We start from the raw sequence: 54,638 nt of genomic DNA, 5'->3' as shown, positions 1-54,638 counted from the left end.
CAGCCTGAGGCAGTAAAGCAGCTAACACTCTTCCCATACATGGCCCAATGCGCATAAATGATTTGATATTGGTATAAATAGTGAGTGCGCGCTCATTTTTTCAAAAAATGTATCAGGAGGTGTATGCATTATCCAACAAGGAGGTATGATTTTGCTACATTTTTGAAAGGATGATACAAAATCGAAAGCGCGATCTGGTCTGGTATAGAAATAAATTTACCTTTTAGAGGCCCAGAACGATGATTTAGTGACTGGTTACTCAATTGGTGAGAATTTAGAACATATTGAAACGTTCCTGAAATTCATCTCTGCTGTTTGCCGCTACATTTGAAGAAAAACAAGCAGCACTATGAACAGCAGGAAGATTTTATTTTGGGCCATCACAGTGGCGTTGGGAGGGTTCTTATTTGGCTTCGACACGGCCGTTATATCGGGTGCGGAGCAGGCCATTCAGCAGGTATGGAACCTCAATGTTTTTGAGCACGGGCTTACCGTTTCCATTGCCTTGATAGGTACCGTGATCGGTGCGCTGCTCGGTGGCTTCCCCTCTGATAAAATCGGACGCAAGAACACCCTGTTCTGGATCGGCGTGCTCTACCTTGTGTCGGCGGCGGGCTCTGCGCTGGCCACCGACTGGTACTCTTTTCTCTTCTTCAGATTTATAGGTGGCCTGGGTGTGGGCGCCTCCTCGGTGGCCGCACCGCTGTACATCAGCGAGATCGCCCCGGCCAAAATGCGCGGCCGGATGGTGGCCATGTTCCAGTTTAATGTGGTGTTCGGTATACTGGTTGCCTTTCTGTCGAACTACCTGCTGCAGGGCATCGGGCCCAACGCATGGCGCTGGATGCTGGGCGTGGAGGGTATACCGGCCATTGTCTTCGTTGGCCTGGTGTTGCTGGTGCCAGAGAGTCCGCGCTGGCTGGTCGTGAAGCGGGGTGCCATAGAGGCCGCCAGGGCCGTGCTGCACCAGATCGACCCCGCCACAGCCGATGCAGAGCTGCGCGCCATTGTCGCCTCCAAAGATGCCGAGGCACGGAAAACAACCGTGGAGGGCCTCTTTTCGAAGCAACACAGCTTCCCGGTTACGCTGGCCGTGCTGTTTGCCGTCTTTAACCAGGTATCGGGCATCAACGCCATCATCTACTACGCCCCGCGCATTTTCGAGATGACGGGACTGGGCAAAGACGCTTCTTTGCTTTCCTCGGCGGGGGTGGGCCTCGTCAACTTCGCCTTCACGCTGCTGGCCCTCAACTTCATCGACCGGGTGGGCCGCCGGACCCTGATGCTGATCGGCTCCTTCGGCCTGATTGCCACGCTGAGCCTGGTGTCGTGGGCCTTTTATACCGAAAGCTTTGGCATGCTGGTGCCGCTCTGCCTGTTTGGCTACATCGCCTTCTTTGCCTTCTCGCAGGGGGCGGTCATCTGGGTGTTCATCTCCGAGATTTTCCCGAACAGCGTGCGGGCAAGCGGGCAGGCGCTCGGCAGCTTCACGCACTGGTTTATGGCGGCGGTCATCGCCTTTGCCTTCCCCTACATCACGGCCACGCTGGGCGGCGGAACCACCTTCCTCATTTTTGCCGGCATGATGGTGCTGCAGCTGCTCTTCGTCTGGAAGGTTATGCCCGAGACGAAAGGCATCTCGCTGGAGGAAATCGGAAATAAAGTGGAGGCACAGGAAGTGGCCTTCGATAACATACATCTCACCAAAACGCATTAACCCATGACCCAACACCAGATTATATGCTTCGGCGAAGTGCTCTGGGATGTGCTGCCAAGCGGCAAGATGCCCGGCGGCGCGCCCATGAACGTGGCCATACACCTGTCCTACAGCGGCTTCACGCCCAGCATCATCAGCCGCGTCGGCAACGACGACCTGGGCAAGGAACTGCTTGGCTTCCTGGAGGAAAAGGCGCTTTCCACCGAGTGGATTCAGACGGGCCAAACCCACCTGACGGGTGTGGTAAAAGCCAACGTCTCCGACAAGAACGAGGTCACCTACAAGATTTTGGAGCCTGTGGCCTGGGACTACATCCAGTACGACGCGGAAGCCGCAGCGCACGTGGCTGCGAGCGACGTGTTTATCTATGGCAGCCTGGCCGCCCGCAGCCAAACCACCCAGAAAACACTGGTGCAGTACCTGGAGCTGGCCAGGTTTAAGGTGCTGGACGTGAACCTGCGCCCGCCATACTACAATGCGGAGCGCATGACCACCCTGCTGCATTTTGCCGATGCCGTGAAGATGAACCACCAGGAGCTGGAGGAAATATCGGGCTGGTTTGGCTGGGTGGGCAGCGAGCAGGAGCAGATGCAGGCGCTATACGAGCATTTTGGCCTGCAGCTGCTGGTGGTTACCCGCGGCGACAAAGGCGCAGCCGCCCTGACGGCGGAAGGCTACCACCAGCACAAAGGCTATAAGGTGGAGGTAGAGGACACCATCGGTAGCGGAGACGCTTTCCTGGCCACCTTCCTGAAGAATTATTTACACCTGGAGCCAGTGGAAGTAGCGCTGGAGAGGGCCTGCCTCGTGGGGGCTTACGTGGCCACGCAGGTAGGGGCAACACCCGCCTATGACTTGTCTAAGTTTGATTTCACTCCCCTGTCTATCTCATAATTTAAACCATTTAATCTCTAGACCATGAAAAACTTTTTATGCATCATGCTGCTACTGCTCACCAGCCTCTCCGTGGTACACGGACAGGGCAAGGCAGTTGTCAGTGGAACTATCAAAGGGCCGGATAGTGAGCCGCTCATCGGGGTTACTGTGGTTTACAAGGGCACCACCACCGGCACAACCTCCGACATGAACGGTGCTTTCCGGCTGCCGGTGCCAGACGCGAACGGCACGCTCGTTTTCTCATATATCGGCTATGCCACGCAGGAGGTGCCCATCCAGGGCAAAGAGCAGCTCGACGTAACGCTCCAGACCGACGATAAAAGGCTGAGCGAGGTAGTGGTGACGGGCTATTCCTCTGAAAAGAGAGCCGACCTGACGGGGGCAGTTGCCGTGGTGGACATGGACAACATCAAAGACAACCCCGCGCCAAACGTGATGCAATCGCTGCAGGGCCAGGTGCCTGGTCTGTACGTGGCGACAGACGGCTCTCCCAACCCAAACACAGAGGTGAGGATACGGGGTACCAGCACGCTCGGCAACAACAACCCGCTGTATATCATCGATGGCGTGCCCTCTACCACCGGCATGCAGTATCTGAACCCGAACGACATCGAGTCGGTGCAGGTGCTGAAGGACGGTTCTTCGGCCTCCATCTACGGGGCCAGGGCCTCGAACGGGGTAATCATCGTGACGACCAAAAAAGCCAAAGCCGGCGAGCTGTCCATTAATTACAATGCCAACGTGGCTGTGGAGCAGTTCAGGTCGAGGCTGGATATGCTGGATACCAACCAGCGCGGCGAGGCCCTGTGGCGTGCCGCCGTAAACGACAACCGTGACCCGGACAACCCACAGTATACCTATACCTGGCACCGCGACAATGCCGGCAACCCCGTGCTGGACGATGTGCAGGTAACGGAGTGGCTGGACGAGGCCATGGGCATCCGGGCCGGGAACACAGACTGGTTCGACGAGATACTAGGGACGGGCGTAAACCACACGCACGACCTGGCGATCTCGCAGGGAAGCGAGAAGGGCGGGTTCAGGTTCTCTGTCAACTATTTCGACAACAAGGGCATTCTGAAGGGCTCTAACTACAACCGCATCACCACGCGCCTGAACTCAAACTACACCCTGTTCAACGGCAAGGTAACCGTGGGCGAGAACCTCTCGATTTCGAAGGCCCGCGAGACACCCATGCCTTCGGGCATCGGGGGCACTCCGCTGATGCTCGGTGTCCGGTCTTTGCCTATCCTGCCCGTGTATACCGAGGATGGTCAGTTTGCCGGGCCTACTGCCGGGGGCTTCTCCGACAGAGACAATCCGGTGGCCGTTATCGAGGATAACAAGCTGGATAAACGGCACACGGCAAAGGTTTTCGGCAATGTGTACGCCAACCTTGAGATCGTCAAAAACCTGAATTTCCGGACCAACTTTGGTGTGGATTACGAGAGCGTGTACTTCCGGAATGTGACGAAAGCATACCAGCGCGGCTTCCTGAGCAACCCGGTTAACTCGCTTTACCAGTCGCAGGGCCACCTGCTGAGCTGGACCTGGAACAACGTGCTGAGCTACCAGCTGGAGAAAGGCGACCACAGCGCCACGTTTATGGCAGGTACAGAGGCGGTAGAAAGCTCTTTCCTGGATTTCTCGGCGTACAGAGAGCAGTTTGCCCTGGAAAACGACGATTACCTATACCTGGATGCCGGTACCGGCAACAAAAACAACAGCGGTGGCGGAACGGGCTTCTCCCTGCTCTCTTACTTCGGCAAGGCCAGCTACGCCTTTCAGGAGAAATACCTGGCCTCGGCCACACTGCGCTACGATGGCTCCTCGCGTTTCGGGCAGGAGAACCGCTTCGGCCTTTTCCCGGCCTTCTCCCTTGGCTGGAGACTGAGCAACGAGGACTTTATCATGAACAACCTCAGCTTTGTGTCGGACCTGAAACTGCGCGCGGGCTGGGGTAAAACCGGTAACCAGTCGATTGCCGACTACGCGACCTATGCCCTTTACCGTGCCAACTACGGCGACGACCAGACCTGGGCACCGAGCAACGCCACCGCCTACGACATTGGCGGCAACGACAGCGGCACGCTGCCATCCGGCTACTATGCCACCCAAACCGCCAACAACAGGCTGCGCTGGGAATCAACGGCAGAGACGAACGTGGGCCTGGACTTTGGCTTCCTGAGCCAGAAGATATTTGGCTCGATGGAGTACTTTGTGCGCAACACCGACGATATCCTGATCCAGCCAGCCTTTATCGGTGTGATTGGCGACGGTGGCAGCAGATGGATAAACGGCGCATCGATGCGCAACAAAGGGTTTGAGTTTGTGCTGGGCTACCGAAACTCGATCGGCACCGACTTCAGCTACGACGTTTCCGCCAACCTGGGCTCGTTCAGAGACAAAATCACGGACCTGCCCGAAGAAGTGCTGCGCTCATACCCCGGAAACATCGAGAAGAACATCCTGGGGCACTCGGTAAGATCCTTCTTCGGCTATGTGGCAGATGGCATTTTCCAGAACGAGGAAGAAGTGCAGGGGCATGCCGAGCAGCCGGGCAAGGGCGTGGGCAGGCTGCGCTTCAAGGACCTGAACGGCGACGGGGTGATCAACACCCTGGACCAGGATTACATCGGGGTGGCAAACCCGTCGTTTGAGTATGGCCTGAACACGAACATGTACTACAAGAACTTTGACCTGAGCTTCTTCTTCCAGGGTATAAGCGGGATGGAGGTGAACACGCAGTCGTTCCAGATTTACTCCGACTTCACTTCCATCTGGAACGGGGAGAACTCCGGGGTGCGCACGCTGGACGCCTGGACGCCTCAGAACACGAGTTCCACGATCCCGGCACTTGCCCTGGCAGACAACAACGACGAGCGAAGGCTGTCTACCTATTACATCAACAACGGCTCATACCTGAAGCTCCGCCACCTGCAGCTAGGGTATAAAATCCCGCAGAATGTGCTGGAGCCGATTTTTGTCAAGAACCTGCGGGTATACCTCCGTGGCGAGAACCTGCTGACCATTAAGGACAACAAGGGCGATGACAAGTTTGTGGGTCCGGACCCGGAGACGCCAAACGATCAGTATCCGCGGCCAACACGGCTCACTTTCGGCTTAAACGTTACATTTTAACTCCTAAGGAAACACATCATGAAAGTTATAAAATATTTTAGCGTTGTTTTGAGTGCCGCCATGCTGTTGGTGAGCTGCAACGACGATTTCCTGGACAACCAGCCCAAGGGCACCGTGAGCGGGGATCAGCTGAACACCCCCAAAACGGTGGAAGACATGGTGGTGGCAGCCTACTCGGCCATCGGTAACGACCACTGGACCGTGCCCTTCGGCAGCATGTGGGCCTACGGCAGCGTCCGCTCCGACGACTCCTACAAGGGCGGCGGCGGAACTGGCGACGTGGGGGATTTCAACAACTACGAGCTCTTTACGTTCAACCGGCCCAACCAGGGCTCTACCGACCTGCTTTGGTACAGGCTGTATGTGGGCGTATCCAGAGCCAACGATGCGCTTGCCAGAATAAACAACCTTAGCGAAACGGAATATCCGCAGAAAGTCCAGCGGGAGGCCGAGATGCGCTTTGTGCGGGGCCACTTCAACTTCATGCTCAAGATTCTCTTCAAGCAGTTCCCATACATCGACGAGACGAAGCAGAAAGACGAATACGCCCAGATCTCGAATGTGGAGTATACCAGCGACGAGCTGTGGGAGAAGGTGGCCGATGATTTCAGGTTTGCGGCAGAGAACCTGAGCTTTGCCTCGCAGGAGGTAGGCCGGCCATCGCAAAGCACCGCCAAGGCCTACCTGGCGAAGGCACTGCTGTATCAGGCGTATGAGCAGGATGCCCAGCACAGCGTGGTGAACGTGAACCGCGAAAACCTGGAGCAAGTGGTGACGTTGGTAGACGAAATCACTGGAAGCTATGCCCTGCAAAGCGACTATGGCCAGAACTTTCTGTGGCAGTATGAGAACAACCAGGAGTCGGTTTTCGCCATACAGCGCTCTGTAGACGACGGTACGCCAAACGGCAGGTTAGACATGGGCAGTGCCTTGAACTACCCGATGGGCTCCACCTACGGCTGCTGCTGGTTCAACATCCCGAGCCAGAATTTGGTGAACTCCTACCAGACCGACCAGAACGGCCTGCCCAAATTCGATACCTACGATGCCACGGACCTGGTGTCGGCGCCGGATTTCAAAGCCCATACCGTAGACCCGCGGGTGAACCATACGGTGGGTATACCGGGCCAGCCCTGGAAGTACCAGCCAAGCGTGATGTATGAGCGGTCGTGGGCCAGAACCCCGGAGCTGTACGGGGTGTTCTCGTCTATGAAAGAGGTGCAGCAGCCAGACTGCGCTTGCCTCCGCAAGGTGGGGCCTTTCTTCGCGAGCTCCAAAAACAACGTGGTCATCCGGTATGCTGATGTGCTGCTCTGGAAAGCGGAGGCGCTGATAGAGCTGGGGCGCCAGGACGAGGCGCTGCCCCTTATCAACAGTATAAGGGAGCGCGCGCAAAACAGCACGGGCATGCTGAAAGACGCCAATGGCAACCTGATCTCTGATTTCCGGGTGGATACCTACAAGCCAGGCGTGAACATTGACTGGACACAGGAGAACGCGCGCAAGGCCCTGCGCTGGGAAAGACGCCTGGAGTTTGCCATGGAAGGCATCCGCTTCTTCGACCTGGTGCGCTGGGGTATTGCCGCCGAGACGCTGAATGCCTACTTCGACTCGGAAGAGACCAAGCGCCAGTACCTGAAAGACGCGCAGTTCCAGAAGGGCCGCGATGAGTATCTGCCCATTCCGCAGCAGCAGATTGACTTCAGCAAAGGCCTGTACAAGCAGAATGCCAACTGGAACTAAGCCCTGCATGATTTAGTCGCTTCTTTAGATAGAGGCACAGCAAGTAGCGTATACGAGCTGAGAAACCTTAACTTATAAACACAGGAAAGGCAGTGCCCCTATATAGCGGACACTGCCTTTCATACCATCAAACACCTATTCATATGCAGATAAAAAAACTATACCTGCTCGCCGCGCTGGGCTCCGTGCTCTACAGCTGCAGCTCCAACAAAGCTTCCGTGGAGCACGAGACGGAGATGGCAGGCACCGAGGCACCGGCAGCGGGCAGCGAGCTCCACCGCCCCCAGTTTCACTTCACGCCGCCCGCCAAATGGATGAACGACCCCAACGGCATGGTATACCACAACGGCGAGTACCACCTGTTTTACCAGCACAACCCCGACACCACGGTATGGGCGCCGATGCACTGGGGCCACGCCGTGAGCAAGGACATGGTGAGCTGGGAGCACCTGCCCATCGCGCTCTACCCGGATAGCCTGGGGATGATCTTCTCGGGCAGCGCCGTGGTGGACAAGAACAATACCTCGGGCTTCGGCACGGACGGGAACCCGGCGATGGTGGCTATTTATACCTACCACGACATGCCCGGCGAGAAAGCCGGAAAAGACGACTACCAGAGCCAGGGCATCGCCTACAGCCTCGACAATGGCCGCACCTGGACCAAGTATGCGCAAAACCCCGTGCTGAAAAGCCCCAACATCCGCGATTTCCGCGACCCGAAGGTGAGCTGGTATGAGGCCGGTAAAAAGTGGGTGATGACCCTGGCCGTGGCAGACCACATCCGGTTCTATACCTCAAAAAACCTGAAGGACTGGAAGCTGGAAGGCCAGTTTGGCCAGAACATAGGCGGCCACGGCGGCGTGTGGGAGTGCCCGGACCTGTTTAAGATGAAAGTGGCCGGCACCAACGAAGAGAAGTGGGTGCTGCTGGTGAGCATCAACCCGGGCGGGCCAAACGGTGGCTCGGCCACGCAGTATTTCGTGGGAGATTTCGACGGCAGCACCTTTAAACTCGACCCGCAGTTTGAGGCTAACCTGAAAGGCGAGTATGCCGTGGCAGGCACGCCGGTAAACAAAGGCAAGGGCATCTGGATCGACTATGGCCGCGACAACTACGCTGGCGTGACCTGGGCCAACGTTCCGGAGAGCGATGGCCGCCGCCTGTTTCTGGGCTGGATGAGCAACTGGGACTATGCCAACGTGGTGCCCACCGAAAACTGGCGAAGCGCCATGACAGTAGCCCGCACACTGGAACTGGAGAAAACGGATGCTGGCCTGCGCATCGTCTCGAAGCCCGTGAAGGAGTTAGAGAACATCTTCGGCACCAGCTATACCCTGGAGGCGCAGACGGTTACGGATGCCCTGGCTTTGTCTGAGAAAGCGCCCTTCAAGACGGCTACCTTTGATTTGCAGCTCGAGCTGGAACCGGTGGGTGAGGCCGCTCAGTTCGCCATCGAACTGTCGAACGACATGGGCCAGAAAGTGCTGATTGGGTATGACGCAACGCGCAAGCAGTATTACATTGACCGCCGGGAAGCTGGCAAGCACGATTTCTCCGACAAATTCGGGGGGATACATTATGCCCCGCGCATCGCCTCGGATGCCACGTTCCCGCTGCGCCTGGTCGTGGATGTGGCCTCGGTGGAGCTTTTTGCCGACAACGGCAAGACCGTGATGACCGATGTTTTCTTCCCCGATGATAAATTCACGAAAGTGAGCATCATCGCAGACAAGGGAGAGGTTAAACTGAAGTCGGGTACGCTGACGGAGGTTAAGTCGATCTACAGCGCGGTGCAGTAAGCGTACCGCCCTTCGTCCGCAGGCGAAGGACGGGTATACTGTGGTATGGAACAACAAGGCCCTGCAACGATTAGGTTGCAGGGCCTTGTTGTTCCTGGCGGGCAAGTAGGGTATACTGCCTGCCCGGTAAGCGAAATTCGGAGGCAGAACTTTAGGAAAGAACACCTCCGTTCAGGTCCTTTATGTGCTGGCAGTCGCGCTGGGGCAGGTATGGACAAGGGGTATAAAGTTGATCAGCCTGCCTTAAAATGTAGCGACTCTTTATGGCGCCCCGAAAGCTTTCGGGGTGCCTGCCTCTCAAAGCATCCAACCTGCCACACATCGCCCGACAATAGCATCACAAGCGGACGCTTGCGCCCCTGTTTGTAGCCTCCAAACTCACGAAATAAAAAATACTCCTGTACGCAAAACCCATTCGATAATGGTATAAATTCTGCATCTGAAAGTGCTTATGTGGTTGATGAAAAAACTCTCCCGCCCCAACTCTTCCGAAGAGAGCCCTTGCCCCAGAAGTGAAGCGAAAAGCCAGCTTATACCTGGAACTTCTGTTTCTTAAAAATACAATAAATAAGAATTGAGCTTACGTTAATTTTTGCCGCTTGCAACCCACTGCTTACTTTTGGGGTCATGTAGCCGGAGTAACTGCCCCGCATACTGAGCAGGGCAGGCGCTGAACGATACATTTACTTATACCACATCCAATCACCTTTATGAAAAAGCTTTCGAACAAATTCTCCATTAGCAGGGCTGCCATGTTTTGCTTCGCCCTACTGGCACTCGCCTTTACCGGGTGTATGGACAAAAACGATACGGACACCCCGACCCCCGTGGAGGTATCCTACGTCAACTTATACCACGGCTCGCCCGATGGGCCGGATTACAATGTGATGCTCGACGACGAGAAGATCAACAACCAGGCATTTCTGTATGCGAATAACTCTGGCTATTTTAAACTGCCGGCAGGCAGCCACAAGATTGCGTTCACACCCGTAACGGCCACCACATCCCAGGTCGACATCACCCATACTTTTAAAAAAGACAGTATCTACTCCTTGTTTGCCGTAGGCCAAGCGGCTAACACCGAAATACTTATCCTGAAAGACAGTCTGATTGCCCCGGTTAGTGGCAGTGCGGCGATTCGGCTGGTAAACCTTTCGCCCGATGCGCCTGCCCTGGACGTGGTAATTGCCGGAGCCGAGGCTACTCCGGTTTTCACGGGGTTCGGTTTCAAGGGCAATACCCAGTTCAAGAATATTGTCTCCGGCACCTACTCCTTCAAGGTGAAAGCGACCGGAACTGATGATGTGCTGGTGCCGGCAACAAGCTTCGAGTTGAACGTGGGAGGAAACTATACCCTGATTGTGCGCGGCTTCCAGACTCCCCCAAGCGGCAACACCAATGTGCTCAGTCTGCAGATGATCCGAAACTACTAATACCGCTATCAAATAGACTCTGCGCAGTTGGGCTTGCTCATTCGGAAGAAGCAAAAAAAATAACCCACCCCTACCCCTCCCAAGAGGGCCCCTACCCCCACGAGGGGAATTGCACTACTTGAAAGGCGAGGCTGTATGTGCTTATCAATTGATATTGCTCTAAGCGCACAATTGCGTTTCGCGCCCAAAAACGAAATTTGATTATACTATATCCTATGTTACCGGAAGTAGGGCTGCTTTAGAAACCGTCAACTCAGGAATAGCTATAGGTTAACCTGCTTTCAGATAAGTTTTTCTGCTTTGGAGAAGTATAGTTTAGCTAGATGAAGGCAAAATGATTCCCAGTTTTTCCAGGAGGCGCCGGGGGTAGGGGCCCTCTTCTTGTAGATTTCCGGTGCCACGTCAGTGGCAGCCGTTAGGCAGGAAATGTACACAGTGCCGAGCGGGAAAACGCGCCCCAGCGGGCGTGGAGCGCAAAGCAAGCTATGAAATAAGGCTGTATAAGTTTTGAAATAACTGCTTTATTCCTGAGTTTAGGTAAGATTATTCTTGGAGGCATCCTCAAACAGACAGCGCCAGACGGTATAGCATATAGCTTTCTGTCTGGCGCTGTCTGTTTGGGGTATGGCTATTACGCATGCACCCGGAAGCCTTTGTCTTGCACGGGGCAGTAAGGGAAAGTCCACAGCGGGCGAAATGTTACAGGCATTGGCGGAGGTCCTGAAGGTTTATCTGGTCCAGGTAGGGCTCCAGGTATACCGTGCCCTGCAGGCCGCGAACCAGCACGAACTCGTGCCGTCGGGGCTCGAACCATACCTCCGCGAAAAACTGGTGCACGTGGTACAGGCAGATCACGTACTGCGACCGATGCCGCAGCGCCAGAAAGGTGCCCTGCTCCATCAGAATCCCTGCCCGTTGCGCCAGTGGCTGCTTGTTAAATTGAGATAGGTTCATATACTGAAATATACGACTGCAACTACGTGATGATAACGAAGCGGGGCGATATAAATTGGGTGGCGTCGTTTTTGGAACGCGTTTGTTACCTGTGTAAAGGTTTGGGAATGAGGGTATAACAGGTGGCTTCGGCCCGCTATAAAACAGGGGTGAGAAAAAAGAAAAAATAAATCCGCCTTTTATCTAACCTTTTCTATATAGGAAGAGTATCAATAGGCAGAATATCTGATTAATTTAGATGAAAAGGTTGATCTAAAGGCCCGTGGAGTGAACGCTGCGGGCCTTTACCTTTTTTATAGTTTCGTGTCCGCGCGCCGGTGTTTCAAGTCTGCCGCTATACCTAACTCCTTGGGCCAACCGCGATGCCCTCCATTCCGTTTAGATGCATCAGGCGCGCGCCGCTGGGCAGGAGAGCCTGAGTTGACCCCTCTCCCCGTGCAGCATCTTGTCCGCCGCAAGATAAACCACATCCTATATGCAAGACAACAACAGCTTTAGCTTTACTAACACCTCCAACGATCTGATACGGGTGGCCAACGAATACTGGGAAAAACTCCTATTCATGCTTCCCAACATTGTGCTGGCAATCCTGATCCTTTTCATAGCACTGTGGCTGGCGCGCAAGATCAGGCTGGGGCTCGAAACAAAGCTCGTCAATAAGGCACACGACAAGATCACGGGGAGGTATATTGCGCTCGTCTCCAAGTGGCTGGTTATTATTGTGGGGTTCCTGCTGGTGCTCCAGACGCTGGGCCTGAGCGGGGTGGCCAGCGGCGTGCTGGCCAGTGCCGGGCTGTCCGCTGTCGTGATCGGATTCGCCTTTAAAGACATCGCCGAGAACTTCCTGGCCGGTCTGATCCTGGCTTTCAACCGCCCTTTCGAGATAAACGATACCATTGAAGTGGATGATACCATTGGCAAGGTGAAGGAACTGCACCTGCGTACCACCCATATCCTCACCTTCGACAGCAAGGACGTATTCATCCCCAACGGCATTATCCTGACCTCCAAAGTGACCAACCTTACCCAGAACGGGCTGATCCGGATGGACTTTGTGGTGGGCATCGATTACAACGACAACATACAGGATGCCATTGACCTGATAGAGAAGACCGCGCTGGGCGTGGAGGGCGTATTGCAGCGAGACCCGCCATACGCCATTGTAGAAGAGCTGGGCACCAACACCGTGAACATAAAGGTATTTTTCTGGGCCGAGACAGACGACTACAAGAAGGCGGTGTTGTTGCTGAAGGGAAGCATCATGCAAGCCGTAACTAAAGCCCTGCTGGACAACGGCTTCGGCTTGCCGGCCAACATCCAGGAACTCAAGCTCTACGATTATCAGAAAGACATCCCGGTGCGGATGACGGCGCAGGCCGAAGAGGGCGCGTAATTCCGGCACGGTTTTTCGGACGGCTGTGTTTTCAACTAGCGTCCTGATATGAAAGTTACGTACCTCAAAACCCTGCTGCTGGCCGGGGGCATTTTGTTTGTGGCGGCCTCCTGCTCCAGCACCAGAAAGAACCCGTCGCGCACCGGCAAGGTGATTGTGATTGATGATGCCAGACACGACCGCACCGGGAATGGGCGCAAAGACAATGGCAAGCACAAAGGGTGGCACAAAAACAGCAATAACCCGCATCACCCCAACACCACAAACCCTGGCCATACCAAGCACAAAGGCGATAAGTACGACAAGCACGGGAAAGGCGAAAAGCACCACAAGCACAAAAATCACTAAGCAGGTGCAGGAGACGTAATTGGGGCGGTCAGAGCTGAGTAGGGCTTCGACTGCCCCAATTGCGTTTTTAGTCAGGAATTAAGGGTATGAGGCAACGGTCTGTACTTATAAACGCCGCAGCATCCGGAAACGGGTACACCGCTTATTTAAGGCTGGTTGCGGAGTGTAATCGGGCTAGCCAAAAGCAGCCATACCCTTCGGGGGTTGCTTGCGTATAAGCGCGTATATGTCGAAAGAGAACGTACGCTACACCCGCACCCCACAGTCTGAGCGGCTGAAATGGGTAGATACCATGGCACACCTGATGGATAGCCAGTTTGTGTTGCCTGGCACCAGGTTTCGGTTTGGGCTTGATCCTTTGCTGGGCCTCCTGCCAGTTGCCGGCGACCTGGCTTCTTTCGCAATGTCGGCTGTTATCGTGCTGACCATTGCGCGGCACGGAGCCAGTGGCAAGCTTGTGGCACTCATGCTCGTTAACATCGCGCTCGACGCCATCATCGGCAGTATCCCTATCTTAGGAAGCATTTTCGACTTTGCCTACAAAGCCAACGAGCGCAACGTGCGCCTGCTCCGGCGGCACTACGAGGAAGGCAAGTACGAGGGCAGCGGCAAAAGCATTATCATGGCGGCGGTGGTTGGCGTGGTCGTCGTGTTTGGGTTACTGCTGTGGGCGATGTGGGAACTGGCGGCCTGGCTATACCAGCTTATTTTCTAGATTGGCACGCTGGCCAATGTTCCGGCCAGCACTGACGCCTTTATCCTTTTTATTTCTAATCCTCTGTTTCCAGCAGGATAGCCCTGTCCGGACTTCCTGTTTCGGCCAGGAACGTGTGTAATAGCCATTCTCTCCGCAAAATCATACCCTCCGGGCATCGGGCAGTAGGTATGGTATAATCCCCAAAGCGTGTTGCTGTTTTATAACCCCCTGCCCGAAAGCTGCTTTCAGTGGTAACCGGTATTGTCTTTAAAGAAACGGTTATAGTCTTCCTCCTCTTTTATTTTCTGCTTGAGCTCCTGCTGGCGCTTCAGTTCCTCTAGCTTGCGCAATTCCTTGCCTTCTTTCGAGAGCATGTCATAGAGCAGGCCGATGGGGTTGGCGATGGTGGGGCCGGCGGCAGGAGGCGGGGGAGGAGGCTCCAGGCCAGGAATGTAGCCGGGGCGTTTGACCTGGCTGGCCTGCTCCCGCTTCATGTTGCGCAGCGCCCTGTCGATCATCTCCTGCGAGGGGCGGCTGGTTACCTCTACCTCGCCCAGCATCACGCTGTCTTCCTGCAGCACAATGTTCACGCGCAGTTCCGACACCGGGAGCTTGCTGGGTAGGTATAAAAGGGGCTTGAAACCGACGGCCCGGATCAGCAGGGTGTCGTTCTGGTTCACGTCAATCCTAAACTTCCCCTGCTCATCCGAAAGTACCCCCATATCGGTGCGCATCTTTACCACAGTAGCGCCCGGCACCGGGGTTTGCTTGTCTGGTTGCAGCACCGTTCCGCTAAGCCGGATGCTTTTCTGGGCATGGGCGGGCAGATAGCAGCATATAAGCAGGCAGGCAAGAAGATAGAGCAGGAAGTGTCGGTGCATGAATGTGGATGGTGCCGCAGCAGCGCGGCTATATATGGATTTACTTAAATACGCCCAAATCAGCTAAAAAGTATGCCAGCCTCCAGAAAAACAGACTCGACCTATAAAAGTAAAGATAATACGGCTAAAATCAACAGGAGCCTGCGGCAACTTGTGCCACAGGCTCCTGTTTGTGAGGCTTTGTGCGCTTACTGCATCTCGGTGCCGGAGGCGTTGTTGCCTGCGGCCGGAGCATTGTATTTTGAGCGGTTTTGCTCGTAGGCTTTGTATTGTTCCGGCGTCAGGATTTCCTTTACCTTCGCGTCTGTGTCCGTGTCGATGCGCTTGCGCTCCGCGTCCATCCGCTGCTTGCTGTCGGTGTTGGCGGCGGCCTGCTGGTAGCGCTGCTCCATCTCGCTCAGCTGCCTGTTGCGGTCGTAGTATACCTGCACCATCTGGGTGGCCACCTCGCCCTCCAGGCCCATGTCCGCGTTTACCTGCTGCGAGAAGGCGTCCCGGTCGAAGCCATACATCTGGCCTGCCTCGGGAGCGGCAGGGGCCGTTCCGCCCGGCTCGGCATCGCCGTAGCCCCTGATGTGGCTCGGATCTACATTTTCGTTTTCGTTAGAGTCAACCACCTCGGTGGTGGTGCCCCGGTCTTCGGAGCAGGAGGTTGCCGCAAACAGCAGCGCGCTCAGGGCAAAAGCAGAATACAGTATCTTTTTCATAGTTGGTTGTGTGTTTCGGGTTAACGAGCTGCGGGTTGTCTCGGGCCAGACGGCACAAAAGGCGCAGCCCTCTGTTTTACGGAGGGAGCCGGATGGGGTTAGCGCCCGGTTGCCCGACAGCGGCGCAAGGCGGGAATCACGTGAGGGGATGCCTCTCAGCAGGTGGAGTTACAGCTCACCCACCAGCGACTGCTTTGTCTCGAAGTCATACAGGGTGAGGCGGCGCAGGGTATAATAGGCCGACCAGAAGCTCCGGAGCGAGGAGATAAAGCTACGGCTGGCCTTGTCGCGCTCTTCCGTGGCCACATTCAGGTCCAGGATGCCAAGGTGCCCACTCAGGTAGCGGTCTTTGGTGATGTTAAAGCGCTTCTCCGCGATCTCATCTGCCCGCCTCGCGCCGATTACCTGCTGCCGAAGCACCCGGAAGCGCTTTACGTTCAGGTATATTTCCTGGTCGAAGTTTATTTTCTGCTGCTCTATGTTTTGCTGCACCAGCGTTCTGTTGGCCGTGGCGGTCCCTATCTTGGAGGCCGTCCGGCCCCAGTCCATAATGGGTATGTTGAAGCCCACGCGCGCGCGCTGCTGCGGCACCGGGTCAGAATACACGTCCTGAAACTCGATGGACTGCTGCGTGAGGCCAAACGAGGCGTACAGGTCGGCGGTAAAGCCCGTTTCGCCCTTCGCCTGCGCCACGCGCCGCTCGGCCTCCAGCATCTCCCGCTTAAAGCTAATTACCCGCTGGCGGTTTTTGTGCGCCTGCTCCAGCGCCACCTGCTCATCCACCTCAAAAATCGGAATCTCGTACGGAGCGATCAGTTGGATGGGGTTGTCGTCGGTGATGCCGAGGTATACTTTCAGGTTCAGGGTGTTGGCCTCCACGTCGAGGGTGGTCTGCTCCAGGTTCTGCTTCGAGTTCAGAAGGGTAAGCTCCATCTGCAGCAGCTCGTTCTGCGGGATCTTGTCTGCCGCATACCGGCTCTCGGCCAGTTTGTAGAGGGTATCGTTGTTAGCCACGTTCTTCTGGGCGATCTGCAGGCTTATCTGGCTCAGCAGCAGGTTGAAGAAGTGGTTGGTTGCGGAGCTGGCAATCTCCTCCATCTCCTCGCGGTAATCCCGCTGGGCCTCCTCATACCGGAGCGGAGATATCTTGCGGTCCCAAGCCCGGTAGTTAAACCCGAAGATGGGCTGGTTGAGGGTGATGGTGGCCGGTATGGACGAGTAGCGCGTGCGGTTAACCTCAGCCTGAAAGTCATCGAGGCGCTTGATCTGGGAGTTGATGGAAATATACCCCCCCGTCAGGCCTATTTCCTGCCCCAGTGAGAGTTGCAGGTATGAATTGGCATTGTGAGTGTTGATAAACACCAGGCTGCCAGTGTCGGTAATGCGGGGGTCGATGGTGCGGTTATACTCCGGCAGCACGCCACGGAGGCTCAGTTGCGGGTAATAGTTAGAGCGGAAAGTCTTGTACTGCCACTGCCTGTTCTCGAGCAGCACCGAGGCGCTCCGGTAGCTCGGCGACTGCTCTTTGGCCATCTCCACGGCGCTGTAGAGCGTCAGCTTCCGGGTATAGGTCAGATCTTGCGCCAAGGCAAACGACGAGAGGAACAGAAAAGCCACTAACTGCAGAAAGGCAAGAACACACTTAATCATCATCAGGGTAACCGTAAAAAAGCTCTGGCACAGGCAAAGCCCCGCGCTGGCACCCCGCGGGAAGCGAAGCGCGAAACGGAGCTGTAAGTGCCGGGGATAGCAAGGCCACGAACGCACGCCAGGCTTCCTGTGCGGAGGGCATGGCGTGACATACCTTCCTTAGCCTCCTAAATTAAAGCAAGAATAGATGCCAAACAAATAAAAAGTGTTGCCACAGCAAATTGCTGGCCCGCTCAGGCAGCATTTGACGCAAGGAAAGCTAAAACCCTTTAGCAGAGACAGTTTTTGGCGGGATGCCCGGTATGCAAGCAGTTTGGTTTTTTTCTGGGGCGGCGGGCCGGGTGCCCGCTCTGGCAGGGTATGGCCACCCCAAAAACAGGCATCGCCAGCGGTATGGGCTGGCGATGCGGGGAAGAAAATTTTATGCCCTTTTGAGCTCAAACACCGTGATTTCGGGCAGGAACCCGACCCGACCGGGATACCCCAGAAAACCCAGGCCGGTGTTCACGTACAGGTGCTGGCGGCCATTTTTATAGAGGCCTGCCCACTGCTTGTACACATACTGCACCGGGCTCCATTTCCAGCCGGGTATGTTCACGCCAAACTGCATGCCGTGCGTGTGCCCCGATAGCGTCAGGTCTATGTCGTTGTATTTCGGGTTGATCTCGCCGTCCCAGTGTGACGGGTCGTGGGAGAGAAGCACCTTGAAGGGGGTGTCCTCGGTACCGCGATAAGCCTGCTCCAGGCGGCCGTATTTCGGGAAACCGACCTTGTTGCCCCAGTTCTCCACACCCAGCACCGCCAACTGCTGGCCGTCTTTCTCAATAATCCGGTGCTCGTTCATCAGGATTTGCCAGCCCATCTTGCCGTGGCTGTCGATGAGGTGGCGCAGGTTCTCGCTTTTGGCCTCGGCACTGGGCCAGGTCACGTAATCGCCGTAGTCGTGGTTGCCGAGCACCGAGAAAACGCCTGACTTCGATTTAATTTCTTTCAGCGTGCCGATGTGCTCCTGCACCTCCGTGGCAATGTTATTCACCAGGTCGCCGGTAAAGAACACAAGGTCTGCCTCCTGTTTGTTGATCAGCTGCACGGCTTCCTTCAGTGGGTCTGTGGAGGTGAAGCTGCCCGTGTGCAGGTCCGATATCTGCAGCACCTTATACCCGTCAAAAGCCTCTGGCAGGTTCGGGAAACGCAGGGTGATACGCTTCACCTGGTAATCGTAGGCTCCCTTCACCATGCCATATATAAAGGCGGTAAACGGCACGGCTGCGGCCAACAGCCCCAGCTGGCTCAGGAACTTGCTGCGCGAAGGGTCGAAAACGGCGTCGCTGCCAGCATAATGGCGCACGAGCTTGCCAACGCGCACCGTGTCGTCGAGCAGCAGAAACAGCACTACCACCAACTTAGAGGCGAAGATGATGAAGAGCGTGCTGGCGAGGTATGTTTTGAAGGCGTTGGGCGGCATGCCGCGCGTGGCGGTAGCCAGCACCAGCGTGCCTGCCGTGATGGCAAAAACCGCCCAGTGTAAATAGTAAATAACCCGCTGTGCGGTAGGGTCGAGGTTCTGTGTAACTGTTTTGATGGCCTGGAACACATACAGGTCCACCAGAAAAAGGAACAGCACCGCTGTTCCGGAGGATAGGATACTTCTCATATAGGCGGTATAACCTGCTGCGGGGTGATATTGTTTTAGAGCATGTTTGAATTTCATTTTTGGAAGCGAAGAATGTTCAGGAAAGGTTTTGACGAAGCGTTTTTTGAGCCGCATAGCAGCGCTATGGGGCGATAAAAAGGTGAAGTCAGGCTCCTTGATGGACGTTTTGTAGCCCAAAAGATGAATTTTAAACATGCTCTAAACTGCCAGCAGTTATATTTCTTCTTGTTAAGGTTAAATTAAAGTGCGTTGCGCTGAACTAATTATTCTCAAAAACAATTGCTCATTCATCTCTCAACCTACAAAATCTGTACCGCAAGTGAAAGACACGGAAGCCACTGCCACAGCGCCCTACCAGCCGCTGCTCAACATCAAAACCTGGGCCGAGGAAGACCGGCCCCGCGAGAAGCTGCTACTGAAAGGAAGGGCCGCCCTCAGCGACGCAGAGCTGATCGCGATCCTGATCGGCTCCGGCACCACCAGGCTGACAGCCGTGGACGTGGGCAAAATCATCCTCGCGGCAGTGGGCAACGACCTCAACGAGCTGGCCCGCCTGACGGTGAAGGACCTGACAAAACATCCGGGCATCGGGGAGGCCAAGGCCATTTCCATTGTCAGTGCGCTGGAGCTGGGCCGCCGCCGCAAGGAGACTGCCGCCGCGGCCAAAACGCGCATTACCTGCTCCACCGACATTTATACCTATATCAAACCGCAACTGCTCGACCTGCCCCACGAGGAATTCTGGATCATACTGCTCAATAGGGCCAATGTGGTAATGAAAAAGGAAAGCATCAGCGCAGGGGGAGTGGCCGGCACGGTGGCAGACCCGAAGCTGATTTTTAAAAAGGCGCTGGAGTACCTGGCCAGTTCTGTCATTTTGGTGCACAACCACCCCAGCGGAAACACCAAGCCCAGTGCCGCCGACATCGCCCTGACCAAGAAAATGAAAGAGGCCGGCCAGTTTCTGGACCTCCCCGTGCTCGACCATATCATCTTCACCGACAACGACTACTACAGCTTCGCCGACGAGGGGATCTTGTGAGTTGGGGAGTTGGGGAGTTAGAAAGTTAGAGAGTTAAGGTATGAGTGAGGAGAGATTGGGCAATTTTGAGTTTGCGGAGGTGTTTAAGAGGCGCACGAAGGTTTTTGCGCTGCGTGTGGTTAAACTATTTCAAACTTTATCGAACAATGCGGAGGCGCAGCTTCTCGGGAAGCAATTGCTGCGTGCCGCTACGTCTGTGGCGGCAAATTACCGTGCCGCTTGCCGTGCCCGGTCAGCAGCAGCGTTCACTCCTAAAATCGGATTTGTGCTGGAAGAAGCAGATGAGTCGCTTTTCTGGCTTGAGCTTTTAGAGGAGACCGGAATTATACCTGCCCAGCGGTTAACGCAGCTAAAGCAGGAAGCCAATGAACTGACAGCCATCCTCACCACAATCAGAAAATCCTTCCAAAAGAAAAAAGCAACTCTCTAAATTCCAAACTCCCAAACTCTCCAAAGCTCCCTAACTTTCCAATATTTCCTTCACACGGCCTACTTCGCCGGTTTCCAGTCTTACCTTAATGCCGTGTGGATGGGTAGGCGAGTTGGTGAGGATTTTCTCGACGTAGCCTTCCGTGAGGTCGCCGGAGCGCTGGTCTTCTTTCAGCACGATGTGCACGTGCAGGCCCGGTGTGATGTTGGCGCGTTTTCTTCCGTCCATATAGCGTTGGTGTGATTTGAGCGGCAAGGTACGTAAATTTCCAGCGCTTGCAGCCCGGAGAAAGCTATGGCTGTTGGTTCGTCACGATGTTCAGGTACTCCTCATCGAAGCTCCAGCGGGAGGGCGGGTTAATTTTTCTTCAGCTGTTTTTCCTGCGGGGCAGACTTTTTCTGTTCCATTTCGTTTGCGTGCCGCATGTGCAGCAGAATGGCCACCAGCCCTGCCAGCAGGCCCGACAAAATCATGTGCAGGCCAAGCATGTTTTCCGAAAGGTCGAAAAATCGTACGGCGATGCCGCATGCCACCAGCAGTGTGGCAAGTTTGTAAAACAGCTTCTCTAGGTTCCTGTCTTTCATCACGATACACTTTACTGAACAATTCCCACCCAAGGGCAGGCTGGGGTATACCCTTTATAAAGAGACCGTGCAGACGCCATACCGCCTGGTAAAGTGTTTTGGGCACGTTTATCCTGCGATCCGCGGGAATAACAGGCACCCGGCTTGCACTGGCCTGCTGCTAAGGTATAGAAAATGAATTAAAAAGTACAGGGTATCGGCCTGAAATTCAATTATATGAAGTTTTTTCTGCATCTGAGCGGTAGAGCGCCCGGGCTGCCTACTCCTGCAGCGCATCCAGGTCTGAGACGTGCAGGCTGCGCAGCATGGATGTTTTTTTATGCTGATGTTCCTGCATCCGCACCAGAATATCGTGCAGCAGCTCTATCGCCTGAATCACGTGCGGCCCCTTGTTCAGCATCACGCAGTCGGCGCGCTGGGCCATGGCGGCATCCGTGATCTCGGCCCTGGATGGGCGGCCTTTTTTAGCCAGGGTCTCCAGCACCTGCGTGGCCCATACCACGGGCATATGGGCAGCCTCGCACAGCCACAGAATCTCCTCCTGCACCTCGGCCAGCCGAAGCCAGCCGCACTCCACGGCCAGGTCGCCGCGGGCGATCATGATGCCTGCCGGGTAGCCTTTCATGGTGGCCAGCAGCAGGCGGGGCAGGTTCCGGAATCCCTCCTTCGTCTCTATCTTCAGCATCACGCTCAGCTTTTTTTCGGCCTTCAGCTTCCGCAGCTCCTTGTGCAGCGCCTCCACATCCTCCACATAGTTCACAAAAGAGAAATTGACGATGTCGGCGTGTTTGGCCACAAATTTTAGGTCCTGCTTGTCCTTTTTGGTCATGCCATTCAGCCGGATGGCGCTTTCGGGCAGGTTGATGCCGTTGTCTGCGCGTAGCTTGCTGCCTTTTTCGCTGGCATAGGTAATCTTCACCAGCAGCGCGTCTTGGCTTACTTCCGTGATGATGCCTTCTATCTTGCCATCGTCGAAGAGGATCGGCTGGCCTACTTTGGCCTGAGCAAACACCTCGGGCAGCGTGCAGGAGATGTGCGCTGGCTGCACCACGTGGCCCCGCGCATTATACCGGGCCGGTTCCCCGGGCCTGAGCTCGCGGGTGAGCTGCAGCAGGTTGTCTTTTTTGAGGATGATCGGGGAAAAGGTGGCCGGAAGTTCGCCCACCGCTGTTTTGCGTGCCGCCACCGCCTTGTTTTTGATGCGCAGCTCAGTGCCCGTCTGTATGTATGAGGTCTTGAAAAGGTGGGCGACCACGCCATTCACCTCTTTGCGCATGATCGAGAAGGAGCGCTTGCGGCCGCGGGTATCGGTAAACAGGATTTTGTCGTTCTCCTGCAACTGCGCCAGCCACTCGGCCTGCACCGGGAGCCAGGCATCAGTGTTTTTGGGTGGGGGCGCATCCGGAGGGGCCAGCCACACGTTGGCCGCCTCCGTGGTTTGGCCGAGCTCGTTCTGCGCCGGCCGGATGGTGATAAGCCTGGGGCCTGCCTCCAGGGGACCCGTGCGGAGTTTCGGCCCCATCAGGTCCATCAGGATCTTGCAGGTGGTGTTGGTCTCTTTCTCGGCCTGGTGGATGAGGTGGACCATCTGGAGCCATACCGCCTCGTTGTCGTGGGCGCAGTTGATGCGGGCGCAGTTCATGCCTGCCTTCAGCAGGCGCAGGATCAGCTCGTAATTCCCGGCAGCCTCGCTGGGGAGGGTGACCATGATGCGGGTGGAGCGCTTGGCAGGCCGGGGCCCCAGCAGGGCTTCGGTGTTCGCGTCGAGGAGCTCCACATTTTCATGGAACGAGACAGCAAGCGGCCTTTTGGTGGGGGCACAGTCCTGGAGGTGGCACAGCTGGTGTCGCACGGCCTGCAGACTGGCCAGCACGTGGCCCTCCGCGCGGCCCAACGACGAGAGCCCCAACTGCGAGAGGCTTTCCTGCAAACCACGGATGTCGTGCTTCCGCAGCGAGAGGTAGTGCAGCAGGTTCCGGGCGCTCTTTTTAAAAGTAGGGTGTACCTGGTCAATGGCGGTGGCAAATTTCTCTTCGAGCGCCACAGCCTCCTGGTGCAACGTGTCGATCTGCGCGATTAGGGCTTCTAACTGGCTTTTTTTCTTCGTCATGGCATCATAGCTGCTGTCTGTGTTTACAAACTGAGGATGTTAGCGTTAGGTTGTGCCAGGTACGAAGTGCTCTTCCTGAAATGCCCGCGAACCAGTGCGCGCGCCTGGCCCCAAGCCGATTGTGCCGGGGTATGGGCTACTTTTTTACGAAAAACGGGATGTTGGCTGTGGCTACATTGTCGTTCCCGTCGGTGGCATATATAAACAGCCGATAAGCACCCTCTTGCGCGGGCACGTTCAGGTCCGCTTTGCCGGATCCGGTATCGTGCACGCGGTTGGGTATGGGCTGGGGTCTGTTCTCGCGGTCGCCGCCCTCTTTCAGGTCCGTGCTTTCGGGCAGCAGCTCGTAGCGATACGTCAGTTGGTCTTTGTCCGGGTCGCTCACGTCGGCCTTCACCTTGTAGTCTTTGCCGGGTTGCAGGTAGATGTTGTCGGTGGCTTTTTTGCCGTCCAGCACAAACGAGGCGAGGTGCGGGGCGCGGTTTTGGGGCCAGTTGCCCGTCCAGAGGTACTGCATCATGTCCACTACCTCCGACTCTTTGCCGTCTTCCGTGAAGAGGCCATACCAGGTGGGCGTGCGCTCCTGCTTTTGCCCCCACAGAAACACGTAAGAGCCGATGCACTGCGCCTTGTCCTGCCCCATGGAGGCTTCGTAACGGCTTTTGTACACGGCTGCCTTCTCGCTGCTCGTCTCTTCCACCGCTGCGCCCCAGGGTGTTTGAGGGCTTTCCCAGTGGCCGGTGGGGCCCCACTCCGTGATCATGTATGGCCCGGTCCAGCCAAACTCCCGCACGCGCTGTGGCACCTCGGGCAGCCCCCCGTACGCGTTTACCGCCAGAATGTCCAGCGCCGGCACGCTCTCCTTTATATACTCCATCTCCAGCTTGTTAATGCCGGCCAGCATGGTGCTGGTAGGGTGGTTCGGGTCCACTTCGTGGATCATGGCGGCGATATCGTTCACGGCGTTCCATACCAGCGGGTTGGTATAGCTCAGGTTCAGCTCGTTGCCGATGCCCCAGATCAGCAGGGCCGGGTGGTCCTTATACTTCAAGACCTCTTTGCGGAGCTCCGTCAGTTGCTGGGTCACCGCCTCCGGGTCATCGTAGTCGAAGCCGTGGCGCTCGCGGCCCACCTCCAGGCCCAGCGTCACGGTTAGCCCGTTGCGGTACGCCTCGTCCAGCACCTCCTGGGCGTTGTCGGTGCTCCAGGTGCGGATGGAGTTGCCGCCGTAGGCCGCCAGCTGGCTCAGGTACCGGCTGCCGCCCGCCCCTTTGATGTAGTAGGGCTCGCCGCCCCGGTAAAGGGTATACTGCCCATTTTGCTGCCGGACCTCCACTTGCACAGGCTCGCTGGGGATTGCCGCGGTTTGCTCGACAGGCTGCTCCGTTTCTGGGGCGTTGGTTTTGCTGCCGGAGCAGGCCTGTGCCCACGTGCCGATGAGCAACAGCGCGACGGCTTTGGAAATGGCGTTCTTCATATTTGCTGCAAGGTTATGGTTTCGCCATAGGGCGATAAAATGAATACTTGCACAGCCCGGGAAGGTTGTGTATGAGCGTGTTGCTGGCGGGCGTGCGCGAAAGCTAATCCTCGTAAAACTCGATCAGGGAGGCGAAGTAGCTGTTGTCCCAGCCGTCCTGTATGTCCTCGAAATCCTCGTCCGGGATGTTGAGGTGCCGCAGCTCGGCCGAGGTGCCGTATTTGTGGGGGTGCAGCTTGATGGTGACGATGGAGGGCGCTGCCTGATCCCCGAAATACCACTGCTGCACGATCATCTTCCCTTCTTCGAACTCCAGGTTTTTGCCCACAATGCTGCCATCCCAGAGCGAGAACTCCGTGCCGGGCTCCGCCGACATCTCTGCCTTGTCGCCCGTCCAGGCCTGCAGCGTGAGCGGGTGCGTCAAGGCGAGGTATACCTCCTCCGGGGCCGCCGGTATGATGTAGTATTTCTTAAAGTCTTTCATGTATGAGATGCGTTTTTGGCAAAGGTAAGGGTTTGGTTGGTTTGTAGGCACAAGCGGGCGGGCCGATAGGGCAAAAGCCTGGTTGGCACCAGCCACGCAGCGCTTTGTAGGGGTGAGCCGGGACAGGCAACGGCTACGGCCGCGTTTGACATTGCTGCGCAGTTTTGTTAGTTTCACGGTGAGGCCAGGCATCCAAGGCCCGGCTGCTTGCATGGCGCTTGCCTGGTAGTAGCGCCTTTTAGGGGAAATGGAATTTCATTGGCTACAAGTGTGTTGGGGAGATGTTGCGGTAACACAAGCCACAGCGCTCCGCTGGCCGCTGCAGGATTTTCGGCAGCAACCGGAACTAGTATGATTTTCGCATTTGTTTGGAATTAGTTTTCATATTTCTTTAACTTCCGGGCTGACGCTCCCGGCTACTGACCGGACGCGACCTGATCGTGGAGTCGTTTTCTCAAAAAACCTAATTGTATATGCTGAAACAGATACTTTACTGCACCTTTTTCCTGGCTCTTGTAGGTATGGGAGGCTGCAAGCAGGCCGCCACGCCCGAAGAGTACAAGCTGAAAGCCGCTGACCCTGCGCTGTTTCATAACGCGTCGGATCAGCTCACCACCTACATCATCCACGATATTTTCAAGCCGCCGGTAGCCAGCCGCATTTATGTGTACACCAACCTGGCCGCTTACGAAACACTGCGTCAGGACCATCCTGCCTACGAATCGCTGGCGGGCAAACTCAACGGCTTCGATGCAGTGCCGGCGCCTGAAAAGGGCGCGGAGTACTGCTTCCCGCTGGCGAGCATCATTTCGTACACCACCGTGAGCGAGGCGCTGATCGTGTCTGCCATCGAAATGGAGGACTACCGGAAGAAGGTATACCAGCAGTATGTGGAGATGGGGATTCCAGAGGAGGTGCTGGAGCGCTCCGTGGCGTATGGCGAGCAGGTGGCACAGCACGTGCTGGCCTATGCCGGCAAGGACAATTACAAAGAGACGCGGGCACTGATGCGCTATACCTTCACCGATGAGCCGGGCTCTTACCAGCCGACCCCCCCGAACTACGCCGCCGCCTGCGAGCCGCAGTGGAACGCCATTCGGGTGCTCACCCTGGACTCCTGCAACCAGTTCACGCCGAAACCGGCGGCCAAGTATAGCCTCGAGCCAGAAAGCGAGTTCTACAAGCTGGTGCAGCAGGTATACGACCTCTCGAATGGCCTGACGCAGGAGCAAAAAGAGATCGCCTATTTCTGGGACGACAATGCGGTGGTGACCAACGTGAAAGGCCATATCTCTTACACCGACAAAAAAATGACGCCTCCGGGCCACTGGCTGGCAATAGTAGGGACGCTGTCGAAAAAGCAGGACCTGGACATGATGAAGGCAGTGCAGGCGTATACCTTCACCTCCATTGCCCTCTACGAGGGGTTTATCGCCTGCTGGGATGAGAAATACCGCAGCGCGCGCATCCGCCCGGTTACGGTCATCAACGAGCACATCGACCCGGACTGGCAGCCCTTCCTCGAAACGCCTCCGTTTCCGGAGTACGTGAGCGGGCATAGCGCCATCTCCGCCGCCGCCGGCACCGTGCTGATTCACCTGTTCGGCGAGAATGTTGCCTTCACCGACTCTACCGAGTATGCGTATGGGCATGGCGTGCGCTCCTTCAAATCCATAAAAGACGCCTATATGGAAACCTCCATCAGCCGGGTATATGGCGGCATCCACTACTGGGACGGCTCTTTTGAGGGCACCGCGCAGGGCGAGCAGGTAGGCGAGTGGGTATGGGCCAGGATTGGCGATACCAGCAAGAAAGAAGCGGCAGTAGCCCAGAAATAACCCGGAAGAATTTTCCTGGAACCATAAAAAACGAAGAGGCTATCTGATAAACGGATGGCCTCTCCGTTTTTAGTTGTTCTAATAGTTATTTTTTGTCCCCCTTTGAAGGGGATAGGGGGATGAAAATCTTTCAGAAGCTCTATACACCTCTAGCTGCTAAAATTAGCTTTAAAGTATAATGCTTTAAACGATTGCTCTAAATCACGTAATCATCCCCCTGTCTCCTTCAAAAGGGGGACTTTTCTGCTATCTTAATCCATTATACTGGCGCCCCGAAAGCTTTCGGGGTGTCTTAAAATGATGTCGAGTCTGTGACTCGACTGGGCCAGAGGCCCAATTATTCCTACACGCGCGAGACGCGAGCGAAGGCAAACTCTGAATGCCCCCGGGAGGTTAAGCTGATGCTACTAGCTACCAAGATCCTTTCAGGATGACAAAATGGGAGTATGAAACCGCCCTGCGTCTAAGGTGGGAAAGGGGCAGGTTAATCCTCCCCAAAAAAAGCTCTTTCATTTAGAGTCGCTTTGAGCCTATTCCCAAACTTTATCGCTAACAAAAAGGATTTCCATACCATACTCCCAATTTCCGCTGCGCCCTCCCCAAAAAATTGCGACCTTTGCCGAAACAGGAACCGAATACTATGCAACGACCTCTCAGGCTGATTATACTTGCCGGCATTGCGCTGGTGCTTTTCTACTTTGTGCAGGAGACCTTCTTCAACGACGACAACTACATCAAGCCGTTGCTGCAGGAGCGCAAAGCCAAAGACCTGACCTTCCGGAGCCGCGCCAACAGCCCCTTGCCCGACGAGGCCCGCCGCAGCTTTAAGAACCTGTCCTATTTTGAGCCTGACATGGAGTATGCCATCACGGCTAAACTGGAGAAACTCCCGCAGCAGGATACCCTCGAGCTCCCACTGACCGACGGCAGCACCGAGGCCTATCTGCGCTATGCCACTGCCTCGTTTGAGGTAGCGGGGCAGCCCCAGCAACTCACCCTGTATAAGCAGGCGGCGCCGGAGGCAGGCAAGGAACCGCAGCTGTTTGTGCCCTTCACCGACAAGACCAACGGCTACGACACGTATGGCGGCGGCCGCTACCTGGATATACCGTTCGAGGAAAACGCCACAACCGTGGTGCTGGACTTTAACCGTGCCTATAGCCCCTTCTGCGCCTTCAATCCCGATTATGTGTGCCCGGTGCCCCCCAAAGACAACCGCCTGGATGTGGCCATACCGGCAGGCGAGAAGGGGTATGAGGAAGCGCATTAGTTTTAGAAACAGGACGTTCGGCACAAGACGAATGGTGCGTGTCTATAAAGAAGATTCTCCTACAAATGAATCGTGGGTTAGCTTGTGAATACATGCCGGCCTTCACCTGACGTATTCATGTAAAAAAGTCTTAAGTCTTGTATACTGATACGTGTGCCTCCTAAAATTTTAATTCTTAATTTTGAAGAATGTATGCTTCCGATGCGGAGGCTTTGATGTAAAGAGACAAAAAACGATATGCTGATTTCATTCGACTGGCTGAAACAACTGATTCATATAGACAAAGGTGCTGAAGAGGTGGGCGCCCTGCTGACGGGCTCTGGCCTGGAGGTAGAGGGCATCGAAACATTTGACCTGGTGCAGGGCGGCCTGGAAGGCATCGTCATCGGGGAAGTGCTGACCTGCGAGCGCCACCCGGACGCAGACCGGCTGAACATCACGACCGTGGATATCGGCACGGGCACACCTACCCAGATCGTGTGCGGCGCGCCAAATGTGGCCGCTGGCCAGAAAGTAGTAGTGGCTACCGTGAACAGCACCTTATACCCAACCGGAGGCGAGGCCTTCAAGATCAAAAAGTCCAAAATTCGCGGAGCCGTTTCGGAGGGTATGATCTGCGCTGAGGATGAAATCGGGATTGGCCAGTCGCATGCCGGCATCATGGTGCTCGACACGGATTTGGCGAACGGCACGCCTGCCGCCGCGTTCTTCGGTTTGGGCTCCGACAAAGTGTTTGAGATTGGGCTGACGCCGAACCGGGCCGATGCTGCCTCGCACTTCGGGGTGGCCCGCGACCTGCAGGCCCTGACCGATGCGAAAGCCATACTGCCTTCGGTAGACGATTTCAAGGTAAGCCATACCTCCCGCCCGATCGCGGTGGAAGTAGAGAATAACGAGGCATGCCCGCGCTACGCCGGTGTTACGGTGTCGGGCCTGAAAGTGGGTCCATCGCCGGAGTGGATGCAAAAACGCCTGCGCGCCATCGGCCTCTCGCCAATCAACAATGTGGTGGACGTGACCAACTACGTGCTCCACGAACTGGGCCAGCCGCTCCATGCTTTTGATACCGATAAAATAAAAGGCGGAAAGATCATCGTGAAGACCGTGGCGGCAGGCACCGTTTTCAAGACGCTGGACGGCGTGGAGCGCAAGCTGCAGGCCGCCGACCTGATGATTTGCGACACTGATGGCCCGATGGCCATTGGCGGTGTGTTTGGCGGTGAGGAGTCGGGCGTGTCCGACGAAACCACCAGCATCTTCATCGAGAGCGCCTATTTCTCTCCTGACTGGGTGCGCCGCACGGGTATGGGCCACGGCCTCAAGACCGATGCCTCGTTCCGCTTCGAGCGCGGCACCGACCCCAACATGGTGATCACGGCCCTGAAGCGCGCGGCGCTGCTGGTGCAGGAGGTTGCCGGCGGCGAGGTGTCCTCTGAGATTGTGGATGTATACCCTGTTCCGGTGCAAAACCACGAGGTGTCGCTCAGCATTGCGCGGGCGCATACCCTCATCGGGCAGCACATCGGCGCAGAGCGCATCAAAACCATCCTGACGGATCTGGGAATCGAGATAACCAATGAAACGGAAACGCACCTGCAGCTGTCGGTGCCGCCGTTTAAGGTGGATGTAACGCGTGAGGCCGATGTGGTGGAGGAGATCCTGCGCATCTATGGCTTCAACAACATTGCCATGAGCGAAAGCCTGTCCACGACCTACCTGGCGAAGTTTCCGCGGCCTTACGCCGAGAACGTGACCGAGGCCATCTCGAACTATATCGCCGACAACGGATACCATGAGATCATCACCAACTCCATCACCAACTCCAATTATTATACCCCTGCCGGAGAGGCGGAGGTAGCGGGGCTGGTGCGGGTGGTCAACTATAACTCCGAGGACCTGGACGTGCTGCGCAAGAGCATGGTGTTCTCGGGTCTGGAGGTGCTGCGCCGCAATATCAACCGCCGCCAGCGCGACCTGAAGCTGTTTGAGCTGGGCAAGGTGTATGAGAAGCTGGCCGACGGCAGCACGAAAGAGAGCCGTAAACTGGCCCTGTACATGGCGGGCAACGTAACGGCCGAGAGCTGGAAGCAACCCAGCCACAAATCCGCCTTCCACGACCTGGCAGGCGTGGTGCAGAACGTGCTGCGCAAGCTGAACGCAGGCGATTTTGAGGTGCAGCCGCTACAAGCCAACCACTACCTGCGCCAGGGAGTCGCCTATACCCGGAACGGGACCGTTATCGCGGAGCTTGGCCCGCTGGACGCCGGGGTTGCCCGCTATATGGAGGTGAAGGAACAGGTATGGTATGCCGAGCTGAACTGGGATTACCTGCTGAAGAAGTATAAAGACAACCTGGTGGCGGCAGAACTGCCGAAGTTTCCGGAAGTGCGCCGCGACTTGTCGCTGGTACTGGATAAAAATGTTACCTTCGATCAGATCAGGCAAATCGCCTTCCGGACGGAGCGCAAGCTGCTGCAAGGCCTGAGCGTGTTTGACGTGTATGAGGGCGATAAGATCGAGGCGGGCAAGAAGGCCTATGCCATCAGCTTCACGCTGCAGGACAGGCAGCAGACCCTGACCGACAAGGTGATCGACGCCACCATGAACCGCCTGATGCAGCAATTCGAGAAACAATTGGGAGCTTTAATCCGCAAATAGTGTTATGGCTAAGGAAAAGCAGTTACAACAACTCCGGCACATAGAAGACAGGGTGCGCAAGCTCGTGGCCCGCTACACCGATGTGCAGCAGAAGCTGGCGGCTGCCCACGAGGAAATAGAATTCCTGGAGGGGCTGGTCAATGAAAAAGACCAGCAAATAAAAAATTTTCAAAATCAGGAGAATATCGTTAAAATTGTAGACACGATAGCAGGAAACCCTGCAAATTCGACGGAGTTAAAGCTCAAGCTAAACGAATATATCAGAGAAATTGATAAGTGTATCGCTTATCTACAGGACTAAGCAACAGCATGTAAGGGGTGTTCAGCACCCCACGACTATGAAGGCACCTGAGAAAGCATAACCCTTAAAAAACGCAACGGATGGGTGAATTGTCGATCAAGATTCGCATCGCGGAACGCGAGTATCCGATGCGGGTGAAGGAAGAGGAAGAAGAAAGAATAAGGGTTGTTGGAAAGATTCTGAACGAGCGCCTGCGCTTTTTCAAGGATCAGTTCGGCCTGCAGGACAAGCAGGATCTTTTGGCCCTGGTCGCTTTTGAGACCATGGTGGACAAGGTGAAGCTGGAGGAGGAGAAAGACTCTCACGGCACGGACATTGGCCAACAGCTTTCTGTTCTGGAAGATATCTTATCATCAGTAAACCTGAAGTAGGCCCACGCGCCACGCAGGCTGAACACGTTTTTCGTTAGGGCTACCAGCCATACCCGTCTTTTGCAGGCACTGCTAGGTGTTTTTATTCATCAATAAAAGCTAATAGTTATGCCCGACATCCTTTATATTTTGTTAACGGCCCTCGTAGCGCTTGCCATAGGCGTGTACATTGGCCGTTCGCTGCTGCAAAAAGTCTATAAGCAGCAGGAAGAAGACGCCCGCCAACGTGCCAAGAGCATCATCCGCGAAGCCGAGCTGAATGCCGACAGCCTCAAGAAAGACCGTATTCTTGAAGCCAAGGAGAAATACCTGAAGATGAAGTCTGACTTCGACGAGGATACGAACAAGAAGAAGACCATCATCATCCAGAACGAGAACAAGGTAAAGCAGCGCGAGCAACTGGCCAACAAGCAGATTGAGCAGGCCAAGCGCCTGGAGGCCGAGCTGCAGAAAGAGAAAGACGGCCTGAACGCCCAACTCGACAAAGAGAAAGAGCACCTGAGCATCCAGCAGGAGCAGTTGAAAAAGCGCAAGGAGGAGGTAGAGACCAAGCACAACGAGATTGTGGGCCAACTGGAGCGCATAGCAGGCTTGACGGCCTCTGAGGCACGCGAGCAACTGGTGGAGGCCCTTAAAAGCGAGGCGCAGACACAGGCATCCTCCCATATCAAAGACATCGTGGCGGGAGCCAAACTGACGGCTACCAAAGAGGCGAAGAAGATCGTGATTGAAACGATCCAGCGCACCGCCGCAGAGCACGCCATCGAGAACTGTGTATCGGTGTTCAACATCGAGAGCGACGATATCAAAGGAAAGATCATCGGTCGTGAAGGACGTAATATTCGTGCGTTAGAGGCTGCCACAGGTGTGGAGATCATTGTGGATGACACGCCGGAGGCGATCATTATCTCTGGTTTCGACCCGGTTCGCCGCGAGATTGCGCGTCTGTCGTTGCACCGCCTGGTGGCTGACGGCCGTATCCACCCGGCCCGCATTGAGGAGGTGGTAGCCAAAACCCGCAAAAACATTGATGAGGAGATTGTGGAGATCGGTGAGCGCACCGCCATCGACCTCGGGATTCACGGATTGCACCCGGAACTGATCAAGATGGTGGGCCGCATGCGTTTCCGCTCGTCTTACGGCCAGAACCTGCTGCAGCACTCACGCGAGGTAGCTAACCTTTGTGCCACGATGGCGGCAGAGCTTGGCCTGAACGTGAAGCACGCGAAACGCGCCGGTCTGTTGCACGATATTGGCAAGGTAACGCCGGATGAGCCGGAACTTCCGCACGCCATTATCGGTATGGAGCTGGCCAAGAAATACAAAGAGCATCCGGACGTATGCAACGCCATCGGTGCCCACCACGACGAGGTGGAAATGACCGCCATGGTATCGCCGCTGGTGCAGGCCTGCGATGCGATCTCTGGCTCAAGACCAGGCGCACGCCGGGAGATCATGGAGTCATACATCAAGCGTCTGAAGGAGCTGGAAGAAACGGCAATTTCGTTTGAAGGTGTGAACCAGTGCTACGCCATACAGGCTGGCCGCGAGCTGCGCGTGATGGTGGATGCCGACAACGTATCCGATGAAAAAGCATCGCAGCTGTCGTACGACATCTCGCAGAAGATAGAAAAAGAAATGCAGTACCCGGGCCAGATCAAGATCACGGTTATCCGGGAAATGCGCGCCATCAGCTACGCCAAGTAGAATCTGATATATAAATTAAGGTGAAGTCGCCTGCTGCAATTTGTGGCAGGCGGCTTTGTTTTATACCTCTATGTGCTTCGCAAAATTAATAATTAGAAATTAAGAATTAGAAATGAGGCATAAAAGACTTTTCTATTCATATAAAAACAAACACTAATTCTAGTGATTAAACTGGTCGAGTGCTTAGCGCGCCTTGCGCTTTAATCCCTTTTATAATTGCTCTTTAAATTACCTTTGATTTAAAATTTTACCCTTAAATTGGGTTTGGTTAACGAAGTAACACTGTATGGCCTTAGCCTATAAAAGAATCATAATTAAGATAGGGTCTAATGTGCTGACGCTGGATAACGGCATGCCAGACCTGGCCCGGATCGAGCACCTGGTAGATCAGATTGCTGGAATAAAGAAACAAGGGAAAGAGGTCATCCTGGTGTCTTCCGGGGCGGTGGCGTCGGGGAGGAGCCTGGTGCAGGTGTCGGAGAAGGCTGATGCGGTGGCAAGCCGACAATTGCTGGCGGCGGTCGGCCAGGTAAAGCTCATCAACACCTACTCGGAGCTGTTCGGCAGGCATGGGCTTGCCTGCGCCCAGGTGCTGGTCACGAAAGAGGACTTCCGCGACCGGCTGCACTACCAGAACATGAAAAACTGCTTCCGGATGCTGCTCCAGCATGATATTATCCCGGTGATAAACGAGAACGACGTGGTATCGGTAACAGAGCTGATGTTTACCGACAACGATGAGCTCGCAGGGCTGGTCGCCTCGATGCTGGATGCCGATGGCCTGATCATCCTGTCCAACGTGGACGGCATCTACAACGGTAACCCGAAAGACGCCGGTTCAGAGGTGATCCAGGAGATTGACCACGCCGCCACCGGGCTTTCCTCGTTCATTACCACGCAGCGATCGCAGTTTGGCCGGGGCGGCATGCTGACCAAGAGCCACATGGCGCGCAGGGTGGCGCAGTTGGGTATAGCCGTGCACATTGCCAATGGCAAAACCGAGAACATACTGCCGCGGCTGCTGGAAGAATCGGTTGTGAACACCCGCTTTATACCCAAGCAGGCGGCCTCCGGCAAAAAGAAATGGCTGGCGCACAACGAGAATTACGCCAAAGGCATCGTGCGGATAAACCAGGGAGCAAAGGAAGCGCTGTTCTCCTCCAAAGCCAGCAGCCTGCTGCCTGTCGGGGTAACCGGCGTCAGCGGGGAGTTTCTGAAGGGCGATGTGGTGAAGCTGCTGGATGAGAACGAGGCACTGCTGGGGCTTGGCATCGCAGAGTATGGCTCAGACAAAGCACAGGAGCGCATCGGGCAAAAAAACCAGAAGCCGCTCGTGCATTACGATTACCTGTTTCTATACCCCGAAAGCGGAGTTAGCTCATAAAAAAGCACCCACAGCGTGTGCAGGTGCTTTTAGGTTGTAGCTTATTTACTACTTGTTTTCTTAGCTCAGGAAGGCATTCAGCATCCAAAGGGTTTTCTCGTTTTCGTTGATATCCTCACTGATCAGACCCACCGTGCCCTCATCGCCTGTCTCGGCGGCGAGGCGCAGAATCTCGCGCTCCAAGTCGAGCAGGGTGCTTAGGTTCTGATGTGTTACGTTTACGGTTTCTTTGTCTGCGCTCAGGTTCCCAGCCTCCTGGATCCGGGAGACACGCAGGTAGTCTGAAAAGGTATGAAGTGGCTGTTGCCCGATCGTGAGAATTCGCTCCGCAATCACGTCGATCTGGGTGAGGGCCGCGGTGTACAGCTCCTCAAACTTGGCGTGCAGCTGGAAAAAATGTATCCCCTTGATATTCCAATGGAAGCCGCGCAGGTTTTGATAGTATAAATGGTAGTTGGCCAGCAGCTCGTTCAGTTTTTCTGCCACCTGCTGGCTATCAGCTTTCTGAAGTCCGATGTTCGTTAGCTTTTCCATAGTTACTTCTCTGTTTAATTAAGTTGGCTGTACAAATATCACTATGACATATATATATAAATCAGATTGATAAAATTTATGTTTATATAAACTGATTCTATTTGATAACTTTGAGGTTGAGGAGAAAATAGCAGCAATGGCTTTCGCCTGATTATCATACGCACAGTCACCAGAGAAATGACACTTGTACAGTTAGAATATGTGGTGGCCGTAGACACCTACCGCCATTTTGCCACGGCCGCAGAACACTGTTTCGTGACGCAGCCCACCTTGAGCATGCAGTTACAGAAGCTGGAGGAGGAGATGGGCGTGCAGGTTTTTGACCGCAGCCGGGTGCCGGTGCGTCCCACAGAATTGGGCAAGGACATCATCGCTCAGGCGCGGGTAGTGCTGGCCGAGGCGAAGAAGGTGCAGGAAATCGTGCAGGACCAAAAGCAGAAGCTGAGCGGCGAGCTGCGGATCGGTGTTATCCCGACATTGGCCCCCTACCTAATTCCTTTGTTCATCACGGGCTTTATGCAGCGTTACACCGATGTGAGGGTGGTGGTGCAGGAACTGCTGACCGACCAGATTGTGGAATACCTGAACCATGAGCAGCTGGACGTGGGGCTGCTGGTGACACCGCTCGAGAACAAGTCAATAAAAGAGCTTCCGCTGTTTTACGAAGCCTTCGTGGCATATATAAATCCGTCGCACGCTTTGGCAAACGCTGAGACCATACACCCCAGCCAACTGGACCTGGATGCGCTGTGGGTACTGAACGAGGGCCACTGTTTCAGCAGCCAGGTACTGAACATCTGCAACCGGGGCGGGTATAGCGGCGGGTCCGGCGACAAAGGGCACTTCGACTATAAAAGCGGCTCGCTCGAGACACTGAAGCGCATTGTGGAGACACAGCACGGCCTCACGCTGCTGCCCGAGCTGTCGGTGCTGGAGTTGCCCGAGGAGAAGCGCCTGCTGGTGCGCCCCTTCGAAGCGCCGCAGCCCTTGCGCGAGGTAAGCCTTGCCGTGCACCGGAGCTTTTTGAAGAAAAAGCTGATTGAGGCACTACGGAAAGAAATCATAGCCGCCATACCTGAGCAGATCAGAAACAGGAAAAAGGACCAGGTAGTGCCGGTGGTCTAAAACACTTGGGTTTATATATAACGTGCTGGTTTTTGGGGTGTAGCTGCCTGGCTATACATAGGGTAGTGCGGCTGTTTCGGATTTATTAATCCGGAACTTTTCCTGAAGCGGATTTCCTAATCCGCGTTGTTCCGTAAACGGGGATTAGGAAATCCCCGGCAGAAAGCATTCGGACTGGGAAGTCCGAATGAGCAGTGAGCAGCTATATCCATGTTTACCTTTTACCCGTCGCTGCTGTCCATTTTCGTGAACAGGTTGTTTAGCGCCTCGAGGTAAGTGGGGTGCGCAAACACACCTTCCTTCAGCTGCTTGTAGCTTAGCTTGCCCATCATGGCAATCTGCAGCGCCGTCATCAGTTCGCCACCCTCTGCTGCCAGTATCGCGGCCCCCAGTATCTCTTCTGTTTCCTGATTTACAAGCACCTTCATAAAGCCCTGCGTGTTACCGGTTTCGATGCCCCGCGCCACTTTAGACATGGGAATTTTGGCCACCTTGTACGGGAGCTTCTGCGCATGCGCCTCCTGTTCGGTAAGTCCCACGCGCCCCAACTGTGGCTCCGTGAAGACGCAGTAGGGTATGGGGCGTTCGTCGGTGGAGCGGTGCCTGTCGTGCAGGAAACTGTCGCGGAGGATGCGGTAATCATCGTAGGAGATGTGCGTAAACTGCGGGCCGCCTTTCACATCGCCGATGGCATATACCCCCTCCACATTTGTCCGGAGGTGCTTATCGGTTTTGATGTTCCCTTTCTTATCTGTTTCGATGCCCGCGTTGGCTAAAGTAAGCCCATCGGTATTGGCCTTCACGCCAATGGCCACCAGCAGGTGGCTCCCGCTGATTTTCTCCTCAGTGCCGTCTTTGGCTTTTACAGTGAGAGTTATACCCTCGTCTTGCTTGCTTACCTGCCGGGGTTGGGCGCTAAGCATCACCCGGATACCGTCGTTTTCCAGCATCTGCTTCATTTCGTCGGCTACGTCTTCATCCTCCCGGGTCAACAACTGGTCGCTGTGCTGCACAAGGGTCACGTTGCTGCCAAACCTCCGGAACATCTGCCCGAACTCTAGCCCGATATACCCCCCGCCCAGCACAATCAGGTGCTCGGGCACGTGCGTCAGGTTCTGGATGGTTTTGTAGTTGAGGAAGTCTATACCCTCCAGCCCGGCGAGGTCGGGCACGCGGGGCGTGGTGCCGGTGTTGATGATGATCCTGTCGGCGGTGAGGGTGTGCGTGCTGCCATCTGCTGCCGCTATCTGCAGGGTCTTCTGGCCGAGAAACGAAGCGGAGCCGCGAACCAGTTTTACGGCGGAGTTTTCGAGGCCCTGCACGTTGTTCTCCCTGGATGTCAGGACGATCTCATCCCGGCGCTGCTTCACCCGGCGCATGTCCACATGCACATCCGGCACATCCACGCCGTATTCTCCGGCCTCCCGGGCGGCATGTGCGGCATGAGCGCTCGCGATCAGGGTTTTGGTGGGGGTGCAGCCGTAGTTAACGCAGGAGCCGCCCACATGCTCCTGCTCTACAATGGCTACTTTTTCGCCTGCGCCCGCCAGATCTTTGGCGAGTGGGATTCCGCCTTGGCCCGCTCCGATAATAATGCTGTCGAAATGTTGCTGTTGTTCAGCCATATATGTTTTGTCTATACTTTTGATGAGGTATGAAAGTATTAAAGAACAACGGCGATACAGCGGAGCGGTTACAGGAAGCGGGGGAGGGGTATAAGAAAAAAGGCCACCCCGGAGGGCAGCCTTTTTGTAACGCACAGGCAATTAAGCCTGCCAGTATGGATATTATGCGTTGATGCCAGCTTCCTGAAGTGCCTTTACCATCTCGTCGCCGATTTCGGCCGGAGACTCCACCACACGGATACCGTTTTCGCGCATGATCTGCATTTTAGCGGCGGCAGTATCTTCTGCACCACCCACGATAGCGCCTGCGTGGCCCATGCGGCGACCTGCCGGGGCTGTCTGGCCAGCGATGAAACCTACCACCGGCTTTTTGTTGCCAGTCTCGCTGATGTACTTAGAGGCCATAGCCTCGTAGTTACCGCCAATCTCACCGATCATCACAATCGCATCTGTCTCCGGGTCTTCCATCAGCAGCTGCACCGCGTCTTTGGTTGGTGTGCCGATGATTGGGTCGCCGCCGATACCGATTGCCGTAGAGATGCCCAAACCAGCCTTCACGATCTGGTCAGCAGCCTCATACGTCAGGGTGCCCGACTTAGACACGATACCAATACGGCCCGGCTTGAACACGAAACCCGGCATGATGCCCACTTTCGCCTCGCCTGGCGTAATCACACCCGGGCAGTTCGGGCCGATCAGGGTGATGTCTTTTCCTTTGAGGTAGTTCTTGGCGGCCACCATGTCTTTCACCGGGATGCCCTCTGTGATAGCCACAATCACTTTGATACCAGCGTCAGCAGCTTCCATGATCGCGTCGGCGGCAAAAGCCGGGGGCACGAAGATGATCGACACATCGGCACCTGTCCGCTGCACCGCCTCTTCTACGGTGTTGTATACCGGAAGGTCCAGGTGGTTGTTGCCGCCCTTGCCTGGTGTTACGCCACCCACTACGTTAGTGCCGTACTCAATCATCTGAGATGCGTGGAAAGAACCTTCCGAGCCTGTGAAGCCCTGCACGATCACTTTAGAATCTTTATTTACTAAAACACTCATGTGTATCCTGTTTAGTTTGTGTATTGACGGTCGAACTATAAGCTTGTGCAAAAATAGGCTTTTTTATGGCCGGTGCAAAAAATAGTTGGCCCTAATCAGGAGGCTGACCCTCCCGCGCGGCGGAACAACTTGTGCCTGTGCCGCTGTTGTTTAAGGAGGGAAGCCAAGGGTCGGCAGGTTTCGCCACAACTGCCCAGGTTGCAGCTGCCCTGGTGCCCGATGGCAGGCAACCGCCGCGGCCAAAGCCCTGTGCAGCAAGCAAACCATTTAAATTATTACCTTTGCATCAACATCCAAAAAACAAGCAAATGAAGTACCTGAACCATATCACCGAGGCAATCGGCAACACCCCGCTGGTGAGACTCAATAACGTGACCAAAGGCGTAAAAGCCACCGTGCTGGCCAAGGTAGAGTACCTAAACCCGGGCAACTCGATCAAAGACCGCATGGCCATTAAAATGATAGAGGATGCGGAGGCAGCCGGTATCCTGAAGCCGGGCGGCACCATCATCGAAGGCACTTCGGGCAACACAGGCATGGGGCTGGCCCTGGTGGCCATCGCCAAAGGGTATAAGTGCATCTTCACGATGTCGGACAAGCAGAGCCAGGAGAAAATTGATATACTGAAAGCGGTGGGCGCCGAGGTGAGGGTATGCCCGACCAACGTGGCCCCGGACCACCCGGATTCTTACTACTCGGTGGCCAAGCGCCTGAACGAGGAGATCCCGAACTCGTTTTACCCGAACCAGTACGACAATATGTCGAACACGGCGGCGCACTACCAGACCACCGGCCCCGAGATTTGGGAGCAGACCGAAGGCAAGATCACGCACTTCGTGACGGGCGTGGGCACAGGGGGCACGGTATCCGGTATATCGCAATACCTGAAAGAGCAGAACCCGGACATCTTAACCGTGGGCATCGACACGTATGGCTCTGTGTTTAAGAAGTACAAGGAAACGGGCATTTTTGATGAGAAGGAGATATACCCTTACGCCACTGAGGGCATCGGCGAGGACATCCTGCCCAAGAACGTGAACTTCGACCTGATTGACGCTTTCATCAAGGTGACGGACAAGGACGGCGCCGTGATGACTAGAAGGCTGGCCAAAGAGGAAGGGCTGTTTGTGGGCTGGTCCTGCGGGTCGGCAGTGTATGGTGCCCTGGAGTATGCCCGCGAGCACAACCTGACAGAGGAAGACACACTCGTGGTGATCCTCCCAGACCACGGCTCACGCTACCTCGCCAAGCTGTATAACGACGACTGGATGCGCGCCCAGGGATATTTAGATTAATTTTTTTTCATCGTAGCGTACTCAGTACCAGACAAAAAGCCCGGGCAAGTCATTGCCCGGGCTTTTTGTCTGGTAACCTTTTTATCCCCTTTGCTCGTGTATGTGTATAGGGGGTGTGCTACACACATTTCAGAAAATGTTCTATTAAGCCTAAAAGCCCATTGTATCCGGGTTACCGGGCAGTTTATGGCCGGGCCTTCGGATGAGGCTATATTACAATATTGAGGAGGTTGCCCCACATGCAGATAGAGACCCATTTGCGTTTGCATTGTATATCTATTTTTTGATATAAATTATTCTGCTATATATTGGTGAATATTATATACTTTTGTATCCTGCAACGCATTGGTACGACAGGCCGAAACATACCTGAGTGCAACTTATCCCTGCCAGAAGCATGAAAGCACAAAGCAGATAAATTATTAACGATCAACCGTTTCATACAGGTGAAGCTGATCGGCGATTTGCCGGCTGTGCAACCCTAGTGCCTTGGATTAAGATTAGAGATTTTAAAATGAAGAAGCTAACAGGTGTCTTACTGATTGACGACGACGATACGACCAATTTCCTAAACCAGCGCTTGCTCGACAGGATGAAGGTAACAGATCATGTGCGCACGTTTGTGAATGGTAAGCAGGCGTTCGATTATCTGTATAATGTTAGCAATAACAACTATGAGGTAGATAATCAGGACTATTTTAAGCCAGAGCTTATTTTCCTGGACATTAACATGCCGGTGATGGACGGGTTTGAGATGCTGGACCTATACGAGCGCCTGGATGCTGACTTCCGTAAGAACATCATCATGGCCGTGCTGACCACCTCCACCCATCAGCAGGATACTGCCAACTCGAAAAAGTACAAGGCAGAGTATCTGACCAAGCCCCTGACCATCGAAAAGGTGAACGCCCTGCTCGAGAAGCACCAGGCTACCCAGGACGAAAACAAAGGATAAATCATACCCACTTCTATACAGAACAGGCCCTGCAACATGTTGCAGGGCCTGTTCTGTATGCGGCTATACCTAAACTCAACGTTAACTCGGCAATATAGCAGTTGGCTCAAACTCAAAACGACTTGTTTTCATAGCTTGCTTTGCGCTCCACGCCCGCTGGGGCGCGTTTTCCCGCTCGGCACTGTGTAGTTGAAGCTGCCTTCGCTCTGCTCAGGCTGCCTCACTTCGTTCGGCACCGCAACACCTACAAGGTGCCTCCCGGAAAAACTGGGAATTATTTTGCCTTGTTCTGACAGTAGGATATTCCTATGGCTAGAGACTTCATTTTGGAGTTATTTAAACTACAGTAATTCCAGAGTTCACGTTAAACTCATTCAGTTACTGGCACGAACGCAAACGTGTCGCCGTTGAAGAGGCCTTTGTCGCTGAGCTTGAGCGAGGGGATAACCAGTAGCGCCATAAACGAGAGCGTCATGAAAGGGGAGGCCAGCGTGCTGCCCATCTGCTTGCTCATCCGGTCTATCGCCGCATATTTATCCGCAACGGCATACCCGTCCTCCGCCGACATGATGCCCGCCACTGGCAGCGGCAGCAGTTCCTCTCTCCCCAGGCCCACGGCCGCCACGCCGCCTTTCGACTGGATGATCAGGTTCACGGCTCTGGCAATGCTCTCATCGTCTACACCCGCCGCGATAATGTTATGCGAGTCGTGGCCTACGGAGGAGGCGATAGCGCCTTCCTTCAGGCCCACGTTCTTGATAAAAGCCACAGCCGGGAGCGCGTTCTCATATCGGTTTACCACGGCCAGCTTCAGCACGTCCTGCGCCACGTCTGCCTCAATAAAGCCATTCTCGATTTTCGCATCGGCCCATACCTCTTTGGTGATCAGCTGCCCGTCAAAGGCCTCGATCACGCGCACGCGGGTGGCATCGGCGGCGGCTACCTTAAACTGCTCGGCGGCTTTCTCGTCGGTATCGAAGTTGTTGATGATCTCGCTCTGGGTATACCCGATTTTAGACGTGCCGCGCTCGGCCACCAGCTGCCCATTGATGTAGGTAGCCAGCACGTTAAAGTCATCCAGGGTATCCACCAGTATAAAATCGGCGGCATCGCCTTCGCGCAGTAGGCCCACCTCCAGCTTATAATGCTCCACGGGGTTAACGCAGGCCGCCTGCAGTACATGGAACAGGTCGTTGCCCTTGGCCAGCGCCCGTTTTACCAGCAGGTTGATGTGGCCTTCCACGAGGTTATCGGGGTGCTTGTCGTCGGAGCAGAACATGATGCTGCGGTAGTGTTGGGGCAGCAGCGGGATAAGGGCCTCGAAGTTTTTGGCGGCGCTGCCCTCCCGGATCAGGATCTTCATCCCGACGGCCAGCTTGTCCAGGGCTTCGTCTGCCGTGAAGCACTCGTGGTCGGTGGTAATGCCGGCCGCCGCGTACTGCTTTGCCTGCTCGCCGCGCAGGCCGGGGGCGTGGCCGTCCACGGCTTTGCCGTATTTTCTGGCCAGCGCGATCTTCTCCATCACCACCGGGTCACGGTGCAGGGTGCCGGGCCAGTTCATCATCTCGGCCAGGTACTTTATCTCGTCGCGCTGAAAAAGCCGCTCGATGTCGGCGGCTGTTATCTCGGCGCCGGCCGTCTCGAAGGGGGTGGCCGGAACACAGGACGGAGCGCCGAAGTAGAATTTGAACGGCACCTTCCTGCCGTTTTCCACCATATACTCCACGCCCTTTATCCCGAGCACGTTCCCAATCTCGTGTGGGTCCGAGACGGTGGCCACGGTGCCGTGCGGCACCGCCAGGCGTGCAAACTCGGAGGGCACCAGCATCGAGCTCTCGATGTGCACGTGGGCATCCACAAAACCCGGTAAAATATAATGGGTGGCCTCGGTGGCCTCACGAACTATTTTAGAAATGCGGCCGTTTGACACATGAACCGTGCCCGGGTATATCTCCTGGGTGTGTACGCTAACGATGCGCCCGCTCAAGGTATAATCTGTCTGCATGCGAACAGGGGGTATGATTTGAAAATTGCCTTTTTTAGGCGAAAAACGGTAAATTACTTTATATTTGCATTAAATTCAGTTGTTTTGAGAAAGATAATTACATATATGATTTTAGCGGGATTTCTGGCGACGGGCACCCTGGCAGGCTGTACCGCTAAAACACCGCAGCAAAAAAAGACCGCCTCTCTCAAACGCAAAAGCAAGCGCGGCAACCTGCCCTGCCCCTGCGACTCAAATTAAAATACGCCTCTAGTTTCTCTTTATGAAGAAAATCGTAATCGCACTCGACGGGTACTCTTCCTGCGGTAAAAGTACAACTGCAAAGCTTGTTGCCTCCGAACTTGGTTATGCTTATATAGACACCGGTGCCATGTACCGCGCCGTTACCCTGTACTTCCTCGAGCACCACGTGTCGCTCACTAACCCCAAGGAGATCCGGGACGCCCTCGGGCACATCGAGGTGGAGTTTCACCATAACCCGAAGACCAGCCGGAACGAGGTTTTCCTGAACGGCCTGAACGTGGAGGACGAGATACGCAAGATGTACATCTCCAACCAGGTGAGCGAGGTGAGCGTGGTGCCCGAGGTACGGCATGCCATGGTGGCGCAGCAGCAGAAGATGGGCCGCAAGCGCGGCGTGGTGATGGACGGCCGCGACATCGGCACAGCCGTGTTCCCCGACGCGGAGGTGAAGATCTTCATGACCGCCGACGTGGATACCCGCGCCAGGCGCCGCCAGGATGAGCTGCTGGAGAAGAAGCAGCTGGTAAACCTGGATGAGATAAAAGAGAACCTGCAGAAGCGCGACCACATCGACTCCACCCGCCAGGAGAGTCCCCTGCGCCGCGCCGAAGACGCGCACCTGCTGGACACCTCGCACATGACCATAGACGAGCAGGTGGAGTTTGTGCTGGAGAAGGCGGCATCCCATATACTGAGTAACCAAATGGCTTTAGAACAAAACTGAGCGCGCAAGCACATGAAGGTAAGCATAGACAAGAATTCCGGCTACTGTTTTGGGGTAGAGTTTGCGATACAGATGGCCGAGGACGAGATGGAAAACGGGGAAGAGCTCTTTTGCCTGGGTGACATTGTGCACAACAGCATGGAAGTGCAGCGCCTCCATCGCAAGGGCCTCCGCATCATCGACCGGGAGCAGCTACAGGAGCTCCGCGACTGCAAAGTGCTCATTCGGGCGCACGGCGAGCCCCCCGAGACTTATAAGCTGGCGCTGGAGAACAACATTGAGCTCATCGACGCCTCGTGCCCGGTGGTGCTCAAGCTGCAGAACCGCGTGAAGCACGCCTTCGACAGCGGGAAGGCCGCCAATGCCCAGATCGTGCTGTATGGCCAGGTGGGGCATGCCGAGGTGATCGGGCTGGCGGGCCAGACCGGCGACGAGGCCATTATCGTGACCACGGAGGAAGACCTGAGCAAGATCGACTTCACCCGCCCGGTTACCCTCTTCAGCCAGACCACCAAAAGCACCAAGGGATTTTACCATATCAAGGGCCTGATAGAGGAGCGCCTCCGGCAGGCAAACCAGGACAGCACCCAGCCCCTGTTCGACGCCAACGACAGCATTTGCCGGCAGGTGTCGAACCGCGAGCCGCAACTGGCCCGGTTCTCGACAGAGCACGATGTGATCGTGTTTGTGAGCGGCAAGAAAAGCTCGAACGGAAAAGCCCTGTATAGCGTATGCAAGCAGCACAACCCCAACAGCTATTTCGTGGAGAATGAAGACGAACTGGAGGAAGCCTGGTTTGCCCAAGCGGAAAGTGTGGGGATCTGCGGCGCCACGTCTACGCCCATGTGGCTGATGGAGCAGGTGGCAGGCAGCATCGCGGCCATAGAAGGAGCAGCGGTATAAAAACATTAACAAGAATCTATATTGGTATTTTCGCTACATTTAGGCCTTGCTTCGGCAGGGCCTTTTTTGTAAGCAAAACTGCGTTATCCGTTTCTTTCGCCAGGTTCAGAATTTAGTCTAATGAAAAGATTTATCCGGTATTTTATCAATGGGCTGCTGATAATCGCCCCTATTGCCATCACGGTTTTTATCGTAGTGGGCATCATCGACTGGCTGGATAGTATGTTTGACCTGGGTGTGCCGGGCCTGGGCCTGCTGCTGATGGTGGTGCTGCTTACCGTGGTAGGCTTCATCGGCTCCTCCTTCTTCGTGAAGCCGTTTCTGGTGGCCACAGAGCGCATCCTGCACAAGGTGCCGCTCATCAGCATCATCTACTCCAGTATAAAAGACCTGTTTGATGCCTTTGTGGGAGACAACCAGAAGTTTAACCAGCCCGTGATGGTGAAGATGACAGAGGACACTGAAAACCACAAACTCGGCTTCGTTACCCAGGACTCGCTGCAGAGCATCAACATCGAGGATAAGGTGGCCGTGTACTTTCCGCACTCCTATAACTTCTCCGGAGAGCTTTTTCTGGTGCCCAAGCGCAATATCGTTTACCTGGACGCCCCAAGCAGCGAGGTGATGAAGTTCATCGTGTCAGGCGGGGTGTCGAAGCTTTAATGGTTGATTGTTAGTTGTTAATTGCTAATTGGTTGCATGGTTGTTCGCAACGGGTTTGCAGGGTATAAATGGGGGATATAGAATCTCGAGAGGCAACTATTCCCGCATCTAACGATTATACCTAAATCAATAAACAATTAGTAACCATCAATCATCAATCAACATCCAACTTGCCATTCGTCCTCAAAGATAAGTCGAAGCTATACTACCGCGTGATCGGGCAGGGGAGCCGCGCCCTGGTTGCCTTTCATGGGTATGGGCAGAGCAGCGCCTATTACGAGCCCATGGCGCGGGCACTCGGGCACGACTATACCATCTACGCCTTCGACCTTTTCTTCCACGGGCAGAGCCACTTGGACAAGCATGGCATGCCGCTCGCAAAAGAACTGCTGCAGGAGATGATCGAGCACTTCCTGGAGAAGCAGCAACTGGAGCGCTTCTCGCTGATGGGGTTCAGCATGGGCGGCAAGTTTGCCCTGACGCTGGTTGAGCGCATGCCCGGGCGCATCGACGAGCTTTTCCTGATCGCGCCCGACGGCATCAAGACAAGCTTCTGGTATAACATTGCCACATACCCCGGCTGGCTGCAACAGCTCTTCAAGCGCACCGTGGTGAAGCCTGCGCTTTTCTTTGGGCTGCTGCGTATGCTCGACAGGTATAACATGGTCCACAAAAGTCTGCTGCGCTTTGCCCACTACCAAATGGACAGCACCCCGAAACGGCTGCGCGTGTACCGCAGTTGGGTGGGGTTCCGGGAGCTGAACTTCGACATCCGGAAAATTGTGCGGCTGCTGAACGGGCATGGGGTGGAGGTGACCATGTTTCTGGGGGAGTATGACGAGGTAATCTCACCGAAGCGGGTAGGGGTGTTTGTGGATGCGCTGGAGAAAGGCGAGCTGATTGTTCTGAAAGCCGGTCACTCATACCTGCTGCAGGATGTGGCCGAACTGCTGCACCAAAAACACCGTCCCGGGAAAAGATAACCGTCAGATAATATGGCAGTTAGCGATTTTCCCGGACTGGTATGGACGCGCCTGCCCCAAAACATTGTGCCTGCATCAGAGTATACCTATCTTTTCGAAGTACTTCGTGGCTATTCCAGTTGCTAGTTATCGCCAGTATGCGCAACTTTGGCCCATTAACCTTAACAAACCGCTACCAATGAAAAAACCAATACGCTTCGCACTCGCTGTTCTGGCAAGTGCCACGCTGGGTATGGGCTGCTCTTCTGAGAGCTCCTCCGGCGACACGGCCAAAACAGGGCAGACCGAAAACGAGCAAGCCGCCGAAGACACAGAAATCAGTTTCCCGACCGGCCCAATCGACAAAGACCTGGAAAGAATAACGCTGCCGGACGGTTTCCGGATTGACTACTATGCCAAAGACGTAGACAACGCCCGTTCCATGGCGCTGAGCGAGTCCGGCATCCTGTTCGTGGGTACCCGCGAGGAAGACAAGGTATACGCCATCGTGGATGAGAACAAAGACGGAAAGGCCGACGAAGTGGTGGTGGTGGCCTCAGGGCTGACCATGCCCAACGGCGTGGCCGTCCGGAACGGAAGTCTCTATGTGGCAGAGGTAAACCGCGTGATCCGGTTCGATAACATCGAGCAGACGTTCCGGAACCAGCCCAAGTATGAAGTGGTGAACGACCAGTTTCCGAGCGATACGCACCACGGCTGGAAGTACATCGCCTTTGGCCCCGACGATAAGTTATACGTGCCGGTGGGCGCGCCCTGCAACATCTGCAAGTCAGAGAAACCGATCTACGCCACCATCACGCGCATGAACCCGGACGGATCGAACATGGAGATATACGCCGAGGGGGTGCGCAACACTGTGGGCTTCGACTGGCACCCCGAAACCAAGGACCTGTACTTCACCGACAACGGCCGCGACCTTTTGGGCGACGACACACCGCCCGACGAGTTGAACCGCGCCACCAAAAAGGGCGAGCACTTTGGCTACCCTTATTGCCATGCCGGCGATGTGGCCGACCCGGAGTTCGGGAAAATGCGCGACTGCAGCGAGTTTGTGAAACCCGTACAGAAGCTGCACCCGCACGGCGGCACACTGGGTATGAAGTTTTATACCGGCAAGATGTTCCCCGCCAAGTACAGGAACCAGATTTTTATGGCCCAGCACGGCTCATGGAACCGCACCGAGAAGATCGGCTACAGCCTCGCCACCGTGACCACCGACGCCAACGGCAACACCACGCACGCCCCCTTTGCCGAGGGCTGGCTGCAAGGCCAGGAGGATTGGGGCCGCCCCGTGGATGTGCTCCTGATGCCGGACGGCTCCATGCTGGTGTCCGACGACAAGAACGACGCCATCTACCGGATCACCTACCGCAAATAGAATTTTAATGGAATTACAATTGAATTACGAATTACGAGTTCCGAATTACGAATGGGGGGTATGATTCCGGACGTAGGCAATTTTAAGTCGCGGCGCAAGCTGCTAATCAGTATGCTGGCTGCTCCATTCCTGCAGGCAAAGCACAATTCGGAATTAGTAATTCGTAATTCGTAATTAATATGCGCGTGAGAAAGCAAAAAAGTCCGAAGCCAGAGAAGCATACCATCGGAAGGCGCGAACTAGTGTCGTTGCCCGAACTGGGGATTGAGGAGATTGAGGCCAAGATCGACACGGGCGCGTATACCTCCGCCATCCATTGCTCCAACATACACGAGGAAACGCTGCCTGACGGGAGCAAACTGATCGCGCTGGATTTGCTGGACCCCTCGCATCCGCAGTATAACCACAAGAAGCTGGAATTCAGGGAGTATGAGCTTCGCGAAATCAAAAGCTCTTTTGGGGAGGTGCAGGAGCGCTATGTCATCCGCACCAAAATCAAGTTCTTCGAGGAGGAGATCGAGGCAGAGTTCTCGCTCTCCGACCGCAGCGACATGAAGTACCCGGTGCTGATTGGCCGCAAGCTGCTCAAGAACAGGTTCGTGGTGGATGTGGCCCGAAAAAACATCGCCCGCAAATCAAATATAAAACACAAACAATAAGGCATTTATGAAGATTGCTATTCTCTCCCGCAACACTAAACTGTACTCGACCTCACGGCTGGTAGAGGCGGCACAACAGCGGGGGCACGAGGTCGTGGTACTCGACCACTTGCGCTGCGACCTCGTGATGGAGCAGGGCGACCCCCACATCCTGTACAAAGGGGAACGCCTGACAGACATTGACGTGGTTATACCGCGCATAGGTGCTTCCGTCACGTTTTATGGGGCCGCCGTGGTGCGCCAGTTCCAGATGATGAAGGCCAAAAGCGCCGTCAGCTCCCAAGCCATCCTCCGCTCCCGCGACAAGCTGCGCAGCCTCCAGATCCTGTCGCGCGCCGGGCTGGGCATGCCCAAGACAGCCTTCACCAATTACTCCAAGCAAACGGCGGAGCTGGTGAAAGAAGTGGGCGGCGCGCCGCTGGTGATCAAGCTGCTGGAAGGCACGCAGGGGCTGGGCGTAGTGCTGGCCGAAACCAAGAAAGCGGCCGAGTCGGTGATCGAGGCGTTCCATAACCTGAAGGCCCGCATTATTGTGCAGGAGTTTATCAAGGAAGCCGGCGGCGCCGACATCCGCGCCTTTGTGGTGAACGGCGAAGTGGTGGGGGCCATGAAGCGGCAGGGCAAGGAGGGCGAGTTCCGCTCTAACCTGCACCGTGGCGGCAACGCCTCCCTGATCAAGCTGTCGCGCAAGGAGAAAGCCGCCGCGCTGCTGGCCGCCAAATCCCTGGGCCTCGACATTGCCGGCGTAGACATGCTGCAGTCGGAGCGCGGCCCGCTGATCCTGGAGGTGAACTCCTCGCCGGGACTGGAGGGGATCGAAAAAGCCACGCAGACAGACATCGCCAGCAAGATTATCGAGTATACCGAGAAGCTGGCGCAGAAAAGGCCCATCAAAGGAAAAGGAGTAGAAGAGTAAGAACGAATGCCAGAAACCATTGTAATTAACGGCAGAAGCATAGACCGGGGCGAGAAGGTGCTCACCAAACTGGCGATCAGCAAATTGCCGAGCGGCACCGTGATCGAGATTCCGATCTACGTGTTCCGGTCGGTGCACGACGGACCGGTGGTGCTGCTGATGGCCGGCATGCACGGCGACGAGGTAAACGGCACCGAGATCATCCGGCGCATGCTCAGCAAGAAAATGCTATACCCCCTGAAGGGGACCATCATCGCGGTGCCTGTGCTGAACATATACGGTTTCCTGAACTTCTCCAGGGAGGTGCCTGACGGCAAAGACGTGAACCGCAGCTTTCCGGGCCACCGCGACGGCTCGCTGGCCAGCCGCGTGGCGCACCGCTTCATGAAGGAGGTGATCCCATACATAGATTACGGCCTCGATTTCCATACCGGGGGCTCCAGTCGCGCCAACTACCCCCAGATCCGGTGTGTGCTGGCCGATTACCAGAACGAGGAAATGGCCAAGGCCTTCGGCGCGCCCTTCATCATGAACTCACCGTATCGGCAGGGGTCGCTTCGCAAGGAGGCCGCCAAGCTGGGCAAGTCCATACTGGTGTATGAAACAGGGGAGGCGCTGCGGTTTGATGAAAAGGGTATAAATGTCGGGATAGAGGGCACCTGCCGCGTGCTGCATTTTCTGGGGATGCTGCCCACCCATACCCCGCCCCATGAGCAAAGCATCGTCTGCCTGAAGGACAGCTGGATCAGGGCCAGAAACGCGGGACTCTGGCGAAGCCACGTCAGGCTGGGCGAGTTCATCAAGAAAAACCAGAACATCGGCAGCATCACAGACCCCTACGGCGAGATGGAAGTGCAGCTGACCGCCCATGTGGGGGGCTACGTGGTCGGCCTCAACAACATGCCCGTGATTAACCAGGGCGACGCGCTGTTGCACCTAGCGTTCTAAGCGCACCGCGTATACCATTATACCATTATTGCAGGCGGCTGCCCCATAAGGGCAGCCGCCTGTGTTTAAGTAGAAGTATCGAAATATTTTTATATTAATAGTTGAATTATTCTGTGGAGATATAGTATATTGGTTCCGTAAAGAACTACCGCCGCCATCACCACATGAAATAAACTTATACGAACAGCCTGCCCAAGGGCATGCTTTGCCTGCTATTGCTGTGCCTTGGCTCCGCCGCCTTTGGCCAGCGCCATACCGTAAGCGGCTACGTCCGCGATGCCCAGACGGGCGAAAACCTGATTGGCGCGGCGGTGTTTGACACCCGCTCCGGCCAGGGCACCACCACCAACAGCTACGGCTTTTATAGCCTCTCCTTCTCCAGCGCCGACTCCGCCTTTATCGTGGCCTCCTATATAGGCTATCAGCGGGTAAGCCATGCGGTAAAGCTGACCGGCGATGTGCAGCATGACTATCTGCTGCGCGCCAGCACGAGCCTGGCCACAGTGGAGGTAGTGGCCGCCAAGGAAGAGAAGATACAGGAAACCACCCGCATGAGCACTGTCTCGGTGCCGATTGAGCAGCTGAAAGCGGTGCCGGCCCTGCTGGGCGAGGTCGACGTGATCAAGACGCTGCAGCTGCTGCCGGGCGTGCAGTCGGGCACGGAGGGGGCCAGCGGCATGTATGTGCGCGGCGGAGGCCCGGATCAGAACCTGATCCTGATGGATGGGGCTCCGGTGTATAACGGCACCCACCTGTTCGGCTTTTTCTCGGTGTTCAATGCCGATGCGCTCAACCACATCGAGCTGGTGAAAGGCGGCTTTCCGGCCCGCTACGGCGGCAGGCTCTCCTCGGTGCTGGACATCAGCATGAAAGAGGGCAACATGAAAGAGTTTCACGGAGAGGGATCGATTGGGCTCATTGCCTCCAAGCTGACGCTGGAGGGGCCCATCAAAAAGGACACGGCTTCTTTCATTATTTCGGCCCGGCGCACCTACCTCGATGCCCTGGCGAGGCCCTTCATGGACAAGGAAAAGGGTGTGGTTGGCTACTTCTTCCACGATTTCAATGCCAAGCTGAACTACCGGATTACCTCCAAAGACCGCCTGTACCTGAGCGGCTACACCGGCCTCGACAAGTTTCACTCACGCTTAGAAAGCACCTATAGCTATGGGAGTGAAGAAGGCTATCGCGATGAGAAGGCAGGTTTGGATTGGGGGAACAACATGCTGAGCCTGCGCTGGAACCGCATCCTCAACAACCGCCTGTTCCTGAACACCACCGCCACCTACAGCCGCTATCAGTTTGATATCAGTATTCACAATGAAAGCGGGAACACCTACAATGGTGAACAAACCCACAGGACCAATACCAGCCTTTTGTATTTGTCCAACATCCGGGATTTCAGCCTGAAAACGGACTTTGACTACCTGCCGAACCCCAACCACTACATCCGCTTCGGCACGCAAGCCACGCAGCACCAGTTTAGGCCGGGAGCGGTGCAGTATACCGACGAAGTGGGTGACGATGCGTTGAGCGACCTGAACATCGGCTCCAAAAAAACTGCTCTGGAAAGTGCTGTATATATGGAGGATGATGTGCGCCTGACGGACAAGCTGAAGGTAAACGCGGGGCTGCGGCTCAACAGTTTTTTTGTGGATGGAGAGTCCTACCTGTCGCTGGAGCCGCGGGTGGCGGCGCGCTACCTCCTGAACGGCCAGTTGGCGCTGAAAGCGTCTTATGCCAAAACCAGCCAGTTTATTCACCTGCTCACCAACAGCGGCATCGGCCTGCCCACCGATCTGTGGGTGCCTGCCACCAAAATAGTGCAGCCGCAGCGCGCCAGTCAGGTGGCGATTGGCGCGGCGCAAACCCTGCTGGGCGGGCAGTACGAGGTGAGTGTGGAAGGTTACTACAAAACCATGAAGGGCATCATCGAATACAAAGAGGGCGCTGACTTTACCTCCACCACCAGCAGCAACTGGGAAACAAAAGTGGCGGCCGGCAAAGGATGGGCCTATGGTGCTGAGTTCTTTCTGCAGAAGAAGGTTGGCAACACCAGCGGGTGGGTAGGCTATACCCTCTCATGGGCCGACAGGCAGTTTGCAGAACTGAATTACGGAGAGAAGTTCCCGTACCGCTACGACCGCCGCCACGATATCTCAGTAGTGCTGTTCCACAAGTTGCCGCGCAACTGGAACTTCTCCTCTACCTGGGTATATGGCACCGGCAACGCCGTTACCTTGTCTGAGTCGCGCTATGCCATTGGCAACTACGGTATGGTGGACAACTACAGCTCCCGCAACGATTACCGGATGCGCGCCTATCACCGCCTGGATTTAGGTTTCAGCAAAACAAAGGAGAAGCGCTGGGGGCAGGTCGTGAACACCATCAGCGTGTACAATGCCTACAGCCGCCAGAACCCGTTTTACATGTATTACGGCCGGGGCCGCGACAGCAATAAAAACACGTACCGCCAGGTGGCCTTGTTCCCGATTATTCCTTCTTTCTCCAAAAGCTTTAAATTTTAGGTATGGGCAAGTATAGTTTAAAATCGACTTTGCTGTTTGGGCTGCTGGTGAGTCTTTTGGGATGTGAGATGGAGCAGGATGTTCCCATTCCGGCGCATGAGCCAAGGCTGTCGCTCCGGCTGTCATTAATCAACCTCACCCCAGATACCCTCCTATACATAAGCACCCGAGAATCCCAGCTTTTTGTGGGCAGAAGCCAGGGGGTGCTGGAGGATTCGGAAGAGTTGTTAGCCATACCCGATGCCCAGGTAGAACTGTTTGACGAGGCGGGGCAGTTGGTAGAAATTTATACCCACACCGGCAAGAGCTACTTTGGAGGCGGCAGTTATTACTGGTCGGATAGCACAGGAAACTACTCTCCGGGAGCCTATCATTATCCACCCGCTCCCGGCTTTTACGAAGCTACGAAAGGCTTTGTGCCTGCGCCGGGAGCAAGGTATACCATACGTGCCAGTGCCCCGGGTTACAAACCGATAGAGGCAACCACTACCGTTCCTCTGGAAGCAGCTGTGTCAGGAGTAGCCTTCGATGGCCAGCGGGGAGAATATGGATGGGAAATACAGGGGAACATCCGGCTAACCATACATGACAAGGCAGGAGAGCAGAATTACTACCGGGTCAGGATTTACCCGGTGGATAGTACCTACAGCCGTGCCGGGTTTTCTGAAGCAAGAACCGTTGAGGATGATATAAATTTCGACAGAGACGAAAAGCTGCGGTTAGGGGAGGTTTTCAGTGATGAGTCCTACACCTCCGGCGCCATAGGCTTCAGCTCCAAGATATCGGTGACCCCCGAGGCCTTCGAATATAACAACAACAACAACAACAACAACAACAACGGAAACCAGAAGCAGGGGCGAAAAGCAAAGTACCTGGAAGTGCAGGTAGAGCAGCTATCCAAAGAGGAATACCTGTTTAATAAAACGCTGGAAGCGCAGTGGCTTACTGAGGATAACCCCTTTGCAGAGTATGCGCAGGTATATAGTAACGTGAGCGGAGGCTACGGTGTGCTGAGCGGTGTAACAGTATCAAAATTTTACGTACCCTTGGAATAGGCGCATAGCAGAAAATTGAATTTTTGCGGAGGCTTCTATAAAGGGCGTGAGAAGATAATTGATTAGTAGTATACTATTTTGGATAAGCTAAATTTAGGGTATGCAGCGTTTCATGAGCAAGTACAGAAATTGGGTGTTGCCCGCCTTTGCCTGCTTGGCGATGGGTTTCCAGTGTGAGGAAGATTACCCGGAGCCCGAATACAGCCACATTTTTCAGGAGGCACTCAGCCTGACGCCCTACAAAAAGGCCTATGCAGTGGGGGATACCCTTTGGGTAGGCACCAATATCCAGGGCAAATGAGGCTGTAAAATGAACTGTGTCAAAGGATTAGGAGTACTACCTTTAACACAGCAGACATGGAAGAGAAAAACCAAC

Annotated in this window: 47 protein-coding genes and 1 pseudogene; 34 read left to right on the top strand and 14 right to left on the bottom strand. The window is 55.3% G+C overall.

What is annotated here, in order from left to right; translation table 11 throughout:
- The first annotated feature begins 349 nt into the window (after positions 1-349).
- The 6 genes from MKJ04_RS20875 (at position 350) to MKJ04_RS20850 (ending at position 10,730) form a co-directional block, all read left to right on the top strand.
- Positions 350-1,717 carry a sugar porter family MFS transporter gene (locus MKJ04_RS20875; protein WP_241643854.1) on the top strand — a complete coding sequence of 456 codons (1,368 nt, stop codon included), beginning with the start codon at positions 350-352 and terminating at the stop codon, positions 1,715-1,717.
- Between the two features lie 3 nt (positions 1,718-1,720).
- Positions 1,721-2,611 (top strand): carbohydrate kinase family protein, encoded by an 891-nt coding sequence (locus tag MKJ04_RS20870; RefSeq protein ID WP_241643853.1) that lies wholly within the window; start codon positions 1,721-1,723, stop codon positions 2,609-2,611.
- A gap of 24 nt (positions 2,612-2,635) precedes the next feature.
- Positions 2,636-5,755, top strand: a complete 3,120-nt coding sequence (locus MKJ04_RS20865) for a SusC/RagA family TonB-linked outer membrane protein (protein ID WP_241643851.1) — start codon at positions 2,636-2,638, stop codon at positions 5,753-5,755.
- Positions 5,756-5,773: 18 nt separating this feature from the next.
- Positions 5,774-7,498 (top strand): RagB/SusD family nutrient uptake outer membrane protein, encoded by a 1,725-nt coding sequence (locus MKJ04_RS20860; RefSeq protein WP_241643849.1) that lies wholly within the window; start codon positions 5,774-5,776, stop codon positions 7,496-7,498.
- A 143-nt stretch (positions 7,499-7,641) separates the two neighbouring features.
- Positions 7,642-9,297: a glycoside hydrolase family 32 protein gene (locus MKJ04_RS20855; protein WP_241643847.1), complete on the top strand. Its 1,656-nt coding sequence runs from the start codon at positions 7,642-7,644 to the stop codon at positions 9,295-9,297.
- A 710-nt stretch (positions 9,298-10,007) separates the two neighbouring features.
- Positions 10,008-10,730, top strand: coding sequence for a DUF4397 domain-containing protein (locus tag MKJ04_RS20850; RefSeq protein ID WP_241643845.1), 723 nt, complete (start codon positions 10,008-10,010; stop codon positions 10,728-10,730).
- Between the two features lie 699 nt (positions 10,731-11,429).
- Here the strand turns inward: MKJ04_RS20850 and MKJ04_RS20845 are convergent.
- Positions 11,430-11,684, bottom strand: a complete 255-nt coding sequence (locus MKJ04_RS20845; RefSeq protein ID WP_241643843.1) for a hypothetical protein — start codon at positions 11,682-11,684, stop codon at positions 11,430-11,432.
- Positions 11,685-12,159: 475 nt separating this feature from the next.
- Here MKJ04_RS20845 and MKJ04_RS20840 point away from each other — a divergent pair, with 475 nt between their 5' ends.
- The 3 genes from MKJ04_RS20840 (at position 12,160) to MKJ04_RS20830 (ending at position 14,140) form a co-directional block, all read left to right on the top strand.
- A complete protein-coding gene (locus MKJ04_RS20840; protein ID WP_241643841.1) occupies positions 12,160-13,077 on the top strand; it encodes a mechanosensitive ion channel family protein in 918 nt (305 codons plus the stop codon).
- A gap of 48 nt (positions 13,078-13,125) precedes the next feature.
- A complete protein-coding gene (locus tag MKJ04_RS20835; protein ID WP_241643839.1) occupies positions 13,126-13,425 on the top strand; it encodes a hypothetical protein in 300 nt (99 codons plus the stop codon).
- Between the two features lie 226 nt (positions 13,426-13,651).
- The gene (locus MKJ04_RS20830) at positions 13,652-14,140 is read left to right on the top strand and encodes a DUF4112 domain-containing protein (RefSeq protein WP_241643837.1); all 489 of its coding nucleotides are present in this window, start codon (positions 13,652-13,654) and stop codon (positions 14,138-14,140) included.
- Between the two features lie 227 nt (positions 14,141-14,367).
- Here the strand turns inward: MKJ04_RS20830 and MKJ04_RS20825 are convergent, their stop codons facing one another.
- The 4 genes from MKJ04_RS20825 to MKJ04_RS20810 form a co-directional block, all read right to left on the bottom strand.
- Positions 14,368-15,003: a carboxypeptidase-like regulatory domain-containing protein gene (locus MKJ04_RS20825; protein WP_241643835.1), complete on the bottom strand. Its 636-nt coding sequence runs from the start codon at positions 15,001-15,003 to the stop codon at positions 14,368-14,370.
- A gap of 188 nt (positions 15,004-15,191) precedes the next feature.
- The gene (locus tag MKJ04_RS20820) at positions 15,192-15,710 is read right to left on the bottom strand and encodes a hypothetical protein (protein WP_241643833.1); all 519 of its coding nucleotides are present in this window, start codon (positions 15,708-15,710) and stop codon (positions 15,192-15,194) included.
- Positions 15,711-15,878: 168 nt separating this feature from the next.
- A complete protein-coding gene (locus MKJ04_RS20815; protein WP_241643832.1) occupies positions 15,879-17,363 on the bottom strand; it encodes a TolC family protein in 1,485 nt (494 codons plus the stop codon).
- 418 nt (positions 17,364-17,781) lie between these two features.
- Positions 17,782-19,014: a metallophosphoesterase gene (locus MKJ04_RS20810; RefSeq protein WP_241643830.1), complete on the bottom strand. Its 1,233-nt coding sequence runs from the start codon at positions 19,012-19,014 to the stop codon at positions 17,782-17,784.
- 319 nt (positions 19,015-19,333) lie between these two features.
- Here MKJ04_RS20810 and radC point away from each other — a divergent pair, with 319 nt between their 5' ends.
- Entirely contained in the window at positions 19,334-20,056 is a 723-nt protein-coding gene (gene radC / locus MKJ04_RS20805) for a RadC family protein (protein ID WP_241643829.1), read from the top strand.
- A 40-nt stretch (positions 20,057-20,096) separates the two neighbouring features.
- Positions 20,097-20,486 (top strand): four helix bundle protein, encoded by a 390-nt coding sequence (locus MKJ04_RS20800; RefSeq protein WP_241643827.1) that lies wholly within the window; start codon positions 20,097-20,099, stop codon positions 20,484-20,486.
- 30 nt (positions 20,487-20,516) lie between these two features.
- Here MKJ04_RS20800 and MKJ04_RS20795 read toward each other — a convergent pair whose 3' ends face one another.
- The 5 genes from MKJ04_RS20795 to MKJ04_RS20775 all read right to left on the bottom strand — a co-directional run bounded on the left by MKJ04_RS20795 (position 20,517) and on the right by MKJ04_RS20775 (position 25,141).
- Positions 20,517-20,714, bottom strand: coding sequence for a YwbE family protein (locus tag MKJ04_RS20795; RefSeq protein WP_241643825.1), 198 nt, complete (start codon positions 20,712-20,714; stop codon positions 20,517-20,519).
- Between the two features lie 128 nt (positions 20,715-20,842).
- Positions 20,843-21,070 carry a hypothetical protein gene (locus tag MKJ04_RS20790; protein WP_241643824.1) on the bottom strand — a complete coding sequence of 76 codons (228 nt, stop codon included), beginning with the start codon at positions 21,068-21,070 and terminating at the stop codon, positions 20,843-20,845.
- A gap of 259 nt (positions 21,071-21,329) precedes the next feature.
- Positions 21,330-23,180, bottom strand: a complete 1,851-nt coding sequence (locus MKJ04_RS20785; protein WP_241643823.1) for a pyruvate kinase — start codon at positions 23,178-23,180, stop codon at positions 21,330-21,332.
- 136 nt (positions 23,181-23,316) lie between these two features.
- Positions 23,317-24,657, bottom strand: coding sequence for a glycoside hydrolase family 2 TIM barrel-domain containing protein (locus tag MKJ04_RS20780; RefSeq protein ID WP_241643822.1), 1,341 nt, complete (start codon positions 24,655-24,657; stop codon positions 23,317-23,319).
- Between the two features lie 103 nt (positions 24,658-24,760).
- Positions 24,761-25,141, bottom strand: a complete 381-nt coding sequence (locus MKJ04_RS20775; protein WP_241643821.1) for an SRPBCC domain-containing protein — start codon at positions 25,139-25,141, stop codon at positions 24,761-24,763.
- A gap of 473 nt (positions 25,142-25,614) precedes the next feature.
- Here MKJ04_RS20775 and MKJ04_RS20770 point away from each other — a divergent pair, with 473 nt between their 5' ends.
- From MKJ04_RS20770 to proB, 7 genes are all read left to right on the top strand, one after another.
- Positions 25,615-26,979, top strand: coding sequence for a vanadium-dependent haloperoxidase (locus MKJ04_RS20770; protein WP_241643820.1), 1,365 nt, complete (start codon positions 25,615-25,617; stop codon positions 26,977-26,979).
- A gap of 640 nt (positions 26,980-27,619) precedes the next feature.
- Positions 27,620-28,249: a DUF1684 domain-containing protein gene (locus MKJ04_RS20765; RefSeq protein WP_241643819.1), complete on the top strand. Its 630-nt coding sequence runs from the start codon at positions 27,620-27,622 to the stop codon at positions 28,247-28,249.
- Positions 28,250-28,486: 237 nt separating this feature from the next.
- Positions 28,487-30,907: a phenylalanine--tRNA ligase subunit beta gene (gene pheT / locus MKJ04_RS20760; protein ID WP_241643818.1), complete on the top strand. Its 2,421-nt coding sequence runs from the start codon at positions 28,487-28,489 to the stop codon at positions 30,905-30,907.
- A 4-nt stretch (positions 30,908-30,911) separates the two neighbouring features.
- Positions 30,912-31,208: a hypothetical protein gene (locus tag MKJ04_RS20755; RefSeq protein ID WP_241643816.1), complete on the top strand. Its 297-nt coding sequence runs from the start codon at positions 30,912-30,914 to the stop codon at positions 31,206-31,208.
- A gap of 80 nt (positions 31,209-31,288) precedes the next feature.
- Positions 31,289-31,579: a cell division protein ZapA gene (locus tag MKJ04_RS20750; protein ID WP_241643814.1), complete on the top strand. Its 291-nt coding sequence runs from the start codon at positions 31,289-31,291 to the stop codon at positions 31,577-31,579.
- 108 nt (positions 31,580-31,687) lie between these two features.
- The gene (gene rny / locus MKJ04_RS20745; protein ID WP_241643812.1) at positions 31,688-33,286 is read left to right on the top strand and encodes a ribonuclease Y; all 1,599 of its coding nucleotides are present in this window, start codon (positions 31,688-31,690) and stop codon (positions 33,284-33,286) included.
- Positions 33,287-33,572: 286 nt separating this feature from the next.
- Positions 33,573-34,670 carry a glutamate 5-kinase gene (proB, locus tag MKJ04_RS20740; RefSeq protein ID WP_241643811.1) on the top strand — a complete coding sequence of 366 codons (1,098 nt, stop codon included), beginning with the start codon at positions 33,573-33,575 and terminating at the stop codon, positions 34,668-34,670.
- 60 nt (positions 34,671-34,730) lie between these two features.
- Here the strand turns inward: proB and MKJ04_RS20735 are convergent, their stop codons facing one another.
- Positions 34,731-35,204: a Dps family protein gene (locus MKJ04_RS20735; RefSeq protein ID WP_241643810.1), complete on the bottom strand. Its 474-nt coding sequence runs from the start codon at positions 35,202-35,204 to the stop codon at positions 34,731-34,733.
- A 177-nt stretch (positions 35,205-35,381) separates the two neighbouring features.
- Here MKJ04_RS20735 and MKJ04_RS20730 point away from each other — a divergent pair, with 177 nt between their 5' ends.
- On the top strand, positions 35,382-36,329 hold the full coding sequence (locus MKJ04_RS20730) for a hydrogen peroxide-inducible genes activator (RefSeq protein WP_241643809.1): 948 nt from the start codon (positions 35,382-35,384) through the stop codon (positions 36,327-36,329).
- Between the two features lie 221 nt (positions 36,330-36,550).
- Here MKJ04_RS20730 and MKJ04_RS20725 read toward each other — a convergent pair whose 3' ends face one another.
- Positions 36,551-37,954: a mercuric reductase gene (locus MKJ04_RS20725; RefSeq protein ID WP_241643808.1), complete on the bottom strand. Its 1,404-nt coding sequence runs from the start codon at positions 37,952-37,954 to the stop codon at positions 36,551-36,553.
- A 29-nt stretch (positions 37,955-37,983) separates the two neighbouring features.
- Here MKJ04_RS20725 and MKJ04_RS20720 point away from each other — a divergent pair, with 29 nt between their 5' ends.
- Entirely contained in the window at positions 37,984-38,127 is a 144-nt protein-coding gene (locus tag MKJ04_RS20720; protein ID WP_241643807.1) for a hypothetical protein, read from the top strand.
- Here the strand turns inward: MKJ04_RS20720 and sucD are convergent.
- Positions 38,117-39,007 carry a succinate--CoA ligase subunit alpha gene (gene sucD, locus MKJ04_RS20715; RefSeq protein ID WP_241643806.1) on the bottom strand — a complete coding sequence of 297 codons (891 nt, stop codon included), beginning with the start codon at positions 39,005-39,007 and terminating at the stop codon, positions 38,117-38,119. The genes MKJ04_RS20720 and sucD overlap by 11 nt on opposite strands.
- Before the next feature lie 308 nt (positions 39,008-39,315).
- On the opposite strand from sucD, the pseudogene MKJ04_RS20710 reads away from it, so the two are divergent.
- Positions 39,316-40,299, top strand: a pseudogene (locus tag MKJ04_RS20710) (PLP-dependent cysteine synthase family protein); the annotation flags it as partial.
- 517 nt (positions 40,300-40,816) lie between these two features.
- Complete coding sequence (locus MKJ04_RS20705; RefSeq protein WP_241643805.1) at positions 40,817-41,257, top strand: response regulator; 441 nt, start codon at positions 40,817-40,819, stop codon at positions 41,255-41,257.
- A gap of 370 nt (positions 41,258-41,627) precedes the next feature.
- On the opposite strand, the gene ade is transcribed toward MKJ04_RS20705, so the two are convergent.
- The gene (gene ade / locus MKJ04_RS20700; protein ID WP_241643804.1) at positions 41,628-43,262 is read right to left on the bottom strand and encodes an adenine deaminase; all 1,635 of its coding nucleotides are present in this window, start codon (positions 43,260-43,262) and stop codon (positions 41,628-41,630) included.
- A gap of 105 nt (positions 43,263-43,367) precedes the next feature.
- Between ade and MKJ04_RS22820 the strand changes: the two genes are divergently transcribed.
- The 12 genes from MKJ04_RS22820 to MKJ04_RS20645 all read left to right on the top strand — a co-directional run bounded on the left by MKJ04_RS22820 (position 43,368) and on the right by MKJ04_RS20645 (position 54,563).
- Positions 43,368-43,502, top strand: coding sequence for a hypothetical protein (locus MKJ04_RS22820; RefSeq protein WP_262918111.1), 135 nt, complete (start codon positions 43,368-43,370; stop codon positions 43,500-43,502).
- Positions 43,503-43,524: 22 nt separating this feature from the next.
- Positions 43,525-44,229 carry a (d)CMP kinase gene (gene cmk / locus MKJ04_RS20695; protein WP_241643803.1) on the top strand — a complete coding sequence of 235 codons (705 nt, stop codon included), beginning with the start codon at positions 43,525-43,527 and terminating at the stop codon, positions 44,227-44,229.
- A gap of 12 nt (positions 44,230-44,241) precedes the next feature.
- Positions 44,242-45,132, top strand: a complete 891-nt coding sequence (locus MKJ04_RS20690; RefSeq protein ID WP_241643802.1) for a 4-hydroxy-3-methylbut-2-enyl diphosphate reductase — start codon at positions 44,242-44,244, stop codon at positions 45,130-45,132.
- A 120-nt stretch (positions 45,133-45,252) separates the two neighbouring features.
- On the top strand, positions 45,253-45,795 hold the full coding sequence (locus tag MKJ04_RS20685) for a DUF502 domain-containing protein (protein ID WP_241643801.1): 543 nt from the start codon (positions 45,253-45,255) through the stop codon (positions 45,793-45,795).
- A 170-nt stretch (positions 45,796-45,965) separates the two neighbouring features.
- The gene (locus tag MKJ04_RS20680) at positions 45,966-46,778 is read left to right on the top strand and encodes an alpha/beta fold hydrolase (protein WP_241643800.1); all 813 of its coding nucleotides are present in this window, start codon (positions 45,966-45,968) and stop codon (positions 46,776-46,778) included.
- 178 nt (positions 46,779-46,956) lie between these two features.
- On the top strand, positions 46,957-48,156 hold the full coding sequence (locus MKJ04_RS20675; protein ID WP_241643799.1) for a PQQ-dependent sugar dehydrogenase: 1,200 nt from the start codon (positions 46,957-46,959) through the stop codon (positions 48,154-48,156).
- Positions 48,157-48,335: 179 nt separating this feature from the next.
- Entirely contained in the window at positions 48,336-48,815 is a 480-nt protein-coding gene (locus MKJ04_RS20670) for an ATP-dependent zinc protease (RefSeq protein WP_241643798.1), read from the top strand.
- 7 nt (positions 48,816-48,822) lie between these two features.
- Entirely contained in the window at positions 48,823-49,731 is a 909-nt protein-coding gene (rimK, locus tag MKJ04_RS20665) for a 30S ribosomal protein S6--L-glutamate ligase (RefSeq protein ID WP_241643797.1), read from the top strand.
- A 6-nt stretch (positions 49,732-49,737) separates the two neighbouring features.
- Complete coding sequence (locus MKJ04_RS20660) at positions 49,738-50,679, top strand: succinylglutamate desuccinylase/aspartoacylase family protein (protein WP_241643796.1); 942 nt, start codon at positions 49,738-49,740, stop codon at positions 50,677-50,679.
- Between the two features lie 200 nt (positions 50,680-50,879).
- Positions 50,880-53,207, top strand: coding sequence for a TonB-dependent receptor (locus MKJ04_RS20655; protein ID WP_241643795.1), 2,328 nt, complete (start codon positions 50,880-50,882; stop codon positions 53,205-53,207).
- A 2-nt stretch (positions 53,208-53,209) separates the two neighbouring features.
- A complete protein-coding gene (locus MKJ04_RS20650; protein WP_241643794.1) occupies positions 53,210-54,262 on the top strand; it encodes a DUF4249 domain-containing protein in 1,053 nt (350 codons plus the stop codon).
- Between the two features lie 112 nt (positions 54,263-54,374).
- Entirely contained in the window at positions 54,375-54,563 is a 189-nt protein-coding gene (locus tag MKJ04_RS20645) for a hypothetical protein (RefSeq protein ID WP_241643793.1), read from the top strand.
- Positions 54,564-54,638 lie beyond the last annotated feature (75 nt).

The sequence above is a fragment of the Pontibacter sp. E15-1 genome, assembly GCF_022601975.1.
GTDB lineage: Bacteria > Bacteroidota > Bacteroidia > Cytophagales > Hymenobacteraceae > Pontibacter.
This window is presented reverse-complemented; position numbering and strand designations above follow the sequence as displayed.

Excerpts from the sequence above, each read along its gene's own strand:
- MKJ04_RS20875 (WP_241643854.1), top strand. The coding sequence starts at position 350 with ATGAACAGCAGGAAGATTTTATTTTGGGCCATCACAGTGGCGTTGGGA.
- MKJ04_RS20870 (WP_241643853.1), top strand. The coding sequence starts at position 1,721 with ATGACCCAACACCAGATTATATGCTTCGGCGAAGTGCTCTGGGATGTG.
- MKJ04_RS20865 (WP_241643851.1), top strand. The coding sequence starts at position 2,636 with ATGAAAAACTTTTTATGCATCATGCTGCTACTGCTCACCAGCCTCTCC.
- MKJ04_RS20860 (WP_241643849.1), top strand. The coding sequence starts at position 5,774 with ATGAAAGTTATAAAATATTTTAGCGTTGTTTTGAGTGCCGCCATGCTG.
- MKJ04_RS20855 (WP_241643847.1), top strand. The coding sequence starts at position 7,642 with ATGCAGATAAAAAAACTATACCTGCTCGCCGCGCTGGGCTCCGTGCTC.
- MKJ04_RS20850 (WP_241643845.1), top strand. The coding sequence starts at position 10,008 with ATGAAAAAGCTTTCGAACAAATTCTCCATTAGCAGGGCTGCCATGTTT.
- MKJ04_RS20845 (WP_241643843.1), bottom strand. The coding sequence starts at position 11,684 with ATGAACCTATCTCAATTTAACAAGCAGCCACTGGCGCAACGGGCAGGG.
- MKJ04_RS20840 (WP_241643841.1), top strand. The coding sequence starts at position 12,160 with ATGCAAGACAACAACAGCTTTAGCTTTACTAACACCTCCAACGATCTG.
- MKJ04_RS20835 (WP_241643839.1), top strand. The coding sequence starts at position 13,126 with ATGAAAGTTACGTACCTCAAAACCCTGCTGCTGGCCGGGGGCATTTTG.
- MKJ04_RS20830 (WP_241643837.1), top strand. The coding sequence starts at position 13,652 with ATGTCGAAAGAGAACGTACGCTACACCCGCACCCCACAGTCTGAGCGG.
- MKJ04_RS20825 (WP_241643835.1), bottom strand. The coding sequence starts at position 15,003 with ATGCACCGACACTTCCTGCTCTATCTTCTTGCCTGCCTGCTTATATGC.
- MKJ04_RS20820 (WP_241643833.1), bottom strand. The coding sequence starts at position 15,710 with ATGAAAAAGATACTGTATTCTGCTTTTGCCCTGAGCGCGCTGCTGTTT.
- MKJ04_RS20815 (WP_241643832.1), bottom strand. The coding sequence starts at position 17,363 with ATGATGATTAAGTGTGTTCTTGCCTTTCTGCAGTTAGTGGCTTTTCTG.
- MKJ04_RS20810 (WP_241643830.1), bottom strand. The coding sequence starts at position 19,014 with ATGAGAAGTATCCTATCCTCCGGAACAGCGGTGCTGTTCCTTTTTCTG.
- MKJ04_RS20800 (WP_241643827.1), top strand. The coding sequence starts at position 20,097 with ATGAGTGAGGAGAGATTGGGCAATTTTGAGTTTGCGGAGGTGTTTAAG.
- MKJ04_RS20795 (WP_241643825.1), bottom strand. The coding sequence starts at position 20,714 with ATGGACGGAAGAAAACGCGCCAACATCACACCGGGCCTGCACGTGCAC.
- MKJ04_RS20790 (WP_241643824.1), bottom strand. The coding sequence starts at position 21,070 with ATGAAAGACAGGAACCTAGAGAAGCTGTTTTACAAACTTGCCACACTG.
- MKJ04_RS20785 (WP_241643823.1), bottom strand. The coding sequence starts at position 23,180 with ATGACGAAGAAAAAAAGCCAGTTAGAAGCCCTAATCGCGCAGATCGAC.
- MKJ04_RS20780 (WP_241643822.1), bottom strand. The coding sequence starts at position 24,657 with ATGAAGAACGCCATTTCCAAAGCCGTCGCGCTGTTGCTCATCGGCACG.
- MKJ04_RS20775 (WP_241643821.1), bottom strand. The coding sequence starts at position 25,141 with ATGAAAGACTTTAAGAAATACTACATCATACCGGCGGCCCCGGAGGAG.
- MKJ04_RS20770 (WP_241643820.1), top strand. The coding sequence starts at position 25,615 with ATGCTGAAACAGATACTTTACTGCACCTTTTTCCTGGCTCTTGTAGGT.
- MKJ04_RS20765 (WP_241643819.1), top strand. The coding sequence starts at position 27,620 with ATGCAACGACCTCTCAGGCTGATTATACTTGCCGGCATTGCGCTGGTG.
- pheT (WP_241643818.1), top strand. The coding sequence starts at position 28,487 with ATGCTGATTTCATTCGACTGGCTGAAACAACTGATTCATATAGACAAA.
- MKJ04_RS20755 (WP_241643816.1), top strand. The coding sequence starts at position 30,912 with ATGGCTAAGGAAAAGCAGTTACAACAACTCCGGCACATAGAAGACAGG.
- MKJ04_RS20750 (WP_241643814.1), top strand. The coding sequence starts at position 31,289 with ATGGGTGAATTGTCGATCAAGATTCGCATCGCGGAACGCGAGTATCCG.
- rny (WP_241643812.1), top strand. The coding sequence starts at position 31,688 with ATGCCCGACATCCTTTATATTTTGTTAACGGCCCTCGTAGCGCTTGCC.
- proB (WP_241643811.1), top strand. The coding sequence starts at position 33,573 with ATGGCCTTAGCCTATAAAAGAATCATAATTAAGATAGGGTCTAATGTG.
- MKJ04_RS20735 (WP_241643810.1), bottom strand. The coding sequence starts at position 35,204 with ATGGAAAAGCTAACGAACATCGGACTTCAGAAAGCTGATAGCCAGCAG.
- MKJ04_RS20730 (WP_241643809.1), top strand. The coding sequence starts at position 35,382 with ATGACACTTGTACAGTTAGAATATGTGGTGGCCGTAGACACCTACCGC.
- MKJ04_RS20725 (WP_241643808.1), bottom strand. The coding sequence starts at position 37,954 with ATGGCTGAACAACAGCAACATTTCGACAGCATTATTATCGGAGCGGGC.
- MKJ04_RS20720 (WP_241643807.1), top strand. The coding sequence starts at position 37,984 with ATGAAAGTATTAAAGAACAACGGCGATACAGCGGAGCGGTTACAGGAA.
- sucD (WP_241643806.1), bottom strand. The coding sequence starts at position 39,007 with ATGAGTGTTTTAGTAAATAAAGATTCTAAAGTGATCGTGCAGGGCTTC.
- MKJ04_RS20705 (WP_241643805.1), top strand. The coding sequence starts at position 40,817 with ATGAAGAAGCTAACAGGTGTCTTACTGATTGACGACGACGATACGACC.
- ade (WP_241643804.1), bottom strand. The coding sequence starts at position 43,262 with ATGCAGACAGATTATACCTTGAGCGGGCGCATCGTTAGCGTACACACC.
- MKJ04_RS22820 (WP_262918111.1), top strand. The coding sequence starts at position 43,368 with ATGATTTTAGCGGGATTTCTGGCGACGGGCACCCTGGCAGGCTGTACC.
- cmk (WP_241643803.1), top strand. The coding sequence starts at position 43,525 with ATGAAGAAAATCGTAATCGCACTCGACGGGTACTCTTCCTGCGGTAAA.
- MKJ04_RS20690 (WP_241643802.1), top strand. The coding sequence starts at position 44,242 with ATGAAGGTAAGCATAGACAAGAATTCCGGCTACTGTTTTGGGGTAGAG.
- MKJ04_RS20685 (WP_241643801.1), top strand. The coding sequence starts at position 45,253 with ATGAAAAGATTTATCCGGTATTTTATCAATGGGCTGCTGATAATCGCC.
- MKJ04_RS20675 (WP_241643799.1), top strand. The coding sequence starts at position 46,957 with ATGAAAAAACCAATACGCTTCGCACTCGCTGTTCTGGCAAGTGCCACG.
- MKJ04_RS20670 (WP_241643798.1), top strand. The coding sequence starts at position 48,336 with ATGCGCGTGAGAAAGCAAAAAAGTCCGAAGCCAGAGAAGCATACCATC.
- rimK (WP_241643797.1), top strand. The coding sequence starts at position 48,823 with ATGAAGATTGCTATTCTCTCCCGCAACACTAAACTGTACTCGACCTCA.
- MKJ04_RS20660 (WP_241643796.1), top strand. The coding sequence starts at position 49,738 with ATGCCAGAAACCATTGTAATTAACGGCAGAAGCATAGACCGGGGCGAG.
- MKJ04_RS20655 (WP_241643795.1), top strand. The coding sequence starts at position 50,880 with ATGCTTTGCCTGCTATTGCTGTGCCTTGGCTCCGCCGCCTTTGGCCAG.
- MKJ04_RS20650 (WP_241643794.1), top strand. The coding sequence starts at position 53,210 with ATGGGCAAGTATAGTTTAAAATCGACTTTGCTGTTTGGGCTGCTGGTG.
- MKJ04_RS20645 (WP_241643793.1), top strand. The coding sequence starts at position 54,375 with ATGAGCAAGTACAGAAATTGGGTGTTGCCCGCCTTTGCCTGCTTGGCG.